This window comes from Amycolatopsis sp. NPDC102389, from assembly GCF_044765885.1.
Lineage (GTDB): Bacteria > Actinomycetota > Actinomycetes > Mycobacteriales > Pseudonocardiaceae > Amycolatopsis.
This window is the reverse complement of the sequence record NZ_JBIWKX010000062.1, coordinates 1-44,702: the sequence shown is the minus strand read 5'-3', so window position 1 is coordinate 44,702 and position 44,702 is coordinate 1. Positions and strand designations below refer to the sequence as shown.

Sequence of the window (44,702 nt, the reverse complement as noted above, 5' to 3'; positions counted from 1 at the left end):
CACCACACAAGCCCTGGTCACCACGCCGACAGGCCGGTCAGTGTCCGTGAGGTCCTGAAACATCAACTGTCCGACATGTCCTGAACTCAGACAGACGGTTCTGACCGCCCTTGCCACTCACGAGAACCGGCTAATGTGGACCTCGTGACCTTTCGCGCTGTGTTGTTCGACTTCTCCGGCACGGTCTTCCGGCTCGAACAGGACGAGACCTGGCTCGCCGACCTCACCGACCACGAGGGCGAGAGCCTGGACATCGAGGCCCAGACCGAGCTGATGCGCCGGATGACCGCGCCGGTCGGCCAGGTCGTCGATCTCGACGAGGAGCACCTGTACGCCTGGAACCACCGCGACCGCGATCCGGTGCTGCACCGGAAGGTGTACCTCGAGGTCCTCAAGCAGTCCGGGGTCCCGCACGCCGACCAGGCCGTCGCGCTCTACACCCGGCTGATCGATCCCACCCAGTGGACGCCGTACCCGGACACCGAAGCCGTCCTCAAGGGAGTCTCCGGCAAGGGCGTGAAGCTCGGGGTGCTGAGCAACATCGCCTTCGACATCCGGCCTGCCTTCGGGCGCCGGGGCTGGGACGCCTACGTCGACGAGTTCATCCTGTCGTTCGAGGTCGGAGCGGTGAAGCCGGAGCCGGAGATCTTCCGCGCGGCCGTCGAGCGGCTCGGCGTCGACCCGGCGGAGACGCTCATGGTCGGCGACAGCGAGGAGGCCGACGGCGCCGCACGCGACATCGGTTGCGCGTTCGCGCTGGTAGAGCCGCTGCCGACGACGGAGCGGCCGGACGCCCTGCTGAGCGCCCTGCGCGCCCATAACGTGCTGTAATACGGTCACTGCGACACCGCTCACGCCGACCCCGTACCCTTTTAGGGTGGCACTACACCTCTATGACACGGCGACCCGGAGCGTGCGGGAATTCCATCCCGCCCGTAGCGGAACGGCGTCCATGTACGTGTGTGGTGCCACCGTGCAGGGCGTACCCCATATCGGCCACGTCCGCGGCGCGCTGAACTACGACGTCCTGCGCCGCTGGCTCGTCCACAGTGGACTCGACGTGCTGATGGTCCGCAACGTCACCGACATCGACGACAAGATCCTCACCAAGGCCGCCGCGGCGGATCGTCCCTGGTGGGAGTGGGCGGCCACACACGAGCGCGCCTTCGAGTCGGCGTACGAGGCGCTGGGCTGCTTGCCCCCTTCGATCGCCCCTCGGGCGACCGGGCACGTCACGCAGATGGTCGAGCTGATGCAGCGGCTGATCGACGGCGGGCACGCCTACGCCTCGGACGGCGACGTGTACTTCTCGGTCAAGGCGTTCGACGGCTACGGCGACCTCTCCGGGCAGAAGCTCGACGAGGTCCAGCAGGGCGAGAGCCTCGGCGAGGGCAAGCGCGACCCGCGCGACTTCACGCTGTGGAAGAGCGCGAAGCCGGGCGAGCCGTCGTGGCCGACGCCGTGGGGTGCCGGCCGTCCCGGCTGGCACCTCGAATGCTCGGCGATGGCGACCGCGTACCTCGGCGCCGAGTTCGACATCCACGGCGGCGGCGTCGACCTGGTGTTCCCGCACCACGAGAACGAGCGCGCCCAGTCGAACGCGGCGGGTGACCCGTTCGCGCGGTTCTGGCTGCACAACGCCTGGGTGACCATGTCCGGCGAGAAGATGTCGAAGTCGCTGGGCAACACGGTCTCGATCCCGGAGATGCTGCGGAACTACCGAGCCCCCGAACTGCGGTACTACCTGGTCCAGCCGCACTACCGGTCGACGATCGAGTACTCCGACGGAGCGCTCGCCGAAGCCGCGCAGGGTTACCGGCGGATCGAGCAGTTCCTCCGCCGGACCGCGGGCAGCGCCGGCGCCGTGCATCTCGGCGAGATCCCGGCCGGATTCGCCGCCGCTCTCGACGACGACCTGGCCACCCCGCAGGCGTTCGCCGTGCTGCACAACACGGTCCGCGACGGTAACGCGGCCCTCGACGCGACCGACAATTCCAAGGCACTCGAAATCGCCGCCTCCGTGCGCGCGATGACCGACGTGCTCGGCCTCGACCCGCTCTCCGCGCGCTGGTCCGAGGCGGGCGGCAATGAGACGCCCACCCGGCAGGCGCTGTCCGATCTCGTGGAAGGGCTGCTGACCGAACGGCAGCAGGCCCGCGCCGACAAGGACTTCGCCCGTGCGGACGCCGCGCGTGACCGCCTCCAGCAGGCGGGCATCGTGGTGGAGGACACGCCGAACGGTCCACAGTGGACCGTCAAGGACGTCTGACCCTTACTCGGTTTCTAGCTCAAGGATTCTCACTGATGGCAGGCAACTCCCGGCGCCAGGGCGCTATTCGCAAGCCCGGCACGAAGAAGGGTCAGGTCGTCGGCTCCGGCGGCCAGCGCCGGAAGGGCCTCGAAGGCAAGGGCCCGACGCCCAAGGCCGAGGACCGGCCCGGCCACAAGGCGTACCGGATGGCCAACGCGCGTGACCGCAAGGACCAGGCGCGGCAGAAGAAGGCCGACAAGCCGGAACTGATCGCCGGGCGCAACCCGGTGGTCGAGGCGCTGCGCGCCGACGTGCCCGCGACCGCGCTGTACGTGGCGATCAACATCGAGATCGACGACCGCGTCAACGAGGCCGTCCGGCTCGCCGGCGACAAGGGCATCTCGATCCTGGAGATCCCGCGCGAGGAGCTGGACCGCAAGACCAACCGGGCCATGCACCAGGGCCTCGGCCTGCAGGTCCCGCCGTTCCAGTACGCCGACCCGCGCGACCTGATGGCCGTGGCGAAGGACTCGGGGCAGACCCCGCTGTTCGTCGCGCTCGACGGCGTCACCGACCCGCGCAACCTCGGCGCGGTGATCCGCTCGGCCGCCGCGTTCGGCGCGCAGGGTGTCCTCCTGCCGGAGCGGCGCAGCGCGGGCATGACCGCGGTCGCGTGGCGGACCTCCGCCGGCACCGCGGCCAAGCTGCCGATCGCCGTCGCGACCAACCTCACCCGCCAGCTGAAGGCGTGGAAGGACGACGGCCTGATGGTCGTCGGCCTCGACGCGGACGGCTCGGTCGACATCGACGAACTGGACCTCGCGGCGGACCCGCTGGTCATCGTGCTCGGCTCCGAGGGCCGCGGCCTGTCCCGGCTGGTGCGCGAGACCTGCGACGCGACCGTGTCGATCCCGATGGCGGCCGGCGTCGAATCGCTCAACGCCTCCGTCGCGGCCGGGGTACTGCTGGCCGAGGTGGCGCGCCGCCGCCGTCTCGCGGGACGTGTCTGACCCCGCACTTCGTCACACGTGCGGGGCCCGCAGGCTAAGGTCACCAGCGGATAACGCGTAACCGCCCTGGGGGACCCCGCACCGATGTCGTTCATTTCACCGCTGTTCCTGTGGTACTTCATGCCGGCGGTCCTGCTCGCCGTGCTGGTGTGCCCGCGCGGCTGGCGGAACGGCATCGTCGCGGTCGGCAGCCTGATCTTCTACGCCACCGGCGCCGGGCCGTACACGCTGGTGCTGCTCGGCTGCATGGTGGTCAACTTCCTGGCCGGCCCGGCGCTTGAGCCGAACGCGTGGGACCTGCAGAACAAACGGCGCAAACGGCTGCTGCTCGGGGTCATCGGCCTCAACGTCGGCATGCTGCTGATCTGGAAGTACGCGGGGTTCGCGACCCAGCAGATCGCGGCCGTGACGCACTGGTTCGGCGGCGGCTTCCCGGTGGCCGACCTGGTCATCCCGATCGGCATCTCGTTCTACACGTTCCACCACATCTCCTACGTGGTGGACATCTACCGCGGTGAACGCCGCGCGCTGCGCGATCCGGTGTCGTTCGCCGCGTACATCGCGATGTTCCCGCAGCTCGTGGCCGGGCCGATCGTGCGGTACCGCGAGATCGCCGACCAGCTGCCGCAGCGGCGCTCGCACCGCCTCGACGACATCGCCGCCGGTTTCCCGCGGTTCGCGCTCGGGCTGTGCAAGAAGACGATCATCGCGGACTCGCTCAGCCCGATGGTCGACGCCTGTTTCAACACACCACCGGACCAGATGACCTTCGCGATCGCCTGGCTCGGCGCGATCGGGTACACGCTTCAGCTGTTCTTCGACTTCTCCGGATACTCCGACATGGCGATCGGGCTCGGCCGCATGCTCGGCTTCCGGCTGCCGGAGAACTTCGCGAGACCGTACTCGTCGGTGACCATCACCGAGTTCTGGCGGCGCTGGCACATGTCGCTGTCGCGCTGGTTCCGCGACTACGTCTACATCCCGCTGGGCGGCAACCGCACCGGCGCCGGGCACACGTACCGGAACCTGTGCATCGTGTTCGTGCTGACCGGGTTCTGGCACGGCGCGCAGTGGACGTTCCTGATCTGGGGCATCTACCACGGCGCGCTGCTGATCGTGGAACGCGCTTTCGGCTACGACGTCACCCCGAAGACCCAGGCCGCCCGCATCGGCCGCCGCGCGCTGACGCTCGTGCTCGTCGTGTTCGGCTGGGTGTTCTTCCGCGCCAAGGACCTGCCGCACGCGCTCGGCATGATCGGGCACATGGTGCTGCCGGACTTCACCGGCCTCACCGACGTCGTCGAGAGCGCGGTGACCAACCAGCGGCTGCTCATCCTGCTGTGCGCGCTGGCGATCGTGTTCCTGCCCGCGCATCCGGTGACCGGGCCGCTGCTGGAATCCTCGCGGAGCCGCCCGGCGACGGCGCTGCGGATCGGCGTGATGACCGTCGGGCTGGTGTACGCGGCCATCCTGATCGCGACCGGCACGTTCAGCCCGTTCCTCTATTACCAGTTCTGAGGGAGCCGAGAATGACCGAACTGTCCAGCCAGCCCGGCGTGATCCCCTACGTGGACAACCACGACGGCCAGCGCCGCCTGCTCACCGTCGAACTGCGCCCGTTCCCCTCCAGTTCCGTGCCGTACGCCCCGTTCGTCAGCATCGACGGCAGGCAATTCGTGGTCTCCTGGGGTGCGGTCACGTTCGAGATCCCCGCCGACCGGAACGTCCACGTCAGCGCGCATCTGCACACCAATTACGGGTCACAGGCCGCCGCGACGCCGTTCGCCTCGATCGTGCTGGCACCCCATCCGGAGCCGGTCCGCCTGACCGCCCAGTTCACCGGATCCGGCGGTTCGATGTTCCCGGTCGGCTAGTTTGGGCCGATGACCGACGGCTGGAAGCGGGACCGCATCGGTTCGGCGCTGCGCGGGGAGAATCCGACCGTGCTGCGGCGGCTGGACGCGAGCTTCGCGGTGGTCGGCGATACGCAGTTCCTCCCCGGCTACTGCGTCCTGCTGACCGATTCCCCCGGCGTCGGCAGATTGACCGATCTGCCGCGGCCGCGGCGGCTGGAGTTCCTGGCGGACATGGACTTACTCGGCGAAGCGGTCGAAAACGTCTGCGCGCGAAGGGATCCTGGTTTCCGCCGGGTGAATCTGGAGATCCTCGGTAATACGGATCCGTTCCTGCACGCGCATGTCTGGCCGCGATACGACTGGGAACCGGCCGACGTGGTCGGTCGGCCGGTCTGGCGGTATTCGGCGGAGAACTGGGCCGCGTCGCTCGGGCCTCAGCACGACTCGCTGCGTTCCGAACTGACCGACGAGATCGACAGGCTGCGCGCCGCGTCGAAGACCAGCTGAGCGAACTCGTTGCCTCGCACCATCGGCAGATAATGCCCAGCCTTCGGAACGTTGATCAGCCTGCCGTCGGCGCAGGCGTCGAGAAAGCGGCGTTCATGACGCCTGAAGTGGTCATGTGAGCCGTTGATGAGCCACGTGGGACCCGGATAGGCCGCCAGCTCCGCGAGCACGTCGAAGTCCGCGAAGGTCTCGGCGACGTCCGGGATGACCTCGGTCGCGATGCCGCCGCCGATCACCGCTTCGGCGAGTTTCGGCGGCAAGGCGCTTCGGAACTGCCATCGGTTCAGCCGTTCACCCTGGTCCGGAAGCCGTGTGAGCAAGCGGTGCGCCACGCGAAACGGAGCCTCCAATGCCTTGCCGGGCAGGAAGGTCGAATCCGCGACGAGGAGGCCCGCCACCCGCTCCGGATACCGCGCGGCCGCGGCGATGGCGACGTAGCCACCGAGCGAATGCCCGACGACCAGCGCGGGTTCGTCGATGGCTTCGGCGACCGCGTCCGCCGCCGCGGCCAGGGTGAACCGCTCTCCCCTGCGGGTGCCGTGACCTGGGAGATCGACTGCTTTCGCGGGATGTCCGAGCAGTTCGAGTTGCTCGGCCCAAGCGGCACCGCTGAGCCGGATGCCGTGGACGAAGACGATCGGGGCCATGGACTACCTCCTGAATGCAACGCACCGTTGCGTTGCAAAGTACGCGCGATCGCCGTACGACGCAACGGTGCGTTGTACTCTCGGGCGGTGAGCACCCGGAACGGCCCGCGCAAGGCCGAGGCGATCTTCGCCGCCACCCTCGAACTCCTGGCGGAGCACGGCTACGACAAGCTCGCCATCGAAGCCGTCGCCGCCCGGTCAGGCGTCAACAAGACGACGCTGTACCGCTGGTGGCCGTCGAAGGACGCGCTACTGGCGGCGGCTTTGCGCGACTCGGGACTGTTCGCCCTCGACGTACCGGACACCGGCAGCCTGCGCGGCGATCTCCTCGCCGTGGCAACACATATCCTCCGATTGCTGACGTCGGAGCACACCGCGCCGGCCGTCGTCGCAACCCTGACCGCGGGGCCACGCCGCCCCGAACTCGGTGATGTGGCACGGAGTTTCTTCGCCGACCGCATGACACGCGAAGAGCCGATCTTCGAACGCGCCACCGCGAGAGGCGAACTGCGCGACGGCGTCGATCCGGTTCTGGTGATGGATCTGCTGGCGGGGGCGATCTGGTTCAGGCTGCTCCTGCGCGGCGACGAAGCCGATCCGAAATTCCTCGAAGAAGTCGTCGACACGGTACTGGGTGGTGTCGCGTGAAAATCACGCTGAAGATCGAATCCAAGCGGCTCGAAGATTATCTCGCCGCCGACGCGGTCGTCGATCACGATCATCCGCTGATCCGCGAAACGGCTGACAGACTGTCACCGACCGGCGGCACCGAAATCGACGTGGCGCGTTCGATGTTTCACTTCGTGCGCGACGAGATCGCCCATACGGTGGACGCCGCCGATTCGCGCGTCACCCTGATGGCGTCCGAAGTTCTGCGCGAGCGGGTCGGCCTCTGCTACGCGAAGGCCCATCTGCTGGCAGCTTTGCTTCGCAGCCAAGGTATCCCGGCCGGGTTCTGCTATCAGCGGATCGGCGTGCTGCACGGGCTCAACGCCGTGTATCTCACTGGTCCGGACCGGTGGATCCGACTGGACCCGAGAGGCAACAAGAATGGCGCGAACGCGCACTTTCCTTTCATACGAGCGAATTACCCGGAAGACGAGCGGCTCGCGTGGACCTTGGACCCGTCGAGGGGCGAGATCGACTTTCCCACGGTGTACACCACACCGTCTTCGGCCGTCGTCGAAACCTTGTCGTCGGCGAAGCCCGGCCCCGCGTGGTACGAAGGAATCCTTCCGCACGCTCCGTGAGTGGTTTTTCCGCGATCCGGCGAAACCTCCGATGCGAAACCGGCATCGCCGAGCGTCACATTCGTTGTTGGTACCTTTCCCCCGAATTTCTTATTTCGACATTGTCACGATGCGCGTAGAGTAACTCCCCGCACTCGAACAGATACGCACTGCGTTCGTCCGTTCGGGTGCCGATCAAGGAGGTGACACTCGTGCCCGCGGAAGCCGACCGGCTCCGCCGTACCCCATTGCAAGAGATCTTCTGGACCAGGACGAGTCTGCTGCTCACCGTACTGGTCGTCGTCGCGGGCCTCAGCCTGTGGATCTCCAGCATGATGGATCCCGGCGCCGGCAAGACCCTGCTCACTTCACTGGGCACCGGCACCCTGATCTCCGCGGTGGTCGGCTTCGGCCAGACCCTGATCACCGCCACCGCGTCACAGCGCGCGATGGTAACCCCGGTGATCGAGGAAAGCCGCCGCGCGTTGGAAGCGCTCAGTGCCGAATACCGTTCGCTCAACAAGGAATTCTTCCCCACCCACGTCTTCGAAGCGACCACCGATCCGGATCCGTTGTTCAACCGGGTCATGACCGAAGACCTCGACGTGGCAAGGCACTACTTCTTCCGCGGGTTCTCCGGCAGGCACGCGGCGGCCCGATTGCTGTTGTCCCGCACCGAAAGAGAGCTTCGCGTGGTCATCGCCGACCCTCGCGACGAGGGCGCGATCGGCGGCAGGGCACGCTATCTCCTGCGCAGCGAAGAAGCGGGCGTGGACTACGAGACGATCCGGTCGCGGCTCAACGACGAGATCAGCATCGGTCTGGTCGGGCTGTTCCTGGCGCGCAGCCGATGCTCGCTGGTGGACATCACCGTCGTCGCCGACCCGCCCTTGGACCGGCTCGAAGTCTTCGACGAGAGCGTTTGGGTGACCTTGTACAGCGACATCCGCGGCGCGACCACGTTATATCCGCGAACGCTGCGGTTCAGCGAAGGTTCCTTCCTGTACAACAAGGAACGCTCCGAGTTCCTGCGCGTGTCCCAGTCGCGGTCCGGACGGCACTTCCGCATCTCCACCACGACGACGCGGGCGGATTTCCTCGCCCTGTACGAAAAGATCACCGGCTCTCCCCTGTCCGAAGAGAACTTCCTCGAACTGGAAGGGAAATTCCATTCCTTCCGGAAGGAGTTCACCACACTCGCCGAGTTGAACCCCTGACCTCTCGGCGTCACAGAGCACTAGATTTGAGGAGCTGAAGTTGCTCACTCGCTTGTCCCCCCTCACCCAGTTCGCCGCGCTGCTCCGGACCACGGACCTGCCGCCGGCGCAGCACTGGCAGATCGTCGACGGGCTCTTCCGGGACTGGACGTCGAGACCAGAGTTGCGCGACGACCTCCGGCGGCATTTGGCTTCGCTGAGCCCGGACGAGGCGAGCGCGGTACTCGAGCGGTCCCGGGAGACCACCACCCATTTCGCCTGGTGCCTGCTCGATTGCCCGACCGATCCCTTTTCGATCTGGCTGCACGAGTACAAGGCACCCGAGGACTGGCGTGAGGGGTACGCCGATTCCGTGCACAATCACAGATATCACTTCTGCACCACGATCCTCCGTGGCAACTACGTCCACGAACGCTATTCGACCTTGCGCGACCAGCTTTCCGGATTGATCACATCGGTTCGGTTACGACGTAGCACGCTGTGTCAGACCGGGTCGGTAGGCGTCATGTACGCGGACGAGTTCCATCGGATTCCCGAGGCCACCGAAGGGACTATGACATTTTTGGTGAAATCACGCCCAGTGAGCGAGTTCAGCCTTTCCTTTGACCCGAAGACCGGAACAGGACATCGTCACGTTCCGGTAGAGGTCCGATTGGGGGATCTCGCCGCCCGCATCTAACTACACACCGACGTCGAAGGCGCTTACCATTACTCCACCCGTCTGTAAACGGGATCGGAGAGGTGTATGCGCGCGCGAAAGAGCACGATTCCTTCCCACACCATCGACGCCGTCGAGCAGCACGTCCGGCGATTATGCTGGCGTTATGCGGACAAACTGCAGTTCCACGGCTGGCACCACGTGAGTTTCGTCCGGGCCAAGGCCGCGGGGTTCGCCGACCACAACGGTGCGGATCGCACCGTCGTCGAGGTGGCGGCCTTGGTGCACGATGTGAACTACATCGTGCTCCGGAACTCCCCCGCGGCCGCCGGACGAGACCTCCGGATGGACATCCTGCGGGAATGCGGTGTCGAGGAGAACGTGGGCCGCTGGGTCGACGACATCATCGACGAGGCCGAAATGGCCACCAGAGGCCGCCACATCTCGCTCGAGGCTCAAGCGTTGAGCGACGCCGACACGCTGTTCAAGGCGCTGCCGGTGACGCCCGTCGTCCTCGCCCACCGCTATCTGCGGGAGAACGGGTTGAGCCTCCGAGAACTGGCGCACAAGATCGTCGGCGAACAACGCGACGTCCACGACAGTGGTTACTACTTCTACAACCCCAAAGCGGCGGAGAACTACTCGCGATGGGCGTTGGCGAATCTCCAGTTGTGGCAGTGCATCAAGGAAGCCGTCGACGATCCGACGGTCGTCGAGCTTCTCGACGCGGTGCACGCCGTGGACGCCACGGACTTCGAGGCCGAGCCCGCGGCATCCTAGGGCGTCAGCGAACGTGCCGGCGCCTCCGCCAGTACGCGAAGCAGACTGCCGCCAGCAGCGGTCCCCACAGCAGGAGCGGAGCGTAGGTGAGTTCGAAGAAGGCGAGTTGCCAGCCGTGCAGCGCCTTCGAGGGGTAGTCGGCCGGAAGTGGATCGCCTTGGATGGTGAGCCCGGACATCTCGGTGACATAGGCGGTGGTCCACAGAACGGTCAGCATCGTCGCGCCGAGGGCGGCGGGCACGATGGCGGCGAAGGGCCGCACTCGGCGGCCGCCCAGGAGCGGAATCCAGCGCGGGACAACTTCGCCCCATGCGGCGATCAGTCCGATGGCGGTGAAGGCCAGCAGTTCGGAGACGATGGACAAGCCGACGATGTACACCGGCCCCGGCAACCACGACGGGAGCTGGCCCGCACCGTGGGTGTTGTCGTCGCCGACGTGGAAGACGACGGTCATGATCCGCCACAGGCCGGAGGGCAGCACGACGAACGGGATGGCGTAGGCGGCGATCCGGGCCCACCGGGGCACTCCGGGCACCGGGGCGTGCGCGTTGTGCCAGGCGACGCGCAGCCGCCCTGGTGCGGTGGGGTGGTGGACAGTCATGCGTGCTCCTCGGACCGTCGGATGCCGATCACTTGATCGACATCGACGATCGCAGCCGCCCCTGCCCTGCGGCTTCCCCCGCCGGATTGAACCCGGTCCGCCTCGCGGGGGAAGGCGTGTTCTCCCTGTGACCTAGCGCTGTCCGTAGCCGCGAAGTTTCTCCACGACGTGCTCGATCTCGTCGGGCGGGAGCAGATTCGGCGTTCCGGCCGCCCGCGCCGTCAGCCAAACCTGGCAGACCCACTCGAGCTGTTGCGCCCTGCTGTACGCGGAGCCGAGGCTGTCGCCGAAAGTCGTGGTGCCGTGATTCGCCAGCAGGCAGCCTCGGCGGCCGTCCAGCGCCTCCAGCATGGCTTTGGCGAGCTCTTCGGTGCCGTACGTCGCGTAGGGCGCGACGCGGGCTGTCGGCCCGATCGCGGCGAGCATGTAGTGGATCGGCGGCACCTCGGTGACGAGAGTGGAGACCGCCGTGGCGTGCACGGAATGCGTGTGCACCACGGCGGAGACCGGTTCGCCGTCCGGATCCGCCGCCTGCCGGTACACCGTGAGGTGCATCGGGAGTTCGCTGGTCGGTTTGAGCGCTCCGTCGACGATATCGCCGTCCAGGCCGACCACCGGGATGTCTTCCGGCCGCAGCCCTGCGTAGTCGACCCCCGTCGGGGTCACCGCGACCAGCTCGCCCTGCCGCGCGGAGACGTTGCCGGAGGTGCCGACCACGAGTCCGTCGGCGGTCATCCGGCGGGCGTACTCGCAGACCGCCAAACGTTCTTTGGCCAGGATCACCGTCACAACCTCCAAAGTCCGCGGGCCGCGGCCAGTGAGGCCTGATAGTCGGCGTAGCCCTGCTCGTAGAACCCTACGTTCTCGGGCCGGACCTCGACGACGCGTGCGCTTTCCGCCCAGAGCTCCCGGTCGACCGGTTCGCCGAGCGCGTCCGCCGCGACGATCACCGCGCCTCGCGCGCCGACCCCGGGATCGCCGGGGATCACGATGGGGCGTCCGAGAACGTCGGCGAAGATCCGGGTCCACTCGATCGAGCGGACTCCGCCGCCGCAGGCGTACAACGTGCCGGTGAGCCCGGCCGCCTCGAAGCACTGCCTTGCCGCGTAAGCGATCGACTCGCACAGCGCCCGCACGATGTCGCCGCGCTCGCTCTCCAGGCTCAGCCCGGAGAACTGAGCCCTCGCCGAAGCGTCGACGAAGGGCGCCCGCTCACCGGACGCGGACAGGAACGGCAGCGCGCGGACACCGCCCGCGCCGGGCGTGCTCGCGTCGAGCAGCGAGCCGATCTCCTCGACCGCGATCCCGAACAGGCGACACATCCAGTCGATCCCCGCCGTGCCGACCATCGCCGGCATCGCCCGCAGGAACTCACCTTCTTCCGGTGTACAGAGGAACATCCCGGCGGGTTCGCCTTCCGGATCGAACTCCGCCGAGTCCGTCAGGACCTGGCAGGCGAGTGTGGTGCCGGCGGTGAGGATGCCGTCGCCCGGCCGCCGTACGCCGGCGCCGATGGCACTCGCGGGCAGGTCGAACGGCCCCGCGGTGACCGGCAGCCCGACCGGGAGACCGAGCAGCGCGGCTCCGCGTTCGTCCAAGCGGAACACGGTCTTCGGCGCCGCCGGCTCCACGAGCAGGCTCCGGCGGTGGGAGAGACCGACGGCCGCGATGGCGTCTTCGTCGTAGCGCCGGGTGGCCGGGTCGAGGAAGGGCAGCGAGGCATCCGACGCGTCGACGGTGATCTCGCCGGTCAGCCGCTGGAGTACCGCGTCGACGCAGTAGCCCGCCACCGCCGCCCTGTCCAGCGACTCCGGCTCGTGAGTGTCCAAATAGGACATGATCGCCGCCGCGCAGCCGGGGAACATCCCCGACGCGGTACGGCGGAACACCTCCCTGGTCACGCCACTTGCCTGCCATTGGGCGAGGAGCGCGTTCGCCCGCCCGTCGAGCCACGAGATCGCCGGGCGCACGGCCTCGCCGGATTCGTCTCGCAGCCAGAGCCCGTCGCCCTGCCCGGTAAGTGCCAATGCGGTGACCGGACCGTCGAGCCCGGCGGCGACCTCGCGCACCACCGTCGCCACGGTGCCCAGCACCTGGTCGAGGTCTTGTTCGACCAGCCCGCCCGGCAGGTGGTGCACCTCGGACGTGGTGCACGCGCTCGCCACGGACATCCCGGCCTTGTCGAAGACGACCGCCTTCGTCAGTGACGTGCCGATGTCGACGCCGATGATCATGGCCGCAGGACCTCGGGGTTCGCCAGATTCGCGAGCGCCTCCCCGCGGGCGTACCGGCCGACTTCGGCGGCGACGATATTCGCCGCCCGCTCCGCCGTCTGCCTGCTGGCCCCGGCGAGGTGCGGGGTCGCGATCACGTTCGGCGCGTCCCGCAGTGCCCAGTCCGCGGGCGGAGGCTCGATGTCGTACACATCGAGCGCGAGCGCGCCGAGCCGTCCCGAGCGCAGGGCTTCCGGCAGCGGGGCATAGTCCAGCAGGCCACCGCGCGCGGTGTTGACCAGTACGGCGCCTTCCGGCAGCAACGCGAGCTTGGCGGCGTCGATCAGGTGACGGGTCTCCTCGGTGAGCCGGGCGTGCAGGCTCACCACGAAACTGCGGCGCAGCAGATCGTCCAGTTCGACGAGCTCCGCCCCGTCGGCCTCGATCCGGGCGGGGTCGGCGAAGGGATCCGAGACCAGCACCTTCGCGCCGAACGCGACGAGCACCTTGGCCACCCGCGCACCGATCGCGCCGTACCCGACCAGGCCGACGGTGGTCCCGTCGAGTTCGAGACCGGCCTGGTCGTAGGCGTAGTAGTCGCCGCGCCAGGTGCCGCCCAGCAATTCGGCCGAGGAGGTCGAGATCCGGCGCATGGCGGCCAGGATCATCCCCACCGCGAATTCGGCGGCGGCACCGGCGTTGCGGCCGGGCGCGTACGTCACCGCGACACCCGCTTCGGTGGCCGCCGCGAGGTCGACGTTGACCGGACCTCCCCGGCACACCGACACGAGCTTGAGCCCCGGAACGGCCGCGAACACCTGTTTCGTGAAGGGCGCCATCTGGGTCACCGCGACCTCGGCTCCCGCCAAGGCCTCGATCACCTGCTCCTCGGTGCCGCTGGCCTCGTGCACGTTCGCGACCGGACCGAACGGCTCCACCGGCCACGGCAGGGTCAGTTCCGTGAACTCGTGCCCGGCGCCGAGCTCGGCACGGACGGCGCCGGCCAGCAAGCCGGTGCCGACGAAATGGTCTCCCGCAGCGAGTATCCGCAACTCTGCGTCCTCTCTCCGTGCCCGTGTCGGGCGATCTCAGTGAGCTTGCTCGTATTCGGTGATGTGCGCGACCTTGCTCGCGCTGGCCGAAGCCGGGTCGAAGCGGTAACCGACCCATTCGGCGACGATCTTCTTCGCCAGTTCCGGGCCGATCGCCCGGGCGCCGAACGTGATCACCTGGCAGTCGTTCGACTTGACCGAACGCTCGGCGGAGTACGAGTCGTGCGCGACCGTGGCCCGGACACCCGGGACCTTGTTCGCCGAGATCGCCATGCCGATCCCCGTCCCGCAGACCAGGACTCCGCGATCCGCCTCGCCCCGCGCGATCGTCTCCGCCGCCGCGAGGCCGAGCAGTGGGTACGCCTTGTCGTCGGACCCGTCGGCCACCCCGAGGTCGGTGACCTCGTCCACCCGGTCATCGGTGAGGAGCAGCTCACGCAGCTGATCCTTGAGCGCCACCCCGGCGTTGTCCGCCGCCACCACGATCCGCATTCAGTCTTCCTTTCCGAGAGCCTGGCCGACCGCGGTGACGAGCAGCGCGAACGAAGTGGCCCCTGGATCGGGATGCCCCTTGCTCCGCCGCGCCAACCGCGCCGCCCGGCCTTTGGCGGGCAGCAGGTCCGCCGTGGCCTCGGCCGCGCTCACCGCGACCTGGGCCGCCTTCTGCCAGGCCTGCGGGACGTCGGCGCCCGCCTCGGCCTGTTCGCGCAACGCCAGCCGGAACGGCTCGATGGCGTCGAGCATGGTCTTCTCGCCGGGCTCGGCCTTGCCCAGTTCGACGAACGCCTTCACCGCGCCGTCGACCGCGTTTGCGAGAGCCTGCGCAGTGACCTCTTCGGCTACCAGGCCCCGCAGTCCCGCGCCGGTCTCGGCGAGCAAGACCCCGTACAGCGCGCCGGACGCACCGCCGGCCGCGTCGGCGAAAGCGGTCCCGGCGGCCAGGAGCGCGGTGGACAGCGAGTCCGCGTCGCGCCGCGCGGCGGACACCGCGGCCCGCATACCCCTGGTCATGCCCAGCCCGTGGTCGCCGTCGGCCGCGACAGCGTCCAACCTGCCGAGCTCGGCTTCGTTGGCCTCGATGTCGTACAAGGCCGCCGTCAGCGCGCGGTCCACGATGCCCTGCCCCGGTTCGGCCTCCGCCAGCAGAGCGTCCACTGTGGACTCAAGCGGCACCTGTGCCAGCGCGGCTCCGGTGCTCCGGTAGCCAGGGGTGTCACAGGGAGCCGCGTAGAGCTCGGCGAGTTCGTCGTCGAGCACCAGGATCGACAGCGAGACACCCGCCATGTCGAGCGACGTGACGAACTCGCCGACCTCGGTGTGCGCCGGGCTGAGCCCCGCCGCGGCGAGGCGTTCGTGCACCCGGGTGTAGGTCGCGAACATCTCCTCGTATTTGGTGCGGCCGAGCCCGTTCAGCAGGACCACCACGCGACCGTCGCCGGCGGGCAGTTCCGGGAGGAGACCGTCGACCAGTTCGTCGGCCAGCTCCCGCGCGCTCAGCCTGCCGACCGTGCGGACGCCGGGCTCGCCGTGGATGCCGAGCCCGAGCTCCATCTCGCTCTCGCCGACGGTGAACAGCGGCGCGGACGCGCCGGGCAGCGTGCACCCGCCGAACGCGACGCCGAACGTCCGGGTGTTCGCGTTCGCCTTCTCCGCCACCGCGTGCACGGTGGCCAGATCGTCACCGCGTTCGGCGGCGGCGCCCGCGATCTTGAAGACCAGGAAGTCGCCCGCGACGCCGCGACGCCTTTCCGGCGCGTCGGCGGGACCGCTGGCGATGTCGTCGGTGACCAGGATCGTTTTGCTTTCGATGCCCTCGGCGGCCAGCCTGCGCGCGGCGAGCCCGAAATGCAGCACGTCGCCCTGGTAGTTGCCGTAGCCGAAGAGCACGCCTGCTCCGCTCTCCGCGGCCCGCGCGGTGCGATAGACCTGCTCGGCGCTCGGGCTGGTGAACACGTCGCCCACCACGGCTCCGTCGGCGAGACCGGGACCGACCAGCCCGGCGAACGCGGGATAGTGCCCGCAACCGCCGCCGATCACCACCGCGACCTTGGGCGCGGATTCTTCCCGCCGCAGCACGCCATAGGCGTCGGGCACTTTGCGCACCGAACGCCCGTAGGCGGTGACGAACCCGTCCAGCCAATCGCGTTTGAACGTCTCCGCGGTACCGAGGACTGTCATCGCCCGCTCGCTTCCGCGAATTCACCGGACAGGTACGCGAGCAGCTTGCGCCGCACGTCGTCGTTGTTCTCCGCGACCTCGGCGGCCAGCTCCAGCGCGTCCGGCTTCGGCGGGTACACCGGATTCGGCAACGCGATCACGGTGAGCCCGGCCGCGGCGGCGGCGCGGATGCCGTTGCTGGAGTCTTCGACGCCCAGGCATTCCTCACCGGACCGGCCGAGCCTGGCCGCGGCCTCGAGATAGACGTCCGGACTCGGTTTGCCCCTGGCGACCTCGGCACTGGAGACGGTCGCGGCGAACTCGCCGGTGAGCCCGTGCTTGTCGAGTACCGCGTCGATCACCCGGCGGGCGGCCGACGAAGCCAGCGCGACCGGCACCTTCGCACTCACCTCGCGGACCATCTCCCCGGCGCCCGGCAGCAGCGGCGCCTCGCCCGCCTCGATCGCGGCGATCATGCCGTCCACCACGGCACGCTCGACCTCGGCCGCGCTTTCCGGGGTGCCGGACCGCTTCGCGAGGTACGCGGCCCATTCGGGCGCGCTCATCCCCTGCACGGACGCGGTGTCCTCAGCGGTCCATTCGGTGCGGTGCCGGGCGGCGTACGCCACCCAGTTCTCCTCCCAAAGGTGTTCACTGTCGACGAGGACACCGTCCAGGTCGAACACCACCGCGGCGAGTGCCATCCGGCATCTCCTTTCACATCGATGCTGTTAAGTTAACATCGACGATGTGATCTGGACAAGCCCTGAGGAGGGAACGCGTGGTCGCACGGTTGTTATTGGCACGGCACGGCCAGACCGAATGGCACGCCGAGAACCGGTACGCGGGCAGCAGCGACGTCGCGCTGACCGAGGAAGGGCTCCGGCAGGCGGACGAGCTCGCCGAGTTCGCCGCGGCGGCCGGGCCGTCGGCCGTGTTCTGCTCGCCGCAGAGCCGGGCACGCCGTACCGCGGAGCCTTCCGCCGAGGCGCTGGGGCTGCCCTTGCGAGTGGTCGGCGAACTGCGTGAGGTCCACTTCGGACTAATGGAAGGACGTACCAGGGACGAGCTGGCGGCGGCGGATCCCGAGGCGGTCGCGAGGTTTCTCGCCGACCCCGTGACCGGCGCCTTCCCCGGTTCGGAGCCGCCGCCGGACGCGGCCGCCCGGGGAGCCGGGGCACTGCGCGGGATCGCCGCCGAGGTGCCGGGCGAGACGGTGCTGGTCGTCGCGCACAACACCCTGATCAGACTGACCTTGTGCGCACTGCTCGGCATCCCGCTCCGGAACTACCGCACGGTGTTCCCGCGGCTGGACAACGCGGCCGTCACGGAGATCGAGATCGACGGCACGCGCACCGGCCTGCTGCGCCTCAATCAGCCGGCGCGCACGCGATACTGGGCACCATGAGCGATGAGAAGACGGCCGGTGCGAGCGCGCACTCTCGTAACACGCGTCAGCAGCTGATCACCGAACACGTCTTCACGACCGGCTCCGCGAGCATCGCGGAACTGGTGGAACTCACCGGCGTCAGCACCATGACCGTGCACCGCGACGTCGACGAACTGGCGCGGCGCGGCCTGCTCCGGAAGTACCGGGGCGGCGTGTCGGCCATGCCGTCAACGGTCTTCGAAAGCAACGCCGACTACCGGATGAACGTGCATTCGGAGGAGAAGATGGCCATGGCCGCGCACGCGCTCGCGCGCATCGAACCGGGGATGTCGATCCTGCTCGACGACTCCACGAGCGCGCTGGCGCTGGCGAAGCTGCTGCACCGCGTCACCCCGCTGACCGTCGCGACGAACTACCTCGGCGCCATCGAACTGCTCAAAGGCGTCCCCGACCTGCGGCTCATCTGCATCGGCGGCGACTACTCCGCGACCCACGACTCGTTCCTCGGCATGCAGAGCCTCGAGGCGATCGAGCGGATCAACGTCGACGCGACCTTCGTTTCGACCTCGGCCATGAACACGCGGATGACGTTCCACCAGGAGCCGGAGATCGTGATGCTCAAGCGCGCGATGCTGGCCAGCGCCCGGACGAAGGTGCTGCTGATGGACCACAGCAAGACCGAACGCGCGGCACTGCACCGGCTGGTGCCGTTGAGCGACTTCGACGTGTTGATCGTCGACGACGGGGTGGAAGAGCACCTGGCCGAGGAGATGCGAAGCCAGGTGGAAGTGGACATCGCGGAGCTCTGAAGGCTTCAGAGCGAGCCGGGCGGGGGGGGGGGGGGGGGGGGGGGGGGGGGGGGGGGGGGGGGGGGGGGGGGGGGGGGGCGGGCCGGCCCCCGCGCGGGGGCCGCGGCCGAGGAGCCGCCGCGCCGCCCCCGGGGCGCGCGGGGCGCCCCCCCCCGCCCCCCGGCCCCCCCCCCCCCCCCCCCCCCCCCCCCCCCCCCCCCCCCCCCCCCCCACCCCCTGTACCGATGCCGGCATTCACGTGACGACCGGACGACACGAGCCTTCACGCGCCACCACACCCACCGGCAACGCGCGAGGCTAACACGAAAATCCACCGATGTAACATCTTGAAAGTTAAGTTAACACGATCCATGATACGCTGAACACGACGTCATGGAGGCGTGCATGAACCAGGTAACATCGCCGTTATCGCGATCCGGGAGCGGGTTCGCCCGCGTACTGAACCGTTGGGGCCTCCCCGCCCCGCTGTTCCTCGGCTATGCCGGGCTGCTGCTGTTCATGATCGGCGACGGAGTCGAGTCGGGCTTCATCGCGCCGTTCATGGCGGACAACGGCGCGGGCACCGAGATCAAGGCTTCGTATGTGATCACCGTGTACGGCGTCGCCGTGATGCTGGCGTCGTGGTTGTCGGGCGCGCTGTCGGATCTGTGGGGGCCGCGTCGCGTGATGATGATCGGCCTGGCCATCTGGCTGGTGTTCGACGTGCTGTTCCTCGCGGTCGCGGTGTCGGGTGAGAACTACCCGTTGATGCTGGTGTTCTACGGCCTGCGCGGCTTCGGCTATCCGATGTTCGCGTTCGGCTTCCTGGTCTGGATCACCGCGGTGGCACCGGTCGCCAGGCTCGGCGCGGCCGTGGGCTGGTTCTACTTCGCCTTCACCGGCGGGCTGCCGACGCTGGGCGCGCTCGTCGCGAGCTTCACGAATCCGGTGCTGGGCCAGTACGGCACGCTCTGGGTGTCGGTCGCGCTGCTGGCACTCGGCGGACTGCTCGCGATCTTCGGGGTCCGGCAGCGGACGGGGTACACCCGGCTCGCGCCGCCGGACGTGAAACCGGTGCAGAGCCTGGTGTCCAGCGTGTCGATCGCGTGGAAGAAGCCCCGCGTCGGCGTCGGGATGCTCGTCCGCGTCATCAACACCGCGCCCGAGTTCGGGATGCTGGTGTTCTTCCCGACGATCTTCATCGAGGGCATCGGGTTCGGGGAGAGCCGCTGGCTGCTCCTGGTCTCGGTCATCTACGGCACGAACATCTTCTTCAACCTGATCTTCGGCGTGCTGAGCGACCGGATCGGCTGGCGCACCACGATCTTCTGGTTCGGCGCGATCGGCTGCGCGATCTCGATCCTGTTGCTCTACTTCGTCCCGATCGCGATGGGCGCCGAGTACTACTGGCTCGCACTGCTCGTCGGCGCGCTGTACGGCGCCACGCTCGCCGGGTTCGTGCCGATCTCGGCGCTGCTCCCCTCCCTCGCCCCGGAGAACAAGGGTGGCGCGATGGCCCTGCTGAACCTGGGCGCGGGCGCGGCGGCGTTCGTCGGGCCGGCGATCGTCAGCGTGTTCCTCGGCCCGCTGGGCGCGGCCGGCGTGGTGATCGTCTTCGCCGCGCTCTATCTGGTCGCGGCGGTCATGGTGCGCTACCTGAAGTTGCCCGATGAGACGGCGAAGGCGATCGAAGAGGACAAAAGTCTGCAAGAAGTCGGAGAGAAGGTCGTCACCACGTGAACCAACCCGTCACGATCGGCATCGACGTCGCCACCGCGGGGGTCCGAGCCCTCGCGGTGCGCGGCGGCACCGTCCTCGCTTCGGCCGCCGAGCCGCTGCCCGCGCCGGTCCGCGACGGCCGCGGGCACAGCGAGCAGGACGCCCGGTCCTGGTGGCCGGCGGTAAAGACGGTGCTGGCGAAGGTCACCGGCGAGCTGCCGGGCAGGGGCGGCGAGGTCGCCGCGGTGGCCATCGCCGCGACGTCGGGGACGATCGTCGGGGTCGACGCCTCCGGTGAGCCGGTCACCCCCGCGCTGATGTACGACGACCGGCGCGGCGCCGAGCTCAACCGCGAGGCCACCGGACTCGGCGCGGATCGCTGGCGGCGGCTCGGCTTCGGCGTGTCCGCCACGGCCGCGCTCGGCCGGATCGCCTGGCTGGCCGGGCACGCCCCCGACGTCGCCCGGATCTGGCACACACCGGATCTGATCGCCGCGGAACTCACCGGCGAGCCGGTGGCGACCGACTGGTCGCATGCCTTGAAGAGCGGCTACGACCCGCTTTCCCTCGAATGGCCACACGAGGTCTTCGAGTGCTTGGGGGTGCCGGAGAGCCTGCTCCCGTCGGTGGTCGCGCCGGCCACCGTGTTGGGTGAGGTGGCTCGTCCGGTCGCCGGTCTCCCGGCGGGCTGCCCGGTCGTGGCCGGGATGACCGACGGCTGCGCGGGCCAGCTCGCGGCCGGAGCGGTCACTCCCGGGAGCTTCGTCGGAATCCTCGGCACGACGTACGTGCTCAAGGGAGTCACCGAAGAGCTGGTGCCGGATCCGACGGGTGCGATGTACAGCCACCGTCATCCGGACGGCTGGTGGCTGCCCGGCGGCGCGTCGAACACCGGCGGCGAGGCCGTCGCCGGGCAGGATCGGCTTCCCGAGCTCGACGCGGCGGCGGCCGCACTGGGTCCGGCGAAGGTGGTCGCGTATCCGTTGCGGCGCAAGGGAGAACGTTTCCCGTTCGCCAGCCCGGACGCGGAGGGCTTCGTGTCCGGCGATGCCGACGAGGTGGAACTGCACCGGGCCAGGCTGGAGGGAGTCGCCTTCCTCGAGCGGCTCGCGTTGGACCACCTGCGCCGCCTCGGCGTCACGGTCACCGATCCGCTGCTCGCGGCGGGCGGCGGCAGCAGGAGTCCTTTGTGGACACGGATCAGGGCGACCGTCACCGGCCTCGGTCTGCGGGTGTCACCACAGGCGGAAACGGGATACGGCGCCGCGCTGCTCGCCGCGGCGGGGGTTCTGCCGGGCGGGCTCACCGAGGCGTCAGCGGGGCTCGGCGCGGGAACGCTGGTCGAGCCCGACGAGCGCGAGAGCGCCGCGCTCGCCGAGTCGTACCAGCGATTCTGCACCGAGCTGCACACCAGAGGCTGGATCGACGACGAGCTGTTCGCCGTCGTCCAGCATTGAGAGAGATCAGGAAGGGCGTGGGCCGTTGGACTTGGTAGGGGCGGGCTTCGGCGCGGCCGCCGGCTTGGCTGGCTCGGCGGCATCAGGGGCCGAACCCAGCAGCCGGATGGCCTCCTGGACCGCGACATCCGTGGCGGAGAGCCGATCGGCGACCTTCGACCGGAGTTCCAGCGCGAGCTTCCGGGCCTGCTGAGCTTCGGCCTGCTGGGTCTTCGCGTCGGTGAGGGCCTCCGCGACCTGCTCCTGTTTCGCGGCGATGTCCTCCGCCGAAGCCTTCTCCGACTTGGCGATCTTGTCCGCCGAGATCCGCTCGGCTTCGGCGCGTTTGGCGGCCGACACCCGGTCGGCTTCCGCGATCTTGTCCGCGGACGCCTTCTCGGCCTCCGCGCGACGAGCCGCCGAAGCCTCCTCGGCCTTCTTGTCCGCGGCGGCGCGGGCCCGGACGCTCTCCAGGTCCAGCTCCTTGCGCTTCTGCGCCGCCTCGGAGTTCAGCCGCTCGATCTCGGCCTTCGCGTCGGCGAGCAGCTTTTCCCGCTGGGCCTGTGCGTCCTTGGCCGCCTTCTCGATCGCGCGCTGTGTCTCGTGGGCGTACTTGTCCGCTTCGGTCCGTGTCGACTTGGCGTCGGCTTCCGCGGCGGCCTTGAGGTCGGCGATCTCCTCCTCGGCGAGCTGCATCATCATGCGGACGCGTTCGGCCATCGCGCCGGCGCCGGACGGGCTCGAACTCATCCGCACGAGGGCGGCCTTGGTCTCGTCCAGTTCCTTCTGGGCGTGGCCGAGCGCCTTGGTGAGGTCGCCGGCGGTCGCCACGGCCTCGTCGCGGCTGCGTGAGGTCTGCTTGAGTTCGGTCGCCAGTTCGGCGAGGCGCTCGTCGACCTGACGCTTGTCGTAACCGCGGACAGCGCCCGCGAACGGGGACGATTTCGCTGAGGGCGCCTGAGGCGCCGACTTCTCAGGAGCGACCATGGCGGCCACCTTAATGAGCGGGCACCCGTCAGGCAGTACCGCCAAACGGCTGCACTCGGCGTGCGGTGGCCGGATCGCATGGCATCCTGCATTGTTGACAGGTCGTAAGCAGGGGAGGCCCGGTTGGACATCTCGGCGATCCTCGAAGACATCCGCGAGCACTGGCACGTCTACGCCACGATGCCCTTCATCGCCGCGCTCATCGGGTACGTCACGAAACGCGTCGCCATCGAGATGATGTTCCGGCCGCTGGAGTTCGTCGGGATCAAACCCTTCCTCGGCTGGCAGGGGGTCATTCCGGCCAACTCGCGCCGGATGGCGACCACCGCCGTCGACCTGCTGACCAAGAACCTCGTCGATCCGCAGGAGATCTTCTCCCGGCTCGATCCCGAGGAAGTGGTGAAGGAACTCGAAGAGCCGCTCCTCAAGGCGGTCGAGGACGTCACCCGCGAAGTGATGGAGCAGTACCAGCCCAGACTGTGGGAACTGCTGCCGACCCGGGCACAGCGCATGCTGGTCGACCAGGTCCGCGCGCAGGCGCCGAAGGTCGTCGCGAGGCTGATGCGCGAGGTGTCGACGAACATCGACGAGGTCCTCGACGTCAACGAGATGCTGATCAACGCGATGGTCCGCGACAAATCGCTGACCTGCCGCCTGATCAAGGAGGTCGCGACCCCGGAGCTCCGCTTCATCGCCCGGTCCGGCATCTGGTTCGGCTTCGTCATCGGCCTGATCCAGTTCGTCGCGTGGGCGTTGACGAAGCAGCCGTTGATCATGCCGATCTTCGGTTTCGTCACCGGGTTCGTCACCGACTGGCTGGCGCTGAAAATGATCTTCTACCCGCGCGAGCCGCGCCGGTTCCTGTTCTTCAGCTGGCAGGGCATGTTCCAGAAGCGCCGCCAGGCGGTCGCCAAGGACTACGGCGCGCTGATCGCCGACGAGGTCCTCACCGTGCGGAACGTGATGGAGGCCGTGCTCACCGGGCCCAAGTCGGACAAGCTGTTCGCGATGATCACCCGCGAGGTGCAGCGCACCATCGACGCGCAGGCGAGCATCGCGAAACCCTTGGTGGCGTTGACCGTCGGCGGGGTCCAGTACCAGGAGATGAAGAAGGCCGCGGCGGAAAAGGCGATCGCGTATCTCCCCGAAACGGTGAAACACGTGGAGAGTTACGCCACTGACGCGCTCGACGTCCGCAACACCATCGTCACGAAGATGCAGCAGCTGACCCCGCTCGAGTTCGAGGGGATCCTCCGTCCCGCCTTCCAGCAGGACGAATGGAAGCTGATCGCGGTCGGCGCGGTGATCGGCGGGCTCGTGGGTGAACTTCAGGTCCTGCTACTCCTCCATTGAGGACAGGCGGCTAGGTTGCCCTTCAAGCAAGACGCGGGAGGGGCTCGAAAGTGGACGCCGTCATCGCCGATCTCGGCGAGCACTGGCCGGTGTACGTCACCATGCCGTTCGTCGCCGCGCTGATCGGCTACGTCACCAAACGCGTCGCCATCGAGATGATGTTCAAACCGGTGGAATTCGTCGGTGTGAAACCGTTCCTCGGCTGGCAGGGAGTGCTGCCGGCGAACGCGGAGCGGATGGCGGCCACCGCCACCGAGATGCTGACGAACAACCTCGTCGACCCGAAGGAGATCTTCGCGAGGCTCGACCCGGCCCAGGTGGCGAAGGAGATCGAGCAGCCGCTCCTGCGGATCGTCGAGGACGTCACCCGCGAGGTGATGGAGCAGTACCAGCCCAGGCTCTGGGAAGTACTGCCGAACACCGCCCAGCAGTTGCTGCTCAAACGCGTGCAGGCGGAGGCGCCGCGCGCGATCACGAAGATCATGGGCGAGATCTCGGAGAACATCGAGGACGTCCTCGACCTCAAGCACATGGTCGTGACGAACCTGGTGCGCGACAAGGCCTTGCTGAACCGGCTGATCCGCGACATCTCGCGGCCGGAGATGCGGTTCATCGCGCGGTCGGGGATCGTGTTCGGCTTCTCCCTCGGCTGTGTGCAGCTGCTGGTGTGGGCGCTGACGAAGTCGCCGATCGTGCTGCCGCTGTTCGGTATCGGCATCGGCTGGTTCACCGACTGGATCGCCCTGAAGATGATCTTCCTGCCACGGGAGCCGAAACGGTTCTTCGGCTTCTACACCTGGCAAGGCGTGTTCCAGAAACGCAAGGACCAGGTCTCCGCCGACTACGGCGACATGATCGCGCGCGAGATCATCACCATCCCGAACCTGCTCGAAGCCGTGCTGAGCGGGCCGAAATCGGACAAGCTGTTCGCGATGATCACCCGCGAGGTGCAACGGACGATCGACGCGCAGGCGAGTGTCGTGAAGCCGTTCGTCGCGATGGCCGTCGGGAGCAGGCGGTTCCAGGAGATGAAGCAGACGGCGGCCGCGAAGGCGGCGGCGCGGATCCCGGAGACGATCCGCCACGCCGAGAGCTACGCGGTCAACGCGCTCGACGTCCGGAACACCATTGTGGACAGAATGCGGCGGCTGAACCCGCTCGAATTCGAGCAGCTGCTGCGCCCCGCGTTCCGGCAGGACGAGTGGAAGCTGATCGCGGTCGGCGCGGTGATCGGCGGCCTTGTCGGTGAACTTCAGGTGCTTCTACTGCTTCACTGACGGCCACCCGATACGGTTTCCCCCTTCCCTGAGCGAAGCGAGGAGGTCGTGTGGACGCCGTCCTGGACGACCTCGCCCGGCATTGGTGGCTGTACGCCGCGATCCCGTTCGTCGCCGCGCTGATCGGCTACGTCACCAAACGCGTCGCCATCGAGATGATGTTCAAACCGCTCGAGTTCGTCGGGATCAAACCCTTCCTCGGCTGGCAGGGCGTGGTGCCCAAACACGGCGGGCGGATGGCCGCCGTCGCGACCGAGCTGCTGACGTCGAATCTGCTGGACGTCAAAGAGGTCTTCCGCCGGATCGATCCGGTGATCATCACGCGCGAGATCGAGCAGCCGTTGCTGCGGGCGGTGGACGAGGTCGCCCGCGAAGTGCTCGAAAAGCACCATCCCAGGCTCTGGGAGGTCATGCCGACGATGGCGCAGGAACTGCTGATCAAGCAGGTCCAGGCGTCGACGCCGCGGCTGGTGCGCGAGTTCATGGAAGAGATGACCGAGAACCTCGACGAGGTGCTCGACTTCCAGCATATGACCGTGCAGCGGCTCACCAGGGACAAGAAGCTGCTCGTCCGGCTGATCCGCGAGACGTCGCGGCCGGAGATGGCGTTCATCGCGCGGACGGGGATCTACTTCGGCTTCGGGCTCGGCATCGTGCAAGCGATCGTCTGGGCGGCGACGAAGGAACCGTGGGTGCTGCCGATCTTCGGCGGCTGCATCGGGCTGTTCACCGACTGGCTCGCGATCAAGCTGATCTTCGTGCCGCGCGAGCCGGTGCGGGTCGGCCGGGTGATCCTGCAGGGCAAATTCCAGCGGCGGCGGGCCGAGGTCGCGCATCAGTACGGCGAGATGATCGCGAACGAGATCCTCACCGTGCCGAACCTGCTCGACGCGGTGCTGCGCGGGCCTCGGTCGGATCGGCTGTACTCGCTGGTCGAGCGGCTCGTGGCGCAGGCCGTCGACGAGCAGGCGAGCGTCGCGAAACCGATGGTCGTGATGGCCGTCGGCGGGCAGCGGCTGCAGGAGATCAAGCAGGCGGCCGCGCGGAAGGCGCTGGAGCGGCTGCCGCCGACGATCCGCCACGCCGAGGGCTACCTGACCGAGGCGATGGACGTCGCGAAGATCGTCGAGCGGCGGATGCTCGGACTGACGCCGCTGGAGTTCGAGGGGTTGCTGAGGCCCGCGTTCCGGCAGGACGAATGGAAGCTCATCGCGGTCGGCGGGCTCATCGGCTTCCTGGTCGGTGAGCTGCAGGTGCTCCTGATGCTGCACTGACGCCGGATCGCGTTTAGCGGGCTAAACGCGCTTTGGGTGCCCGGGCGTTGCACCTGCGTTTAGCGGGCTAAACGCGATCCGGGGAGTGCCATGCCCCCAATGTGACATTGGGGACGTTGAGCGTCTCCAATGTGACATTGGGGGCATCGGTCCTGGAGCGAGCAGGTCCGGCGGATCGCGTTTAGCGGGCTAAACGCGCTTTGCGGGCGGTTCTCACGTGCGGGAGACACGGGATGATTACGGTGGAGGGGTGGCGTCCGAACCCCAGCAGCTGCCAGCCGTCCACGAGGCGTGGCTTCCGCGCGAGCACGCGTTGCACCGTCCCCGCCACGGCGGGCGGCAGCTGACCGCGCTGATCAGCGCGCTTCTGTTCTTCACCACCCCCGCGCTGCTGTGGGTGTTCGGCGTCCGGCCGGGCGAGATCGAGAACCACAAGCTCGCGAGCTTCCCCGGTCTGGACCGGGGCTGGGGCTTCTTCACCGACATGCCGACCTGGGCGATCGATCAGCTGTCGTTCCGGCCCGGCGCGATCGCCGCCGCCGACGCGATCAGCCGTGGCGTCTTCGGCGAGGGCGCCCCGCTCGACCAGCCGCCCCCGCAGCAGCAGGCGGGCCCGATCCCCGCGCCGCCCGCGCCGGCCCCGTCCAAGACCGCGCCCACCCAGGGACCGACGCCGAACGCCGCGTCCGGTTACCGCCGGGTCGTGCAGGGCCGCGACGGCTGGCTGTACTACGGCTACGACGCCGACGCGAAATGCGATCCGTCCCGTCCGCTGCCCGAAACCATCGCCAAGATCAACGAGCTTCGGCGCGCGGTCGAACAGTCCGGCAGGCGGTTCGAGTTCGTCGTCGCGCCGGACAAGTCGACGATGGTGCCGCAGTTCCTGCCCGACAGCTACCCCGGCAAGGACTGCTCGCGGTCGGCCGAGGCGACCACCTGGCACCGGATGCTCAAGGACGCGCACGCGATCGACCTGCGGCCCGAGCTCCGGGCGTCCGAAGGCCGGGTGCAGCATCCGATCTACCCGCCGAACGACACCCACTGGGCCGACGAGGGCGCCCTGGTGATGACGCGCGCCATCGCGAACGCGATCAAACCGGGTGTCACGCAGACCTGGGTCAGCGTTCCCGTCGGCCAGTACGACACCGTCGCCGATCTTCCGCCGCTGATCAGTAAGCAGGGCACGAAGACGAACACGCTGTACAGCCTCCGCCCGGACGGCGTCGTCGAGCGTGCGGGCGAGCCGAACGGCGACATCGACCGGCCCGTCTACCGCACGGCGAGCCCGCTGATCGGGACCGTGGACGAGAAGATGCTGATCTACGGCGACTCGTTCACCAAGGCGTCTTCGCGGTATCTCTCGGGCGCTTTCACGAACCTGACGATGCTGGCGCACTTCACCCAGAAGACGTCGCAGGCCGAGGCCGTCGACGCTTTCGTGAACGCGAACGTCGTGGTCGTCGAGGCCGTGGAACGCAGTGTGGCCGGCGGCCAGCTCGCGTTCATCGACCCCGGATTCCTCGAAGCGGTCAAGAAGGCGCTAGCCGAGCACCCGATCCGCTAGCGCAAGGCGGGCTGCGCCGTCGCGGCCGGCTCGACGCGGATCCGCGAGTTCCGGCCGCGCAGCCACGCGACGAGGCGGCAGACCAGGTAGATCACGAACGAAATCGTCGTGACGAACGCGCTCACCGGTTTCCCCGGCGCGAGCGAGAGGATGATCCCGCCGAGCGCGGCGATCTCCGCGAACACGATCGACAGCACGGTCGCCTTCCACGGGCTCGCCGTGACCCGCGCGGCCGCCGCGGCCGGGGTCACCATCAGCGAGACCACCAGCAGCGCGCCGACGATCTGCACGCCGAGCGCGCTCGAAATCCCGACCAGCACCGCGAAGATCAGCGACAGCAGCCGCACCGGCACGCCGCGCGCCGTCGCGACCGCGGGGTCGACCGTGGCGAACAGCAGCGGCCGGTAGATCACCGCGAGCACCACCAGTACCACGACCGAGGCACCGACCAGAAGGTTCAGGTTGGTCGAGTCGATGGTGATGATCTGCCCGACGAGGATGCCGAACTTGTTGGCGCTGCGGCCTTCGTAGAACGACAGCAGCAGCACACCCATGCCGAGGCCGAAGGCGAGGATCACGCCGATCACGGAGTCGCGTTCGGACTCGCGGCCGCCGAGGAGGCCGATCAGCAGGGCGGCGATGACCGCGCCCGCGAGGCCGCCGAGTTCGACGCCGACGCCCAGCAGCAGCGCGCCCGCCGCGCCGGTGAAGGCCAGTTCGGCGGTGCCGTGCACGGCGAACGACATCCGCCGCATCACCACCAGCGGGCCGAGCACCCCGGCCACCAGGCCGAGGACGGCGGCCGCGAGCAACGCCGTCTGCACGAAGTCGAGGCCGAGGAGCTCGCCGGTAAGGGCGAAGTCGAACATCTTGTCCACGGTGTTTATCCCAGAACCCGCGATCGGGATCGCGTCGCCAGGGCGCTGGTTCGCGCCGTCGATCGAGTTGTCCTGCCGAGGCGCCCTGCCGCCCCGATCCCGAGGCCTCCGGCCGGGGCGGGTTCGGCGTGTGGTCCGGACCGCACGAATGACCTCACTTCGTCGTCCACGGTGCTAACTGGCCTGTTCGTCGAAGTGGTGGGGCTCGTCTTCGCACAACGCGCTCTGCGCACCGGCGACGTGGATCTGCCCGCCGACCTTGAGCACCTCGATCCGCGTGCCGTACAGCTCGGACAGCGTCTCCGAGTTCATCACCTCGTCCGGCTTGCCGACCCGGAACTGGCCGTTCACCAGATACAGCATCCTGTCCACATAGGACAGGATCGGGTTGATCTCGTGGGTGACGAACAGGACGGCGGTGCCGGCGGAACGCCGCCGCTCGTCGATCAGCTCGCTGACCGCGCGCTGGTGCGCGAGGTCGAGGGAGAGCAGCGGCTCGTCGCACAGCAGGACTTCGGGGTCGCCGACCAGCGACTGCGCGACGCGGAGCCGCTGCTGCTCGCCGCCGGAAAGCCGTCCCACCGGCTGCTTCGCGTATGCCTGGGCGCCGACGGACTCGATCGCCCGCGACACCAGCTGACGCCGCTTCGAAATCCCGAAAAGCCCGGTGCCCCACCGGTGCCCGTCCAGGCCGAGGCCGACCAGGTCCACCCCGCGCATCGTGAGTCCCTCGTCGAGGGCGCGCTGCTGCGGGATGTAGCCGATCCGCCGGTTCGTCCCGCCGGGGCGCCGCCCCGCGATCTCGACCGTGCCCTCGGGCAGTCCCTGCTGGCCGAGCAGCACCTTGAGCAGGCTGCTCTTCCCGGAGCCGTTCGGCCCGAGGATCGCGAGGAACTCGCCGGGTTCGACGTCGAGGTCGAGCCCGGACCAGAGGGTTCTCGTGCCGAACGCGAGGCTCGCCCCGCGGACACGGACCGCGGGGCGGGCTTCGGCAGGTACGGAGGTCACTACTTCAGTGCTCCCGCCAGCGCGTCCACTTCCTTGGTCATCCATGCAATGTAGTCGGTCACACCCTGCGGGAGCGTTTCGGTGACGTCGACGACCGCGATCCCGGCGTTCTTGGCGTCGCCGACGATCTGCTGGGTGACCGGGGTGCTGGTCTGCGCGTTGTTGACGACGGCCTTGACCTGCTTGCCGGAGATCAGTTGCTTGACCGCGTTGAGCGCGGCCGCGGGCACGTCCTGCTCCGCTTCCACGGCCTCGGCGAAGGCGGGCGGAGTCGCGTCGGTGACCTTCGCGCTGTCGAGCAGGTAGTGCGCGACGGGCTCGGTGGCGACGACCTTGGCACCCGAGCCGTTCAGGCCCGAGACCTTCTTCAGCAGCTCCTGGGTCTTGCCCTTGAACGCGGTCGCGTTGGCGGTGAAGGCGTCCTTCGAGGCGGGCTGGATCTCGCCGAGCTTCGCGGCGACCTGGTCGGCGATCTTCTCGACGCCGGGGAGGCTGTACCAGACGTGCTCGTTCTCGTTGCCGGTCGCGGCGATGTCGACGGCGACCAGCTTCTGCGCGCCGGTGGCCTGGTCGGCGAGCTTCGAGAAGAAGTCGTCGTAGCCGCCGCCGTTGGACAGCGTCAGCTTCGCGTTCTTCGCGGCGACGGCGTCGCTCGCGGTGGTCTCGTAGGAGTGCGGGTCGGCCGAGGGGTCGTGGATGATCGAGGTGACCTCGACCTTGTCGCCACCGACGGCGGTCACGACGCTGCCCCAGACGTCGGTCGAGGCGACGACCTTGATCTTCTCGCCACCGCCCGGGTTCGCGGCGGACGCGTTCTGCGAGCCGGAGCCCGACGACGCCTGGTCGCTCGACGCGCAAGCCGTCGCGCCGAGCGCGAGGACGGCCAGGGCCGATACGGCCGCGAAAACACTCTTAGTACGGCGGGAATTCATTTACTGCACTCCTGCGGATGCCCTGGCCAGGTGTCCCCAATGCCGGGTAATGGAAACCGTTGTCAGATTCAACTGTACCCCATCCGGATGACGACGCTCCCCGTCCAGGCGCGAGCTGTACCCAGGGTCACTCTGAATCGAGACCTGCCACACGTCGGGTGATGCTTCTGCAAAACGTTCTGAACCGTTACGGTTTGCGGATGGGCCGTCCTATCCGCACCAGGAGGCAGGCGACACTGGCGTCGTTGGCCGCAGAGCTCGGTGTGTCGAGGACCACCGTCTCCAACGCCTACAACCGACCGGACCAGTTGTCCCCTGAGCTGCGCCGCCGCGTCCTCGAGACCGCGCGCCGCCTCGGCTACCCGGGCCCGGACCCGGTGGCCCGTTCACTGCGGACGCGCAAGGCCGGCGCTGTCGGTCTTTTGCTCACCGAGAACCTGTCCTACGCCTTCCGTGACCCCGCCGCCGTCGGCGTGCTCGAAGGACTCGCGCTCGCCTGCGAGGACGCGGGCGTCGGCCTGCACCTGGTCCCGGCGAGCCCGGGCCGGGAGGACGTCGCGGCCGTGCACCGCGCCGGCGTCGACGGCTTCGTCGTCTACTCGGTGCCCGACGACGACCCGCATCTGGGCGCCGTGCTGGAGCGCCCGGTGCCGACGGTGATCGTCGACCAGCCGCGCGTGGACGGCGTCGACCGGGTCGGCCCGGACGACGCGGCCGCCGTCACCGCCATGGCCGAGCACCTCATCTCGCTGGGTCACCGGCAGATCGGCGTGCTGTGCATGCGGCTGGCCCGCGAGCGCAACGACGACTTCGTCTCCATCCAGCGGCAGAGCGCCGCGCACTTCCACGTCCAGCGGATCCGGCTGGAGGCGCTGGCCGCCGCGTTCTCGGCGGCCGGGGTCGACTGGGCGACCGTTCCGGTGGTCGAGCGCTTCGACCACACCGTGGACGACGGCGCGTCGGCCGCACGCCAGCTGCTCGACGCGTATCCGCAGGTCACCGCCGTGATCTGCACCTCGGACATCCTCGCCCTCGGCGCGCTGGCCGAGGCGGAGCGCCGTGGGCTGCGCGTGCCGCAGGATCTGACGGTCACCGGGTTCGACGGCATCACCGAGGCCGAACGCTCCGGGCTCACCACGGTCCACCAGCCGGTGCTCGAGAAGGGCAAGGCGGCGGGCAAGCTGCTGCTCAGCTCCGCCGACCGGGTCGGGCCGAAGGTGATCACGCTGCAGACGGAACTGCGGGTCGGGCGCACGTCCGCGCCGCCGCGGACGGCCGAAGAGCGCTGGTTCGGGCCGTGATCTGCGCCCGTACACGTTGCCCTCGCCCGGCGGGTCGGTTCCAATGAACGCGTGACCTCAATCGACGTACTGCTCAAGCGCAACCAGGAGCTGGGCGATGTCACTCCTGGCGACCGTTCGTCTCCGAGGCCGTCGCTCCAGGTGACGATCCTGACCTGCATGGACGCCCGTATCCGGGTGTTCGAGATCTTCGGGCTGATCCAGGGCGAAGCGCACATCCTGCGTAACGCGGGCGGCGTCGTCACCGACGACACGATCCGCTCGCTCGCGCTGAGCCAGCGGAAGCTCGGCACGCGTGAGGTGCTGATCGTCCAGCACACCGACTGCGGCCTGTCCATGGTCACCGAAGACGACTTCAAGGACGAACTCGAAGCCGCCAGCGGGCTGCGTCCGACCTGGTCGGTGGAGGCGTTCCGCGAGGTGGAGGACAGCGTGCGCCGGTCGGTGCAGCGCGTCCGGCGCAGCGACTTCCTGCCGCACACCGACAACGTGCGCGGCTTCGTCTACGACGTGAAGCTAGGCCGCCTCACCGAGGTCGAGTAGGGGTTTTAAGCTGGCTCCGTGGGCGTCGACGCGGATGTGCTGACCGGCTGGTTCGACGAAGTGGGGCGCGACCTGCCCTGGCGTGAGCCGGAATGCTCCGCTTGGGGCGTGCTCGTCAGCGAGATCATGTTGCAGCAGACCCCGGTCGCGCGCGTCCAGCCGATCTGGCTCGAATGGATGGCGCGCTGGCCGGTGCCGTCGGCGCTGGCCGCGTCGTCGCAGGGCGAGGTCGTGCGCGCCTGGGGCAAGCTCGGCTACCCGCGGCGCGCGCTGCGGCTGCACGCCGCGGCCGCCGTCATCGCCGCCGAACACGGCGACGTCGTTCCGTCCGATGTGGACACCCTGCTCGCGTTGCCGGGTATCGGCGCGTACACCGCGCGCGCGGTCGCGGCCTTCGCCTACGGCAAGCGGGCGCCGGTGGTGGACACGAACGTCCGGCGCGTGGTGGCCAGGGCGGTGCACGGCGCGGGTGACGCCGGGCCGCCGTCGAACACCCGCGACATGGCCGACGTCGAAGCGTTGCTGCCGCCGGAGGACGCGCCCGCCGCGAAACTCTCAGCGGCGTTGATGGAACTCGGCGCGCTCGTCTGCACCGCACGGTCTCCGCGATGCGCGGACTGCCCGATCTACGACGATTGCGCCTGGCAGCACGCGGGCAAACCCGCCTACGCCGGGCCCGCGAAGCAGGTCCAGAAGTTCGCCGGGACCGATCGCCAGGTGCGCGGGTTGCTGCTCGACGTCCTGCGCGGCAGCGAAGGCCCGGTCGAGAAGGCGCGGCTCGATCTCGTGTGGGACGAATCCGGGCAGCGCGACCGTTGCCTCGACTCTCTGCTCGTCGACGGCCTCCTGGAGCAGACCCGGGACGGTCTGTTCGCCCTCCCCGGCGAACACTAACGCATTACGACAAAAGTTGGTCAATGGTTGTCATCGGCGCGATGGCGGGTTAGTTTTCCGGCCAACGCGCATGATGGGAGTTACGCCCGTGGCCGACTTCGACCGACGTACCGCGCTCAAGGGCGGCCTGACGGTAAGCGCCGTCGGGCTACTGGGGACAGCGACCATTTCCGCCGCCAACGCGGCTTCCGGGGTGGCGGAACCGAAGATCCACGACACGGCGGCCTGGGGTGCCCGGCCGCCGAACGGGGCGATCGAGGTGCAGAACCACAAACCGACGTACATCGTCGTGCACCACACGGTCGACCCCGGGAACGTCACCGACTACACGCTCGAACACGCCTTCTGGGCGTCGCGTTCGATCCAGAATTTCCATATGGACACCCGTGGCTGGGTCGACACCGGCCAGCAGTTCACGAACAGCCGCGGCGGGCACGTCACCGAAGGGCGGCACCGCAGCCTGGAGATCCTGCGCGGCGGGACCCAGCATGTGCTCGGCGCGAACGTGGGCAACAACAACAGCACCTGCATCGGGATCGAGAACGAGGGCCTCTACAGCAAAGAGGATGTCACGCCCGCGCTCTGGGACTCGCTGGTGAAACTGGTCGCGTACATCGCGTCGCAGTACGGGATCTCGCCGGAGTTCATCAAGGGGCACCGGGACTTCAACTCGACCGAATGCCCGGGAACCGTGCTGTACAACCGGCTTCCCGAGCTGCGCACCGAGGTCGGCAAGCTGCTGGGCTCCGCGTCGCCCAAGGTGGATCTGCCGGAATGGCCGCTGCTCAAACCCGGCGACACCGGGCCTCGGGTGCGGACGGCGCAGGAACTCCTGCGGGCACGCGGTTTCGCCGTGCCGGTCGACGGCCTGTTCGGACAGTCCACAAAGGACGCCGTCGCCACGGTGGCGGCCCGGCATGGGCTGGAGCGCGATGCCTGTGGTGCGACCGCGGCGACCGACGAGACCGGGTTCCTCGGCTCCGACGTCTGGCCGCTCATCGTCGGGTCCGGCACCGATCTGCGGGCGCTGAAAGCACGACTCGCCGGCTGAACAGCAGCGGCACGAGGATCATCGAGGCCGCGAACCACGGGAGCAGCGACGTTCCCAACGGCAGCAAGAGACCGCCGACGAGGGCTCCCCCGGCGACGGCGCCGTTCCAGGCCGCGATCGTGAGCGACTGGGCGGCGTCGGCCGTGGGGCCCGCGAGTAACGCGGTGACGGCTTGGAACGCGGTCGGCGCGCCGCCGAACCCCAGGCCCCACAAGGCCGCGGCGGCCAGCACCAGACCGTGGACACCGTCGCTGATCCCCAGCAGGACGATGGCGGCGGCGGTCACGGCGGCGCAGGACACGAGCACCGCGCGCGGGCGGCCGTCGAGCGCGGAGCCGACCGCGACCAGCCCGCCCACCGTCGCGCAGCCGAACACCAGCAGCGCGGCGCCGAGCATCTGCTGCGCGCCCAGCCCGGCGAGCACCGGCCCGATGTAGGTGTAGGCCACGTTGTGCCCCAACGAGAACAGCGCCACCGTCGCCAGCACGGGACGCATCCCCGGCAGCCGTGACGCGGCCAGCGGCCGGGTGGGTCCCGCCGGATCGGCGGGTACGGCGGGCACCGCGACGGCCACCCATCCCAGCAACGGCACGGTGATCAGCGCCATCGCGGCGAACGCCCAGCGCCAGTCGGCGAACTCACCGAGCGCGGTACCGGCGGGCACGCCCAGCGCGAAACCGATCGGCGTGCCGGACATGGCCACGGCGAGCGCGCGCCCGGTGAGTCCCGGCGGGGCGAGCCGCATCGCGTAACCCGCGACGAGCGACCACATCACCCCCGTCAGCGCACCGGAAACCACCCGGGTGGCCAGGATCAGCGGGTACGACGAGGACACGGCGATGACCAGGTTGGTGACCAGGAAGCCGAGGATCAGCGCCAGGAGCAAGCGTTTGCGCGGCACCCGGAGGGTCGCGCCGGTGAGCGGGATGGCGGTGACCGCGGTCGTGATCGCGTAGACCGTCACCAGCTGCCCGGTGGCCGACGGCGAAACGCCCAGCTCCTCGGACATACCCAGCAACAGCCCGGCCGGCAGCACTTCGGTGAGGCAGCCGAGGAACACCGTGGTCGTCAGCGCGAGCAGCGCCGGGAGGGGCAGCATGCCTCGACGATCTCGTCCCCCCGCGCGGCGCGGGTAGTCCCCGGCGGGTATGCCGCCCGGTTATCGGCCGGGATAACCCGGCGGCATGACCGGCTGGCAGTGCCGCGCGCGGCGCGGGCGTACGCACGATGACCGGGCATCCTCCCCCGTAGAGAGAAGGCTCGTTCATGACCGTGCGGATTCGGTGGCAGGAGCCACTGTGCACCGCGTTGCTCGCCACCACGATGATCGGCGCCTGCCCGGCCTCGGCCGCGGCCCAGCCGTCACCCGGCAGCGACGGGTATGTGCACGTCTCGCCCGACGGCACCGTCCTCGGACCCGATCCTTACTACCCGAAGGACGGCAACGGCGGCTACGACGTCGACAAGTACTCACTCGCGTTGGACTACTCGCCGTACTCGATGTTGTTGAGCGGCAAGGCGACCATCACCGCGACAACGACACAGGACCTCAACCGGTTCGATCTCGACCTGCGCGGTCTCACCGTCCGGTCGGTCACCGTCGACGGCGTGGCCGCGACGTTCCGCCGGGAAGGCGAACACGAGCTGGTGATCACCCCGCGGACTCCGTTGGCCCAAGGCGCGCGGTTCACCGTGGTGGTCGGTTACGACGGGCGTCCGGAGCCGATCGCCACCACGCGGGGACGGGTCGGCTGGCTGGCCGCGTACGGCGATTCCGCCGTCGCCACCGGGCAGCCGCGTTCCGCGATGACCTGGTTCCCCGTCAACGGCACCGAAGTCGACAAAGCGACCCTGCGTGTCTCCGTCACCGTCCTGGACGAATTCTCCGTGCTGAGCAACGGTTTTCAAGTCTCCGACGGGCCTGCGGGCTTCGGGCGGCACACCGTCACCTGGTCGGAGGAAACCGCCCTCGCGCCGAGCACGGCGATGCTCGGCATCGGCCGCTGGGAGGTCGAGAGGATCACGCTTCCCGGTGGGCGGACCGCGATCAACGCCTACCACCCGTGCGCCGTGGACAAGAAGAAGATCGGCGGACGGCTGCCCGAGGTGCTGGAATTCCTCACCGGGAAGTTCGGCGACTACCCGCAATCGGCGGCGGGCGGGCTTTTCCTCGACCGCTCGCTCGGCTACACGCACGGCGCCCAGACCCGTCCGGTGTACGGCCGCACGGCCACCGTCGCCGATCTGGTGTACGCCACCGCGTACCAATGGTGGGGAGCCGGCGTGAGCGGCAAGATGTGGCGCGACACGCTGATGACCGAGTCCGTCGCGCGGTACGCGGTCTGGCTGTGGGACGAGGCGAAGAACGGCGTCGACCTGGATCGGCGATATCGCGAGCTGGTCGCCAAGGTGCGCGATGACACGGCATTCTGGGCGCCGAAGCTCACCGATCCGGGCAAGGGCACCGAATTCGCGCCGACGGCCAAGGCGGTGCTGATGGTGCACGCGTTGCGCCGTCTCATCGGCGACGACGCGTTCTTCCAGATCATGGCGGGCTTTCCGGTGATCAACCCGCAGGGAAACCAGAACTGGCACGACTTCGAGCTCTACGTCTCCGCGATGACGCAGCGGGATCTCGGCGAGTTCGACCGCGCCTGGCTGGACGGCACGGTGCGGCCGCCGGACGAACTCCTCTTCCCCGGGCGCTGAACGACCTCGTGAGTGGTAAGGACGGTTCTAACCATCCTTACCACTCATGAGTCTCTGGCCAGGTATTCGGCGTAGACGGGTGCCGTCCGGGCCTCGGCCCAGTACGCCTCGACCACGGCGGCGAGCAGCTCGTCCCGCCGTCCCGCCACGAAGGTCTCCTTGTTCCAAGCGAGAACATGCCTGCGCGGCAACACATCCCCGCGCAGCGGCCGGGTCACGATGCCGTGGTCGCCCGGATCGCAGATCGGCTGGGACAGCCCGATCGCGCCCGCCTTGACCACCAACAGCGCCACCTGCTGCGAAGTCACCTGATGGGTGAACGATGGGGTGAAGCCGTGCCGCGCGCAGGTGTCGGCGAAGTACTTGGTGAACGTGGCCGCCGACGAATCGGACACCATCACCCAGGATTCGTTCCGCAGGTCACGCAGGTCGACGATCTTCTCGCGCGCCAGCGGATGGGATTCCGGCAGCAGGACGAACGTCGGCTCGGTCACCACCACCGCGGTGTCCACGTTCGGCGGGATTTCGAGCTCGTAGCCCGGATAATCCTTGACCAGCGCCAATTCCGCGCGGCGCTGGGCCAGCAGCGGCAGCAGCCGCTCGGGGTGGTCGTCGTGCACGAGCTGCACCTCGGAGACTCCCGGCCACAACCTGGTCACCAGCGACGGAAGACACGACACCAGCGCGCTGGCCACCGCGGCCACCCGGACGACGTCGGGCGGTCCGCTGGGGCAGACGCGCTGCTCGATGTCTTCGAGCAGTTTGTCCAGCTGTGGCAGCAAAGCGGCGGTGCGGCGTAACAGCAGTTCGCCCATCGGCGTCGGGGTCACGCCGCCTTCGCACCGGTCGAACAGCTGGTAGCCCAGCATGTTCTCCAGCCGTTTGAGTTGCGCGGAAACCGCGGGCTGGGTGACGCCCAGCGCGATCGCGGCACGGGAAAGGCTGCCCGTGTCCGCGATCGCCCTGATCACCCGCAGGTGGTGGACATCCAGCTGTACGACGTCGAACTCCTTTGTCACGAACGGGTTTTCGACCCGCCGGAAGAAGTCGTGACCGCGGGAACCACCGCGGCCCTGGTCCGTCTGCCGAGAAGAACATACAGCAGAAAAGCGCCGAAAACGGAGTTCACCGTGGGGATTCCCCACGGCAGCCAGATCCCCGCCGCCGCGCCGGCCACCCAGCAGATCAGCGCGGCGGGAACCCAGGCCGGGCAGGTGGACGGCAGTTCCCCCGACGCGCGGGTGGCGTCCAGATCCGGTTTCCAGCGCCGGACCACGTAGTACTCGGCGATCACCACCCCCGCCACCGGTGGCGTGAGCACGCCGACCCAGGTCAGGAAGGTGGTGAAGTGATCGAGGATGCCGATCGCGGAGAGCATCGTGCCGAGTCCGCCGAGCAGCAGGGTCGCGGTGGTGCGGTCCAGCCGCCGCGACAGCAGCACCTGCACGGTGTTCACCAGCCCGAGCGAAGACGAATAGAGGTTCCAGTCGTTGATCTTCAGGATCGCGGTGACCAGGATCAGCGTGCCGAGCACACCGGACGACGAGGTGATGATCCCGACCACGTCGGCGCTTTTCGCCGCGTGCGCGAGCAGGACCCCGATCAGGCCGATCAGGTACTGGCCGAGGGTGACGCTGACCAGGGTCTGCTTCACCACGTCGGACGCGGTCCGGTTGAACCGGGTCATGTCCGGCGTCATGATCGCGCCCATGATGAAGGCGCCCGCCACCAGCGTGGTGCCCTGCGCCAGCGACATCGTCGGCCCGGGCGGCGGCTCGGCCATCAGCACGGGGAGCGAATGGTCGCCGAGCGCGGAGATGATCGAAAACGCCGCCAGCGCAAGGAAAGCGGGCACCGTCAGATACGCCGTCCAGGCCATCGCGTGGAAGCCGAACACGACGATCGCGGTGACCAGCGCGCCGCCGGCGAGCGCCCACACCCACACCGGCGGGCCGCCCATCAACGCGTGCAGGCCGTGGGCGAAGACGTCGTTCTGCACTCCGAACCAGCCGGCCAGGCTCAGCGTCATCAGGAGCCCGACCAGCGACGAACCGCCGGTGCCGAACCCGGTCCAGCGCGCGAGCACCGACGTCGAAAGGCCCTCACGGGTACCGGCGACGCCCATCAGGATGGTGATGATCTCCAGCAGTACGGAACCGATCGTGATGGCCAGAACCGCTTCCCAGAACGTCATGCCGAAACCCAGCACCGCGCCGAGCAGGAACTGATGGAACGAGGACACCTGCCCGAACCGTTGCAGCGCGACGGAAACCCAGGAGTAGCGGCGATCGGCGGGCACCCGGCGCAACGAGAAGTCGTCGTGGTCCACGATCACTCCACCCGTTCCGGGACGGCTTGTTCGAGGACGACGAAGCCTTGGCCAGGCATCGGCCGCCACGAAAGTTCGCCGCGATAGAGCCGTTCGAGGAACGCGACCCGCTGGTGATAGGCGAACACGGAGCTTTCGACGCCCGCCACGGCGACGGTGCCGACGAACATCGGCAACTCGGCGAGGAAGTACCGGACAGCGCTGCGCAGCTGGTCACGGGAGGGGTGCCGGCCTTCCGGCAGCCGCCGGTCCAGCACCCAGCCCGTGGCTCCGAGGCACTGCTCGGCGAACTCCGAATCACTGGCGAACCGTTGGTGCGCCTCGGAAAGCAGGCCGAGATACGCGGGATCGGTTTCGAGCACCGCGGCGTCGAGGATCAGCGTCCGCGCATCCCCGGGGTAGACCTGCTCGAGCGCCCGGATGATCTTGTTACGCGTGTAATTTCCTTGCCGTTGCGCCTTTTGCGCGGCGCGGACCGAGTCGTAACCGAGCGCTTCGAGGGTGAACGCTGACGGGCCGTCCGGGACGAAGAAATGGAAACCCCGAAAGGCCGACATGGCCCAGCGGGCGAGATCGGCGATACGTTCCACCGTGAAATGGCTGTTGAACGGGCTGACGCCGAGACAAACGTGTTCGGCCCGCGCCAGCGGATCGGCGCAATGTTCCGTGAGTGGCAGTGGTCGCGGCAAGACGGCTCCCGATTCGCGTGATCTGCGGTGCGTCGACCGAACGTAGCCACGGCACGCCTGCGCGGGTATTGCCGTCGAATGTTGTCATCGGGTTATGAGAAATCGCGGGTCTCTACTTTCGGAGGTGCCGGGCGCGAACCGGTCGCGGTATACGAAGTCATGGAGATTCAGGTTCGGCATCTTCGCGTGATCTGTGAGATCGCCGCCTCCGGCAGCCTCAACCGTGCCGCGGCCGGACTGGGGCTCGGGCAGCCCGCGCTCAGCCACCAGTTGCGCCGGATCGAGCGGATGGTGGGCGGTCCGCTGTTCCACCGCGACCAGCACGGGGTGCGGCCCACCGAACTCGGCGCCCTGATCCTGCGCCGGGCGCGGGCCATCGTGCTCACCTTCGACGAGCTGGAGCACGACTTCCACCGCCAGGAACCCGAGACGGGCGAATCGATCAGGATCGGCTGGAACGACAGCGCCATCACGGGTTCCCTGCTCGGCGGACTGCGCGACCTGCGCCCGGGCGAGCCGTTCCGCACGCGCGCCGACACCTCGCGCACGCGGCTGCTCGCACAGGTCGCGAACCGGGGCATCGACCTCGCGCTGATCATGATCTGCGGCAGGCGTGGCCTTCCGGTGCCGCCGGAGGTGCGGACGCTGACGCTGGTCGAGGAGCCGTCGTTCGTCGCGATCCCCGCGGAACATCCGCTCGCCGGCGAAGAGGAGATCGAGCTCGCCGAACTGGCCGGGGAGGACTGGATCGTGTCGAGCGGCGGTGACGGCTGCCGCGTGGTGTTCCGCGAAATGTGTCTCGCGCACGGTTTCGATCCACGGATCACCCACGACGTCGACCTCGACAACGCGCGGGAGGACCTGGTCAGCGGCGGGTACGGCGTCGGGCTCATCCAGCCGACCCGGCCACCGGCGGACGGACTGGCCATCCGGCCGCTGGCGGGCGCGCCGATGTGCGTGCGGCACGTGCTCGCGTGGCGGGAGGACGGCCCGTGCGCCCACGGTGTCCCGGAGCTCGCCACCGAGGCGAGGGCGGGATATTGGCGGCTCGCCGATCGGACGGCACCGTACCGCTCCTGGCTGCACCGCCACGGCAGATTGGCCGCCGGATAACCCCTCGGCATCCCGAGGCGGCACTAGAGCGTGTCCTCGCGGTCGGCCGACGATGGGAATCGTCAATCACGGTCGCCGAAAGAAGGGGCACCATGCTGCCGTTGATCACCCGTACGGAATTGCTCTCCCGGATGGAGTCCGGATCGGTGGTCGTGGTCGACACGATGCCGGTCGCCTATTTCGACAAGGAACATCTTCCGGAAGCGCGCAACATTCCGGGTTTCCCGTACGAACAGGCCGCCGAATTCACCGACCGGCTGGCACCCGTGGTGCTTCCGGACAAGGCCGCCGCGATCGTCGTCTATTGCGCGAACACGCCGTGCCGCAACAGTGAATTCGTCGGACGGCGCCTGCTGGAGCTCGGGTACACGAACGTCCGCAAGTACCGCGAAGGCATCGAAGACTGGGTCGCGAACGATCTTCCGACCTGGTCTTCGTCCTGAAAGGAGATCGTCTTGTCCAAGTGCAAACGGTTCGTCTGCGTGCTGGCCGGTGTGCTGGCACTCGTCGCCGGCTTCGGCAACGGCGCGGCTTCCGCCGCACCGAAGGCCGAGAACGTGATGGCGGTGACTTCGGCCAACTACGCCGAGGTCATGAACATTTCGAAGGAAAAGCTGGTCATCATGGACTTCGGCGCGACCTGGTGCCCGCCGTGCCGCCAGATGAAGCCGGTGCTCGAACGGCTCGCCGGTGAATACGGCGGCCGGTTCCTGCTGGGCGAGGTCGACGTCGACCAGAGCCGTGACCTGTCCAACCGGTACAACATCCGCTACCTGCCGACGCTGGTCGGTGTCCGCAACGCCGCCGAACTGCCGTCGTCGCGGAACATCGGTTACCCGGGCGAAACGCGGTTGCGCGCCTGGATCGACGCTCAGCTGGCGAAGGGCTGACCGATGACGTCGGAGAGAAACGCTTCGACGGCACCGAGGTAGGTCTCCGGCGCTTCGTCGTGCACCACGTGCCCGGCGCCTTGGACGACGATATGCCGCCCGAGGCCGCCGGGCACGCGTGCGGCCAGCTCGGCCTGCTGGCCGTGCGGCATCGCGGTCCGTTCGCCCTCGATCGCGAGCAGCGGGCATTTGACGCGCTCGACGAACTCCCAGAAATCGCGCCGTCCCCACTCGGCCGCGATCTCGTACAGGTCCGCGAGTGACGCGATCAGGTGGTAGCCGTCTTCGCGTTCCTCGACGCATTCGATGAAGTAGTCGCCCGTGTCGCCGAAGAACTCGCGTACGTGGGCCAGCGACCGGAACGGGACCGGCCACGACTCGAAGTACCCGCGCCAGGTGTCCACGGTCCGGCCGCGCTGATCCGGCGCGAAATCCTCGCAGACCACGGCGCGGACGAGCTCGGGATGCGTGGCCGCGGTGACCCACGCGTGCAGGCCGCCCATCGAATGTCCGATCAGGACCGCGGGTTCGCCGAAGGTTCGCAGCACCTCGGCGACGTCGTCGGCGAACCGTTCGGTGCGCCAGGGCCCGCCGCGCGGACCGCGGCCGTGCCCGCGCGCGTCGAGGCCGTGGACACGCCCGTACGGTTCGAGCCTTCGCGCGACCCGCCACCACGTCGTCGCCCTGCCCATCAGCCCGTGCAGCAGGACGATCGGCGGCCCGTCGCCGCCGAAAGTGACCAACCCGTCGCGCTGGATCACCACTAAGCTCCCCTCCATGCGCAGCCGTGTCCCCGTCGCCGGTCTGGTCCTGGGGGTCGTCTGCGCCCTGATTATCGGCTGCACCGCCGATCCTCCCCCGGCCCCGCCCCCTCCGCCGCCGATGAACCCGGCCCCGGGCGCTTCGGGTGCGGGCGACCCGTACTACCCGATGGACGGGAACGGCGGCTACGACGCGACCGAATACCAGGTCGGGATCACTTACGACCCCGCGAAAGGGCGCCTCGACGGCGACACCACGGTGATCGCGAAAGCGACCCAGGACCTCAATCGGTACAACTTGGACTTACGCGGCTTGACGGTCCAATCCGTTGAAGTGGACGGTAAACCGGCGAAGTTCGCGCGCGAGGGCGAATTCGAGCTGGTGGTGACACCCGCCGAGCCGATCCGGAACGGGGCCTCCTTCCGCACGAAGGTCCTCTACGGCGGTGATCCCTCGGCGACCCCCAAGGCAGGTGGCAGTGAGAACGGCTGGCAGAAGTCGAAGGACGGCGGCGCGTTCATCGTCGGCGAGCCGCATTCGGCGTCGTTCTGGTACCCCGTCAACGAGACCCCGCGTGACAAGGCGATGTTCACCCTCAACGCCCGCGTGCCGGACGGCTGGACCGTCATCTCGAACGGGCGCGAGATCCAGAAGACCGCGGCGAACGGCTGGACCACGACGTCCTGGCAGGAACGCACCCCCGTGGCGGCGTACCTGACCACGGTGGCGATCGACAAGTTCACCGTCGACAGGATGGCGCTCCCGGACGGGACGCCGGTGGTCAACGCGTACGCGCCGGGCGCCGAAGACCGCCGCGACACGGGCAGGCGGCTGCCGGAGATCATCGGCTTCCTGACCACGAAGTTCGGGCCGTACCCGGTGGACGCGGCGGGCGGTGTCTATCTCAACGAAGACATCCATTTCTCACTGGAGACCCAGACCAGGCCGACCTACGCGAAATGGGCCGACCTGATCACCGTCGTGCACGAAACCGCGCACCAATGGTTCGGCGATTCGGTGACGCTGAATTCGTGGTCGGACATCTGCCTCAACGAATGCCTCGCGTCGTACGCGCAATGGCTGTGGCAGGAATCGCGGGACAACGAGAACCTGGACGACCGTTATCGCGCCGCCCTCGAGATCATGCGGGGCAGCACCGATTTCTGGAAGCCGAAACTGGTCGACATGGGAGCCGGGCAGGAATTCCACGGCGTCTACGACAAGGGGATACTGGCCGTCCACGCGCTGCGGCGGAAGATCGGCGAAGGCGCTTTCGCGCGACTGCTGAAGGGTTGGCCGGCGGCGCACCGGAACGCCAACGCGACCTGGGCGGAGTTCGAGGCGTTCACGATCAAGCTGTCGGAGCAGGATCTGCGGCCGTTCTTCGACGCGTGGTTCCACGGGACGACGATCCCGCCGGACGCCGAACTGCTGCCGGGCACCCTGCGAGGCTGAGCCCGCCGCCCGGCCCACGCATTTAGTCCTCTGAATGAGGCCGGGCGCGGGGGTCGTGAGTGGCAGGCGGGGGGGGGGGGGGGGGGGGGGGGGGGGGGGGGGGGGGGGGGGGTGGCGGGCCGGGCGCGGGCGCGCGCCCGCCGCGGCCGCGCGGGCGGCCGCCAGCGAGGAGAGCGGTGGCC

45 protein-coding genes are annotated in these 44,702 nt (G+C 68.7%); 28 read left to right on the top strand and 17 right to left on the bottom strand.

Annotation, left to right across the window (positions count from 1 at the left end):
• The first annotated feature begins 144 nt into the window (after positions 1 to 144).
• The 6 genes from ACIRGA_RS34320 to ACIRGA_RS34295 all read left to right on the top strand — a co-directional run bounded on the left by ACIRGA_RS34320 (position 145) and on the right by ACIRGA_RS34295 (position 5,624).
• Positions 145 to 831 (top strand): HAD family hydrolase, encoded by a 687-nt coding sequence (locus ACIRGA_RS34320; RefSeq protein WP_400949306.1) that lies wholly within the window; start codon positions 145 to 147, stop codon positions 829 to 831.
• Between the two features lie 46 nt (positions 832 to 877).
• A complete protein-coding gene (gene cysS / locus ACIRGA_RS34315) occupies positions 878 to 2,269 on the top strand; it encodes a cysteine--tRNA ligase (protein ID WP_400949304.1) in 1,392 nt (463 codons plus the stop codon).
• A gap of 35 nt (positions 2,270 to 2,304) precedes the next feature.
• The gene (gene rlmB, locus ACIRGA_RS34310; protein ID WP_400949300.1) at positions 2,305 to 3,261 is read left to right on the top strand and encodes a 23S rRNA (guanosine(2251)-2'-O)-methyltransferase RlmB; all 957 of its coding nucleotides are present in this window, start codon (positions 2,305 to 2,307) and stop codon (positions 3,259 to 3,261) included.
• Between the two features lie 84 nt (positions 3,262 to 3,345).
• Positions 3,346 to 4,779: an MBOAT family O-acyltransferase gene (locus tag ACIRGA_RS34305; RefSeq protein ID WP_400949297.1), complete on the top strand. Its 1,434-nt coding sequence runs from the start codon at positions 3,346 to 3,348 to the stop codon at positions 4,777 to 4,779.
• Positions 4,780 to 4,790: 11 nt separating this feature from the next.
• Positions 4,791 to 5,135: a hypothetical protein gene (locus ACIRGA_RS34300; RefSeq protein ID WP_400949294.1), complete on the top strand. Its 345-nt coding sequence runs from the start codon at positions 4,791 to 4,793 to the stop codon at positions 5,133 to 5,135.
• A 9-nt stretch (positions 5,136 to 5,144) separates the two neighbouring features.
• Entirely contained in the window at positions 5,145 to 5,624 is a 480-nt protein-coding gene (locus ACIRGA_RS34295; protein WP_400949291.1) for an HIT family protein, read from the top strand.
• Here ACIRGA_RS34295 and ACIRGA_RS34290 read toward each other — a convergent pair.
• A complete protein-coding gene (locus ACIRGA_RS34290) occupies positions 5,552 to 6,271 on the bottom strand; it encodes an alpha/beta fold hydrolase (protein ID WP_400949289.1) in 720 nt (239 codons plus the stop codon). The two genes, ACIRGA_RS34295 and ACIRGA_RS34290, sit on opposite strands and share 73 nt — an antisense overlap.
• Before the next feature lie 87 nt (positions 6,272 to 6,358).
• Between ACIRGA_RS34290 and ACIRGA_RS34285 the strand changes: the two genes are divergently transcribed.
• The 5 genes from ACIRGA_RS34285 (at position 6,359) to ACIRGA_RS34265 (ending at position 10,155) form a co-directional block, all read left to right on the top strand.
• Positions 6,359 to 6,919 (top strand): TetR/AcrR family transcriptional regulator, encoded by a 561-nt coding sequence (locus tag ACIRGA_RS34285; protein WP_400949286.1) that lies wholly within the window; start codon positions 6,359 to 6,361, stop codon positions 6,917 to 6,919.
• Positions 6,916 to 7,521 (top strand): transglutaminase family protein, encoded by a 606-nt coding sequence (locus tag ACIRGA_RS34280; RefSeq protein ID WP_400949284.1) that lies wholly within the window; start codon positions 6,916 to 6,918, stop codon positions 7,519 to 7,521. The genes ACIRGA_RS34285 and ACIRGA_RS34280 overlap by 4 nt, the downstream gene beginning before the upstream one ends.
• A 149-nt stretch (positions 7,522 to 7,670) precedes the next feature.
• Positions 7,671 to 8,717 (top strand): hypothetical protein, encoded by a 1,047-nt coding sequence (locus ACIRGA_RS34275; RefSeq protein WP_400949309.1) that lies wholly within the window; start codon positions 7,671 to 7,673, stop codon positions 8,715 to 8,717.
• A 40-nt stretch (positions 8,718 to 8,757) separates the two neighbouring features.
• Positions 8,758 to 9,396 (top strand): hypothetical protein, encoded by a 639-nt coding sequence (locus ACIRGA_RS34270; protein WP_400949283.1) that lies wholly within the window; start codon positions 8,758 to 8,760, stop codon positions 9,394 to 9,396.
• A gap of 66 nt (positions 9,397 to 9,462) precedes the next feature.
• Positions 9,463 to 10,155, top strand: a complete 693-nt coding sequence (locus ACIRGA_RS34265) for an HD family phosphohydrolase (protein ID WP_400949282.1) — start codon at positions 9,463 to 9,465, stop codon at positions 10,153 to 10,155.
• A 4-nt stretch (positions 10,156 to 10,159) separates the two neighbouring features.
• Here the strand turns inward: ACIRGA_RS34265 and ACIRGA_RS34260 are convergent, their stop codons facing one another.
• From ACIRGA_RS34260 to ACIRGA_RS34230, 7 genes are all read right to left on the bottom strand, one after another.
• Positions 10,160 to 10,756 carry a hypothetical protein gene (locus ACIRGA_RS34260; protein WP_400949280.1) on the bottom strand — a complete coding sequence of 199 codons (597 nt, stop codon included), beginning with the start codon at positions 10,754 to 10,756 and terminating at the stop codon, positions 10,160 to 10,162.
• 132 nt (positions 10,757 to 10,888) lie between these two features.
• The gene (locus tag ACIRGA_RS34255; RefSeq protein WP_400949278.1) at positions 10,889 to 11,539 is read right to left on the bottom strand and encodes a class II aldolase/adducin family protein; all 651 of its coding nucleotides are present in this window, start codon (positions 11,537 to 11,539) and stop codon (positions 10,889 to 10,891) included.
• 2 nt (positions 11,540 to 11,541) lie between these two features.
• On the bottom strand, positions 11,542 to 12,990 hold the full coding sequence (locus ACIRGA_RS34250) for an FGGY family carbohydrate kinase (RefSeq protein WP_400949276.1): 1,449 nt from the start codon (positions 12,988 to 12,990) through the stop codon (positions 11,542 to 11,544).
• Positions 12,987 to 14,021 (bottom strand): 2-hydroxyacid dehydrogenase, encoded by a 1,035-nt coding sequence (locus tag ACIRGA_RS34245; protein WP_400949274.1) that lies wholly within the window; start codon positions 14,019 to 14,021, stop codon positions 12,987 to 12,989. Before ACIRGA_RS34245 ends, ACIRGA_RS34250 begins: the two co-directional genes overlap by 4 nt.
• A gap of 36 nt (positions 14,022 to 14,057) precedes the next feature.
• Positions 14,058 to 14,513 carry a ribose-5-phosphate isomerase gene (locus ACIRGA_RS34240; RefSeq protein WP_400949272.1) on the bottom strand — a complete coding sequence of 152 codons (456 nt, stop codon included), beginning with the start codon at positions 14,511 to 14,513 and terminating at the stop codon, positions 14,058 to 14,060.
• The gene (locus tag ACIRGA_RS34235) at positions 14,514 to 16,199 is read right to left on the bottom strand and encodes a dihydroxyacetone kinase family protein (RefSeq protein WP_400949269.1); all 1,686 of its coding nucleotides are present in this window, start codon (positions 16,197 to 16,199) and stop codon (positions 14,514 to 14,516) included.
• The gene (locus ACIRGA_RS34230) at positions 16,196 to 16,882 is read right to left on the bottom strand and encodes an HAD family hydrolase (protein WP_400949266.1); all 687 of its coding nucleotides are present in this window, start codon (positions 16,880 to 16,882) and stop codon (positions 16,196 to 16,198) included. Before ACIRGA_RS34230 ends, ACIRGA_RS34235 begins: the two co-directional genes overlap by 4 nt.
• A gap of 77 nt (positions 16,883 to 16,959) precedes the next feature.
• On the opposite strand from ACIRGA_RS34230, the gene ACIRGA_RS34225 reads away from it, so the two are divergent.
• From ACIRGA_RS34225 to ACIRGA_RS34210, 4 genes are all read left to right on the top strand, one after another.
• Positions 16,960 to 17,586, top strand: coding sequence for a histidine phosphatase family protein (locus ACIRGA_RS34225; RefSeq protein WP_400949264.1), 627 nt, complete (start codon positions 16,960 to 16,962; stop codon positions 17,584 to 17,586).
• Positions 17,583 to 18,377, top strand: coding sequence for a DeoR/GlpR family DNA-binding transcription regulator (locus ACIRGA_RS34220; RefSeq protein ID WP_400949262.1), 795 nt, complete (start codon positions 17,583 to 17,585; stop codon positions 18,375 to 18,377). Before ACIRGA_RS34225 ends, ACIRGA_RS34220 begins: the two co-directional genes overlap by 4 nt.
• Positions 18,378 to 18,761: 384 nt before the next feature.
• The gene (locus ACIRGA_RS34215) at positions 18,762 to 20,096 is read left to right on the top strand and encodes an MFS transporter (protein ID WP_400949260.1); all 1,335 of its coding nucleotides are present in this window, start codon (positions 18,762 to 18,764) and stop codon (positions 20,094 to 20,096) included.
• The gene (locus tag ACIRGA_RS34210) at positions 20,093 to 21,532 is read left to right on the top strand and encodes an FGGY-family carbohydrate kinase (protein WP_400949258.1); all 1,440 of its coding nucleotides are present in this window, start codon (positions 20,093 to 20,095) and stop codon (positions 21,530 to 21,532) included. Before ACIRGA_RS34215 ends, ACIRGA_RS34210 begins: the two co-directional genes overlap by 4 nt.
• A gap of 6 nt (positions 21,533 to 21,538) precedes the next feature.
• On the opposite strand, the gene ACIRGA_RS34205 is transcribed toward ACIRGA_RS34210, so the two are convergent.
• The gene (locus ACIRGA_RS34205; RefSeq protein ID WP_400949256.1) at positions 21,539 to 22,498 is read right to left on the bottom strand and encodes a hypothetical protein; all 960 of its coding nucleotides are present in this window, start codon (positions 22,496 to 22,498) and stop codon (positions 21,539 to 21,541) included.
• A gap of 123 nt (positions 22,499 to 22,621) precedes the next feature.
• On the opposite strand from ACIRGA_RS34205, the gene ACIRGA_RS34200 reads away from it, so the two are divergent.
• From ACIRGA_RS34200 to ACIRGA_RS34185, 4 genes are all read left to right on the top strand, one after another.
• Positions 22,622 to 23,851, top strand: a complete 1,230-nt coding sequence (locus tag ACIRGA_RS34200; RefSeq protein ID WP_400949254.1) for a DUF445 domain-containing protein — start codon at positions 22,622 to 22,624, stop codon at positions 23,849 to 23,851.
• A 50-nt stretch (positions 23,852 to 23,901) separates the two neighbouring features.
• Positions 23,902 to 25,128: a DUF445 domain-containing protein gene (locus ACIRGA_RS34195; RefSeq protein WP_038520776.1), complete on the top strand. Its 1,227-nt coding sequence runs from the start codon at positions 23,902 to 23,904 to the stop codon at positions 25,126 to 25,128.
• 50 nt (positions 25,129 to 25,178) lie between these two features.
• Positions 25,179 to 26,402, top strand: a complete 1,224-nt coding sequence (locus tag ACIRGA_RS34190; RefSeq protein WP_400949249.1) for a DUF445 domain-containing protein — start codon at positions 25,179 to 25,181, stop codon at positions 26,400 to 26,402.
• A gap of 250 nt (positions 26,403 to 26,652) precedes the next feature.
• Positions 26,653 to 27,966, top strand: coding sequence for a hypothetical protein (locus ACIRGA_RS34185; protein ID WP_400949246.1), 1,314 nt, complete (start codon positions 26,653 to 26,655; stop codon positions 27,964 to 27,966).
• On the opposite strand, the gene ACIRGA_RS34180 is transcribed toward ACIRGA_RS34185, so the two are convergent.
• From ACIRGA_RS34180 to ACIRGA_RS34170, 3 genes are all read right to left on the bottom strand, one after another.
• Positions 27,963 to 28,844, bottom strand: coding sequence for a metal ABC transporter permease (locus ACIRGA_RS34180; RefSeq protein ID WP_400949243.1), 882 nt, complete (start codon positions 28,842 to 28,844; stop codon positions 27,963 to 27,965). The two genes, ACIRGA_RS34185 and ACIRGA_RS34180, sit on opposite strands and share 4 nt — an antisense overlap.
• A gap of 174 nt (positions 28,845 to 29,018) precedes the next feature.
• The gene (locus tag ACIRGA_RS34175; RefSeq protein ID WP_400949240.1) at positions 29,019 to 29,852 is read right to left on the bottom strand and encodes a metal ABC transporter ATP-binding protein; all 834 of its coding nucleotides are present in this window, start codon (positions 29,850 to 29,852) and stop codon (positions 29,019 to 29,021) included.
• The gene (locus ACIRGA_RS34170) at positions 29,852 to 30,784 is read right to left on the bottom strand and encodes a metal ABC transporter solute-binding protein, Zn/Mn family (protein ID WP_400949236.1); all 933 of its coding nucleotides are present in this window, start codon (positions 30,782 to 30,784) and stop codon (positions 29,852 to 29,854) included. Before ACIRGA_RS34170 ends, ACIRGA_RS34175 begins: the two co-directional genes overlap by 1 nt.
• Positions 30,785 to 30,984: 200 nt before the next feature.
• Here ACIRGA_RS34170 and ACIRGA_RS34165 point away from each other — a divergent pair, with 200 nt between their 5' ends.
• The 4 genes from ACIRGA_RS34165 (at position 30,985) to ACIRGA_RS34150 (ending at position 34,573) form a co-directional block, all read left to right on the top strand.
• Positions 30,985 to 32,085, top strand: a complete 1,101-nt coding sequence (locus ACIRGA_RS34165) for a LacI family DNA-binding transcriptional regulator (RefSeq protein ID WP_005165317.1) — start codon at positions 30,985 to 30,987, stop codon at positions 32,083 to 32,085.
• A gap of 51 nt (positions 32,086 to 32,136) precedes the next feature.
• Positions 32,137 to 32,628: a beta-class carbonic anhydrase gene (locus ACIRGA_RS34160; RefSeq protein ID WP_400949233.1), complete on the top strand. Its 492-nt coding sequence runs from the start codon at positions 32,137 to 32,139 to the stop codon at positions 32,626 to 32,628.
• An 18-nt stretch (positions 32,629 to 32,646) separates the two neighbouring features.
• The gene (locus ACIRGA_RS34155) at positions 32,647 to 33,522 is read left to right on the top strand and encodes an A/G-specific adenine glycosylase (RefSeq protein ID WP_400949230.1); all 876 of its coding nucleotides are present in this window, start codon (positions 32,647 to 32,649) and stop codon (positions 33,520 to 33,522) included.
• An 88-nt stretch (positions 33,523 to 33,610) separates the two neighbouring features.
• Positions 33,611 to 34,573, top strand: coding sequence for an N-acetylmuramoyl-L-alanine amidase (locus tag ACIRGA_RS34150; protein ID WP_400949227.1), 963 nt, complete (start codon positions 33,611 to 33,613; stop codon positions 34,571 to 34,573).
• Here the strand turns inward: ACIRGA_RS34150 and ACIRGA_RS34145 are convergent.
• A complete protein-coding gene (locus ACIRGA_RS34145; protein WP_400949224.1) occupies positions 34,518 to 35,672 on the bottom strand; it encodes an MFS transporter in 1,155 nt (384 codons plus the stop codon). The genes ACIRGA_RS34150 and ACIRGA_RS34145 overlap by 56 nt on opposite strands.
• Before the next feature lie 167 nt (positions 35,673 to 35,839).
• Here ACIRGA_RS34145 and ACIRGA_RS34140 point away from each other — a divergent pair, with 167 nt between their 5' ends.
• A complete protein-coding gene (locus tag ACIRGA_RS34140; protein ID WP_400949221.1) occupies positions 35,840 to 37,282 on the top strand; it encodes a M1 family metallopeptidase in 1,443 nt (480 codons plus the stop codon).
• A gap of 44 nt (positions 37,283 to 37,326) precedes the next feature.
• Here the strand turns inward: ACIRGA_RS34140 and ACIRGA_RS34135 are convergent, their stop codons facing one another.
• From ACIRGA_RS34135 to ACIRGA_RS34125, 3 genes are read right to left on the bottom strand one after another with little or no spacing between them, the layout of a single operon-like run.
• Positions 37,327 to 38,301, bottom strand: coding sequence for a LysR substrate-binding domain-containing protein (locus tag ACIRGA_RS34135; protein WP_400949219.1), 975 nt, complete (start codon positions 38,299 to 38,301; stop codon positions 37,327 to 37,329).
• The gene (locus ACIRGA_RS34130; RefSeq protein WP_400949215.1) at positions 38,298 to 39,611 is read right to left on the bottom strand and encodes a purine-cytosine permease family protein; all 1,314 of its coding nucleotides are present in this window, start codon (positions 39,609 to 39,611) and stop codon (positions 38,298 to 38,300) included. The genes ACIRGA_RS34135 and ACIRGA_RS34130 overlap by 4 nt, the downstream gene beginning before the upstream one ends.
• Before the next feature lie 2 nt (positions 39,612 to 39,613).
• Positions 39,614 to 40,300: a tRNA-dependent cyclodipeptide synthase gene (locus tag ACIRGA_RS34125; protein ID WP_400949213.1), complete on the bottom strand. Its 687-nt coding sequence runs from the start codon at positions 40,298 to 40,300 to the stop codon at positions 39,614 to 39,616.
• Positions 40,301 to 40,459: 159 nt separating this feature from the next.
• Here ACIRGA_RS34125 and ACIRGA_RS34120 point away from each other — a divergent pair, with 159 nt between their 5' ends.
• The 3 genes from ACIRGA_RS34120 (at position 40,460) to ACIRGA_RS34110 (ending at position 42,303) form a co-directional block, all read left to right on the top strand.
• Positions 40,460 to 41,413, top strand: coding sequence for a LysR family transcriptional regulator (locus ACIRGA_RS34120; RefSeq protein ID WP_400949211.1), 954 nt, complete (start codon positions 40,460 to 40,462; stop codon positions 41,411 to 41,413).
• Positions 41,414 to 41,505: 92 nt separating this feature from the next.
• Positions 41,506 to 41,856 (top strand): rhodanese-like domain-containing protein, encoded by a 351-nt coding sequence (locus ACIRGA_RS34115; RefSeq protein WP_360083951.1) that lies wholly within the window; start codon positions 41,506 to 41,508, stop codon positions 41,854 to 41,856.
• A 12-nt stretch (positions 41,857 to 41,868) separates the two neighbouring features.
• Positions 41,869 to 42,303 carry a thioredoxin family protein gene (locus tag ACIRGA_RS34110; protein ID WP_400949206.1) on the top strand — a complete coding sequence of 145 codons (435 nt, stop codon included), beginning with the start codon at positions 41,869 to 41,871 and terminating at the stop codon, positions 42,301 to 42,303.
• Here the strand turns inward: ACIRGA_RS34110 and ACIRGA_RS34105 are convergent.
• Complete coding sequence (locus ACIRGA_RS34105; RefSeq protein WP_400949203.1) at positions 42,285 to 43,082, bottom strand: alpha/beta fold hydrolase; 798 nt, start codon at positions 43,080 to 43,082, stop codon at positions 42,285 to 42,287. The genes ACIRGA_RS34110 and ACIRGA_RS34105 overlap by 19 nt on opposite strands.
• Between ACIRGA_RS34105 and ACIRGA_RS34100 the strand changes: the two genes are divergently transcribed.
• Positions 43,081 to 44,520 carry a M1 family metallopeptidase gene (locus ACIRGA_RS34100; RefSeq protein WP_400949200.1) on the top strand — a complete coding sequence of 480 codons (1,440 nt, stop codon included), beginning with the start codon at positions 43,081 to 43,083 and terminating at the stop codon, positions 44,518 to 44,520. The two genes, ACIRGA_RS34105 and ACIRGA_RS34100, sit on opposite strands and share 2 nt — an antisense overlap.
• Positions 44,521 to 44,702 lie beyond the last annotated feature (182 nt).

Excerpts from the sequence above, each read along its gene's own strand:
- ACIRGA_RS34240 (WP_400949272.1), bottom strand. The coding sequence starts at position 14,513 with ATGCGGATCGTGGTGGCGGCGGACAACGCCGGGGTGGCGCTCAAGGAT.
- ACIRGA_RS34170 (WP_400949236.1), bottom strand. The coding sequence starts at position 30,784 with ATGAATTCCCGCCGTACTAAGAGTGTTTTCGCGGCCGTATCGGCCCTG.
- ACIRGA_RS34205 (WP_400949256.1), bottom strand. The coding sequence starts at position 22,498 with ATGGTCGCTCCTGAGAAGTCGGCGCCTCAGGCGCCCTCAGCGAAATCG.
- rlmB (WP_400949300.1), top strand. The coding sequence starts at position 2,305 with ATGGCAGGCAACTCCCGGCGCCAGGGCGCTATTCGCAAGCCCGGCACG.
- ACIRGA_RS34300 (WP_400949294.1), top strand. The coding sequence starts at position 4,791 with ATGACCGAACTGTCCAGCCAGCCCGGCGTGATCCCCTACGTGGACAAC.
- ACIRGA_RS34265 (WP_400949282.1), top strand. The coding sequence starts at position 9,463 with ATGCGCGCGCGAAAGAGCACGATTCCTTCCCACACCATCGACGCCGTC.
- ACIRGA_RS34290 (WP_400949289.1), bottom strand. The coding sequence starts at position 6,271 with ATGGCCCCGATCGTCTTCGTCCACGGCATCCGGCTCAGCGGTGCCGCT.
- ACIRGA_RS34100 (WP_400949200.1), top strand. The coding sequence starts at position 43,081 with ATGCGCAGCCGTGTCCCCGTCGCCGGTCTGGTCCTGGGGGTCGTCTGC.
- ACIRGA_RS34250 (WP_400949276.1), bottom strand. The coding sequence starts at position 12,990 with ATGATCATCGGCGTCGACATCGGCACGTCACTGACGAAGGCGGTCGTC.
- ACIRGA_RS34230 (WP_400949266.1), bottom strand. The coding sequence starts at position 16,882 with ATGGCACTCGCCGCGGTGGTGTTCGACCTGGACGGTGTCCTCGTCGAC.
- ACIRGA_RS34215 (WP_400949260.1), top strand. The coding sequence starts at position 18,762 with ATGAACCAGGTAACATCGCCGTTATCGCGATCCGGGAGCGGGTTCGCC.
- ACIRGA_RS34235 (WP_400949269.1), bottom strand. The coding sequence starts at position 16,199 with ATGACAGTCCTCGGTACCGCGGAGACGTTCAAACGCGATTGGCTGGAC.
- ACIRGA_RS34260 (WP_400949280.1), bottom strand. The coding sequence starts at position 10,756 with ATGACTGTCCACCACCCCACCGCACCAGGGCGGCTGCGCGTCGCCTGG.
- ACIRGA_RS34295 (WP_400949291.1), top strand. The coding sequence starts at position 5,145 with ATGACCGACGGCTGGAAGCGGGACCGCATCGGTTCGGCGCTGCGCGGG.
- ACIRGA_RS34145 (WP_400949224.1), bottom strand. The coding sequence starts at position 35,672 with ATGCTGCCCCTCCCGGCGCTGCTCGCGCTGACGACCACGGTGTTCCTC.
- ACIRGA_RS34115 (WP_360083951.1), top strand. The coding sequence starts at position 41,506 with ATGCTGCCGTTGATCACCCGTACGGAATTGCTCTCCCGGATGGAGTCC.
- ACIRGA_RS34220 (WP_400949262.1), top strand. The coding sequence starts at position 17,583 with ATGAGCGATGAGAAGACGGCCGGTGCGAGCGCGCACTCTCGTAACACG.
- ACIRGA_RS34120 (WP_400949211.1), top strand. The coding sequence starts at position 40,460 with ATGGAGATTCAGGTTCGGCATCTTCGCGTGATCTGTGAGATCGCCGCC.
- ACIRGA_RS34105 (WP_400949203.1), bottom strand. The coding sequence starts at position 43,082 with ATGGAGGGGAGCTTAGTGGTGATCCAGCGCGACGGGTTGGTCACTTTC.
- ACIRGA_RS34140 (WP_400949221.1), top strand. The coding sequence starts at position 35,840 with ATGACCGTGCGGATTCGGTGGCAGGAGCCACTGTGCACCGCGTTGCTC.
- ACIRGA_RS34305 (WP_400949297.1), top strand. The coding sequence starts at position 3,346 with ATGTCGTTCATTTCACCGCTGTTCCTGTGGTACTTCATGCCGGCGGTC.
- ACIRGA_RS34165 (WP_005165317.1), top strand. The coding sequence starts at position 30,985 with ATGGGCCGTCCTATCCGCACCAGGAGGCAGGCGACACTGGCGTCGTTG.